This is a genomic window from Maritalea sp. YIW29 (assembly GCF_057219265.1).
This window is the reverse complement of sequence record NZ_JBXVVF010000001.1, coordinates 1,837,220-1,879,732: the sequence shown is the minus strand read 5'-3', so window position 1 is coordinate 1,879,732 and position 42,513 is coordinate 1,837,220. Positions and strand designations below refer to the sequence as shown.

Annotated in this window: 44 protein-coding genes; 23 read left to right on the top strand and 21 right to left on the bottom strand. The window is 49.2% G+C overall.

The window, feature by feature from the left end:
• The first annotated feature begins 181 nt into the window (after positions 1–181).
• Positions 182–1,174: an MDR family oxidoreductase gene (locus tag AC2D8L_RS09095; RefSeq protein ID WP_484685126.1), complete on the top strand. Its 993-nt coding sequence runs from the start codon at positions 182–184 to the stop codon at positions 1,172–1,174.
• A gap of 5 nt (positions 1,175–1,179) precedes the next feature.
• The gene (locus tag AC2D8L_RS09090) at positions 1,180–1,839 is read left to right on the top strand and encodes a DNA-3-methyladenine glycosylase I (RefSeq protein ID WP_484685125.1); all 660 of its coding nucleotides are present in this window, start codon (positions 1,180–1,182) and stop codon (positions 1,837–1,839) included.
• On the opposite strand, the gene AC2D8L_RS09085 is transcribed toward AC2D8L_RS09090, so the two are convergent.
• From AC2D8L_RS09085 to AC2D8L_RS09050, 8 genes are read right to left on the bottom strand one after another with little or no spacing between them, the layout of a single operon-like run.
• On the bottom strand, positions 1,836–2,480 hold the full coding sequence (locus AC2D8L_RS09085) for an LbetaH domain-containing protein (protein WP_484685124.1): 645 nt from the start codon (positions 2,478–2,480) through the stop codon (positions 1,836–1,838). The two genes, AC2D8L_RS09090 and AC2D8L_RS09085, sit on opposite strands and share 4 nt — an antisense overlap.
• The gene (locus tag AC2D8L_RS09080; protein WP_484685123.1) at positions 2,477–3,289 is read right to left on the bottom strand and encodes a formyltransferase family protein; all 813 of its coding nucleotides are present in this window, start codon (positions 3,287–3,289) and stop codon (positions 2,477–2,479) included. The genes AC2D8L_RS09085 and AC2D8L_RS09080 overlap by 4 nt, the downstream gene beginning before the upstream one ends.
• Before the next feature lie 3 nt (positions 3,290–3,292).
• Positions 3,293–4,426: a DegT/DnrJ/EryC1/StrS family aminotransferase gene (locus AC2D8L_RS09075; protein ID WP_484685122.1), complete on the bottom strand. Its 1,134-nt coding sequence runs from the start codon at positions 4,424–4,426 to the stop codon at positions 3,293–3,295.
• Positions 4,427–4,484: 58 nt separating this feature from the next.
• On the bottom strand, positions 4,485–5,705 hold the full coding sequence (locus tag AC2D8L_RS09070; RefSeq protein WP_484685121.1) for a methyltransferase domain-containing protein: 1,221 nt from the start codon (positions 5,703–5,705) through the stop codon (positions 4,485–4,487).
• Positions 5,702–6,259: a dTDP-4-dehydrorhamnose 3,5-epimerase gene (gene rfbC, locus AC2D8L_RS09065; protein ID WP_484685120.1), complete on the bottom strand. Its 558-nt coding sequence runs from the start codon at positions 6,257–6,259 to the stop codon at positions 5,702–5,704. The genes AC2D8L_RS09070 and rfbC overlap by 4 nt, the downstream gene beginning before the upstream one ends.
• The gene (gene rfbG / locus AC2D8L_RS09060) at positions 6,256–7,323 is read right to left on the bottom strand and encodes a CDP-glucose 4,6-dehydratase (RefSeq protein WP_484685119.1); all 1,068 of its coding nucleotides are present in this window, start codon (positions 7,321–7,323) and stop codon (positions 6,256–6,258) included. The genes rfbC and rfbG overlap by 4 nt, the downstream gene beginning before the upstream one ends.
• 2 nt (positions 7,324–7,325) lie before the next feature.
• On the bottom strand, positions 7,326–8,099 hold the full coding sequence (gene rfbF, locus AC2D8L_RS09055; protein WP_484685118.1) for a glucose-1-phosphate cytidylyltransferase: 774 nt from the start codon (positions 8,097–8,099) through the stop codon (positions 7,326–7,328).
• Complete coding sequence (locus tag AC2D8L_RS09050) at positions 8,096–10,528, bottom strand: tetratricopeptide repeat protein (RefSeq protein ID WP_484685117.1); 2,433 nt, start codon at positions 10,526–10,528, stop codon at positions 8,096–8,098. Before AC2D8L_RS09050 ends, rfbF begins: the two co-directional genes overlap by 4 nt.
• 205 nt (positions 10,529–10,733) lie before the next feature.
• Between AC2D8L_RS09050 and AC2D8L_RS09045 the strand changes: the two genes are divergently transcribed.
• The 10 genes from AC2D8L_RS09045 to AC2D8L_RS09000 all read left to right on the top strand — a co-directional run bounded on the left by AC2D8L_RS09045 (position 10,734) and on the right by AC2D8L_RS09000 (position 21,104).
• On the top strand, positions 10,734–11,645 hold the full coding sequence (locus AC2D8L_RS09045) for a carbohydrate kinase family protein (protein ID WP_484685116.1): 912 nt from the start codon (positions 10,734–10,736) through the stop codon (positions 11,643–11,645).
• 239 nt (positions 11,646–11,884) lie between these two features.
• On the top strand, positions 11,885–12,676 hold the full coding sequence (locus tag AC2D8L_RS09040; protein ID WP_484685115.1) for a GntR family transcriptional regulator: 792 nt from the start codon (positions 11,885–11,887) through the stop codon (positions 12,674–12,676).
• Positions 12,676–13,872, top strand: coding sequence for an N-acetylglucosamine-6-phosphate deacetylase (nagA, locus tag AC2D8L_RS09035; protein WP_484685114.1), 1,197 nt, complete (start codon positions 12,676–12,678; stop codon positions 13,870–13,872). The genes AC2D8L_RS09040 and nagA overlap by 1 nt, the downstream gene beginning before the upstream one ends.
• On the top strand, positions 13,872–14,792 hold the full coding sequence (locus AC2D8L_RS09030) for an ROK family protein (protein WP_484685113.1): 921 nt from the start codon (positions 13,872–13,874) through the stop codon (positions 14,790–14,792). Before nagA ends, AC2D8L_RS09030 begins: the two co-directional genes overlap by 1 nt.
• On the top strand, positions 14,792–15,541 hold the full coding sequence (locus AC2D8L_RS09025) for a copper homeostasis protein CutC (RefSeq protein ID WP_484685112.1): 750 nt from the start codon (positions 14,792–14,794) through the stop codon (positions 15,539–15,541). Before AC2D8L_RS09030 ends, AC2D8L_RS09025 begins: the two co-directional genes overlap by 1 nt.
• A 174-nt stretch (positions 15,542–15,715) precedes the next feature.
• A complete protein-coding gene (locus AC2D8L_RS09020; protein ID WP_484685111.1) occupies positions 15,716–16,915 on the top strand; it encodes a Gfo/Idh/MocA family protein in 1,200 nt (399 codons plus the stop codon).
• Positions 16,916–17,809, top strand: coding sequence for a carbohydrate ABC transporter permease (locus tag AC2D8L_RS09015; RefSeq protein ID WP_484685110.1), 894 nt, complete (start codon positions 16,916–16,918; stop codon positions 17,807–17,809). It abuts the gene before it with no gap.
• Entirely contained in the window at positions 17,802–18,644 is an 843-nt protein-coding gene (locus AC2D8L_RS09010) for a carbohydrate ABC transporter permease (RefSeq protein ID WP_484685109.1), read from the top strand. The genes AC2D8L_RS09015 and AC2D8L_RS09010 overlap by 8 nt, the downstream gene beginning before the upstream one ends.
• Positions 18,645–18,684: 40 nt before the next feature.
• Entirely contained in the window at positions 18,685–19,905 is a 1,221-nt protein-coding gene (locus tag AC2D8L_RS09005; protein WP_484685108.1) for an ABC transporter substrate-binding protein, read from the top strand.
• A 74-nt stretch (positions 19,906–19,979) separates the two neighbouring features.
• Complete coding sequence (locus tag AC2D8L_RS09000; RefSeq protein ID WP_484685168.1) at positions 19,980–21,104, top strand: ABC transporter ATP-binding protein; 1,125 nt, start codon at positions 19,980–19,982, stop codon at positions 21,102–21,104.
• 121 nt (positions 21,105–21,225) lie between these two features.
• On the opposite strand, the gene AC2D8L_RS08995 is transcribed toward AC2D8L_RS09000, so the two are convergent.
• The 5 genes from AC2D8L_RS08995 to AC2D8L_RS08975 all read right to left on the bottom strand — a co-directional run bounded on the left by AC2D8L_RS08995 (position 21,226) and on the right by AC2D8L_RS08975 (position 25,371).
• Positions 21,226–21,651: a hypothetical protein gene (locus AC2D8L_RS08995; RefSeq protein WP_484685107.1), complete on the bottom strand. Its 426-nt coding sequence runs from the start codon at positions 21,649–21,651 to the stop codon at positions 21,226–21,228.
• A gap of 108 nt (positions 21,652–21,759) precedes the next feature.
• Complete coding sequence (locus AC2D8L_RS08990) at positions 21,760–22,146, bottom strand: nuclear transport factor 2 family protein (protein WP_484685106.1); 387 nt, start codon at positions 22,144–22,146, stop codon at positions 21,760–21,762.
• A gap of 112 nt (positions 22,147–22,258) precedes the next feature.
• Positions 22,259–23,326: a D-TA family PLP-dependent enzyme gene (locus AC2D8L_RS08985; protein WP_484685105.1), complete on the bottom strand. Its 1,068-nt coding sequence runs from the start codon at positions 23,324–23,326 to the stop codon at positions 22,259–22,261.
• 60 nt (positions 23,327–23,386) lie between these two features.
• Complete coding sequence (locus AC2D8L_RS08980; protein WP_484685104.1) at positions 23,387–24,874, bottom strand: M81 family metallopeptidase; 1,488 nt, start codon at positions 24,872–24,874, stop codon at positions 23,387–23,389.
• A gap of 11 nt (positions 24,875–24,885) precedes the next feature.
• Complete coding sequence (locus tag AC2D8L_RS08975; protein ID WP_484685103.1) at positions 24,886–25,371, bottom strand: hypothetical protein; 486 nt, start codon at positions 25,369–25,371, stop codon at positions 24,886–24,888.
• Positions 25,372–25,479: 108 nt separating this feature from the next.
• Here AC2D8L_RS08975 and AC2D8L_RS08970 point away from each other — a divergent pair, with 108 nt between their 5' ends.
• The 7 genes from AC2D8L_RS08970 to AC2D8L_RS08940 all read left to right on the top strand — a co-directional run bounded on the left by AC2D8L_RS08970 (position 25,480) and on the right by AC2D8L_RS08940 (position 32,951).
• Entirely contained in the window at positions 25,480–25,872 is a 393-nt protein-coding gene (locus tag AC2D8L_RS08970) for a RidA family protein (RefSeq protein ID WP_484685102.1), read from the top strand.
• Positions 25,873–25,888: 16 nt separating this feature from the next.
• Entirely contained in the window at positions 25,889–26,755 is an 867-nt protein-coding gene (locus tag AC2D8L_RS08965; protein WP_484685101.1) for a MurR/RpiR family transcriptional regulator, read from the top strand.
• A gap of 23 nt (positions 26,756–26,778) precedes the next feature.
• Entirely contained in the window at positions 26,779–27,558 is a 780-nt protein-coding gene (locus tag AC2D8L_RS08960; protein ID WP_484685100.1) for an SDR family oxidoreductase, read from the top strand.
• A gap of 57 nt (positions 27,559–27,615) precedes the next feature.
• A complete protein-coding gene (locus AC2D8L_RS08955) occupies positions 27,616–29,532 on the top strand; it encodes a beta-N-acetylhexosaminidase (protein ID WP_484685099.1) in 1,917 nt (638 codons plus the stop codon).
• Positions 29,533–29,543: 11 nt separating this feature from the next.
• Positions 29,544–30,992: a M81 family metallopeptidase gene (locus AC2D8L_RS08950; protein WP_484685098.1), complete on the top strand. Its 1,449-nt coding sequence runs from the start codon at positions 29,544–29,546 to the stop codon at positions 30,990–30,992.
• 100 nt (positions 30,993–31,092) lie between these two features.
• Positions 31,093–32,025: an AEC family transporter gene (locus AC2D8L_RS08945; protein ID WP_484685097.1), complete on the top strand. Its 933-nt coding sequence runs from the start codon at positions 31,093–31,095 to the stop codon at positions 32,023–32,025.
• The gene (locus AC2D8L_RS08940; RefSeq protein WP_484685096.1) at positions 32,022–32,951 is read left to right on the top strand and encodes a 2-hydroxyacid dehydrogenase; all 930 of its coding nucleotides are present in this window, start codon (positions 32,022–32,024) and stop codon (positions 32,949–32,951) included. Before AC2D8L_RS08945 ends, AC2D8L_RS08940 begins: the two co-directional genes overlap by 4 nt.
• A gap of 73 nt (positions 32,952–33,024) precedes the next feature.
• Here AC2D8L_RS08940 and AC2D8L_RS08935 read toward each other — a convergent pair whose 3' ends face one another.
• Together AC2D8L_RS08935 and AC2D8L_RS08930 are read right to left on the bottom strand one after the other, a co-directional pair.
• Complete coding sequence (locus AC2D8L_RS08935) at positions 33,025–34,194, bottom strand: M20 aminoacylase family protein (RefSeq protein WP_484685095.1); 1,170 nt, start codon at positions 34,192–34,194, stop codon at positions 33,025–33,027.
• Between the two features lie 155 nt (positions 34,195–34,349).
• Positions 34,350–35,183 carry an FG-GAP repeat domain-containing protein gene (locus AC2D8L_RS08930; RefSeq protein ID WP_484685094.1) on the bottom strand — a complete coding sequence of 278 codons (834 nt, stop codon included), beginning with the start codon at positions 35,181–35,183 and terminating at the stop codon, positions 34,350–34,352.
• Between the two features lie 149 nt (positions 35,184–35,332).
• Between AC2D8L_RS08930 and AC2D8L_RS08925 the strand changes: the two genes are divergently transcribed.
• Positions 35,333–36,520 carry an amino acid aminotransferase gene (locus AC2D8L_RS08925; protein ID WP_484685093.1) on the top strand — a complete coding sequence of 396 codons (1,188 nt, stop codon included), beginning with the start codon at positions 35,333–35,335 and terminating at the stop codon, positions 36,518–36,520.
• A 45-nt stretch (positions 36,521–36,565) separates the two neighbouring features.
• Here AC2D8L_RS08925 and AC2D8L_RS08920 read toward each other — a convergent pair whose 3' ends face one another.
• Both AC2D8L_RS08920 and AC2D8L_RS08915 read right to left on the bottom strand, forming a co-directional pair.
• Positions 36,566–37,081: a P-loop NTPase family protein gene (locus tag AC2D8L_RS08920; RefSeq protein ID WP_484685092.1), complete on the bottom strand. Its 516-nt coding sequence runs from the start codon at positions 37,079–37,081 to the stop codon at positions 36,566–36,568.
• Positions 37,078–37,506, bottom strand: coding sequence for a MarR family winged helix-turn-helix transcriptional regulator (locus tag AC2D8L_RS08915; protein WP_484685091.1), 429 nt, complete (start codon positions 37,504–37,506; stop codon positions 37,078–37,080). Before AC2D8L_RS08915 ends, AC2D8L_RS08920 begins: the two co-directional genes overlap by 4 nt.
• Positions 37,507–37,594: 88 nt before the next feature.
• Between AC2D8L_RS08915 and AC2D8L_RS08910 the strand changes: the two genes are divergently transcribed.
• Positions 37,595–38,266, top strand: a complete 672-nt coding sequence (locus AC2D8L_RS08910; RefSeq protein ID WP_484685090.1) for a glutathione S-transferase family protein — start codon at positions 37,595–37,597, stop codon at positions 38,264–38,266.
• A gap of 59 nt (positions 38,267–38,325) precedes the next feature.
• On the opposite strand, the gene AC2D8L_RS08905 is transcribed toward AC2D8L_RS08910, so the two are convergent.
• Positions 38,326–39,393: an ornithine cyclodeaminase gene (locus AC2D8L_RS08905; RefSeq protein ID WP_484685089.1), complete on the bottom strand. Its 1,068-nt coding sequence runs from the start codon at positions 39,391–39,393 to the stop codon at positions 38,326–38,328.
• Between the two features lie 159 nt (positions 39,394–39,552).
• Here AC2D8L_RS08905 and AC2D8L_RS08900 point away from each other — a divergent pair, with 159 nt between their 5' ends.
• Complete coding sequence (locus AC2D8L_RS08900; protein ID WP_484685088.1) at positions 39,553–39,990, top strand: Lrp/AsnC family transcriptional regulator; 438 nt, start codon at positions 39,553–39,555, stop codon at positions 39,988–39,990.
• 115 nt (positions 39,991–40,105) lie between these two features.
• Here the strand turns inward: AC2D8L_RS08900 and AC2D8L_RS08895 are convergent, their stop codons facing one another.
• The 3 genes from AC2D8L_RS08895 to AC2D8L_RS08885 form a co-directional block, all read right to left on the bottom strand.
• A complete protein-coding gene (locus AC2D8L_RS08895; RefSeq protein WP_484685087.1) occupies positions 40,106–40,501 on the bottom strand; it encodes a toxin-antitoxin system YwqK family antitoxin in 396 nt (131 codons plus the stop codon).
• 97 nt (positions 40,502–40,598) lie between these two features.
• Positions 40,599–41,021: a GNAT family N-acetyltransferase gene (locus AC2D8L_RS08890; protein ID WP_484685086.1), complete on the bottom strand. Its 423-nt coding sequence runs from the start codon at positions 41,019–41,021 to the stop codon at positions 40,599–40,601.
• A 121-nt stretch (positions 41,022–41,142) separates the two neighbouring features.
• Positions 41,143–41,661 carry a hypothetical protein gene (locus AC2D8L_RS08885; protein WP_484685085.1) on the bottom strand — a complete coding sequence of 173 codons (519 nt, stop codon included), beginning with the start codon at positions 41,659–41,661 and terminating at the stop codon, positions 41,143–41,145.
• A 190-nt stretch (positions 41,662–41,851) separates the two neighbouring features.
• Here AC2D8L_RS08885 and fsa point away from each other — a divergent pair, with 190 nt between their 5' ends.
• Positions 41,852–42,505 carry a fructose-6-phosphate aldolase gene (gene fsa, locus AC2D8L_RS08880; protein WP_484685084.1) on the top strand — a complete coding sequence of 218 codons (654 nt, stop codon included), beginning with the start codon at positions 41,852–41,854 and terminating at the stop codon, positions 42,503–42,505.
• Positions 42,506–42,513: the final 8 nt, after the last annotated feature.

Genomic DNA, 42,513 nt, shown 5'->3' with positions numbered 1-42,513 from the left:
GTTGATATTGCTGAGTATCGACATATAGCGGGTGCATGTGATGGGAAACAAACTCTCCGGCAGCACCATTTCTCCCAACAAACCTTCAAGTACTGCAGAACCGAATTTTACCAATTCGATTTGCCAATATCTTCGTTCCGTGCAGACTGAGTTTTGATGTTCGCAACTTCGGGAGTGGGTTATGGCGTTCAATGCAATGGTGGTGCGTAAAAGTGATGAGGGTAAAACCTCAGCGCAAGTTGAACAACTCGAACTCGACCAGCTGCCCGATGGCGATGTGACCGTTGCTGTTGAATATTCTACATTGAATTACAAAGATGGTCTTTGCCTTGGGCCCGGCGGCGGTTTGGTCCGAACTTATCCCCATGTCCCCGGTATCGATTTTGCAGGCACAGTCGAAACATCTAACGATCCGCGTTACGCACCCGGCGACAAAGTCGTGTTGACGGGTTGGAATGTTGGCGAAAGCTGGTGGGGCGGATATGCACAAATTGCTCGGGTGAAAGCCGACTGGTTGGTGCCATTGCCCGAAAGGTTGAGCACACGAGATGCAATGGCCGTGGGCACCGCGGGTTTCACCGCAATGTTGGCGACCATGGCACTGGAAGATCATGGGCTTAAGCCTGGTAACGGCCCAGTGCTTGTAACGGGGGCTGCTGGCGGTGTCGGTTCGGTCGCGACGGCCATTTTGTCAAATCTCGGTTATGAGGTCGCTGGAGTTACGGGCAGGCCAGAGACCGCCGACTATTTGACGGCCTTGGGTGCCACCACCATCGTGCCCCGCACAGATCTGAATGAAACGATCAAGCGGCCACTGGAAAGTGAAACCTGGGCAGGGTGCATCGATGCTGTGGGTGGCGAGATGCTGGCGCGTTTGTTAGGGCAAATGCAATATGGTGCGTCGGTCGCAGCCGTTGGTCTCGCCGGTGGCGCGGCGTTGCACGCGACGGTTATCCCGTTTTTGCTGCGGGGCGTAAATCTGCTCGGCATTGATTCTGTACGTCGACCATATGATGACCGCGTGCGCGCATGGAAACGGGTCGCCACCGATCTGCCCATGGACAAACTCAATGCGATGATTGAACCAGCAGCGCTGGCAGATTTACCAGCCTTGGGACAGGCTATTTTGGCCGGCGAGATAAGGGGGCGCGTCGTTGTCGACGTGAATGCGTAACGGTCATGAGATCATATCGCGAAATCCACGAAATCGCCGTCGAACGTCACGGCGAAAGTGGCGTGAATGCAAGACTTTCCCAAGTCGCGGAGCCAATTGACTGGACGGATGAGGCAAAATGGTTGGAAGAGATGGCGCGTTGCACCTTTCAAGCTGGGTTCAGTTGGAAAGTGATTGAGAATAAGTGGCCAGGATTTAAACCCGCATTCGACCAGTTCGAACCTTTGCAGGTCGCCAATTATTTTGATGAAGATCTCGATCGATTGCTGGCGGACAAATCAATTGTACGCAACCTGCAAAAGATCAGGGCAGTCATAGAAAATGCGCAATTCCTCAACCGATTAACAGCAGAACACGGCTCTGCGGCCAAGTATCTTTTCGAATGGCCTTCTCATGATTTGTCATCGCTGCTGATTTTATTGTCCAAACAAGGTTCACGCCTAGGCGGAAATACAGGCCAACGCCTGCTGCGTAACATGGGAAAACAAAGTTTTGTTTTGTCCAGGGACGTGGTGAAGAGACTGGTCATCGAGGGCGTCGTCGAAAAAACACCAACATCCGCGAAAGGCTTGAACTTGGCCCAAACAGCGTTCAACCATTGGGCTGAAGAATCGGGCGAAGGTTTGAGCAACATCAGTAAAGTCCTGGCCCTCAGCGTTGACTAGACCCTGAAATACTCCGCTAACGGCTTATCAGCCTGTTTATGTGTCTTGAACACCGGGCGTCCGTCCGGTCCCCGAAAGGCGGTCGCATCGCCCGGACTATCGCAGTTTACAAGCCCGGTTCCTTGGCTCAAAACCGTATTCGCGCCGATATTGCTGCGTCCAATAATGGCTGAATTTGGATACATGATCACCCCATCCCCAATCGTGGGGGCAATTCCATGATTTTTGCCCACGGTAGAATTTTGATAAAGCACTAAATAATTGCCATAAGTAGCTTTGGCCAAAACAATGCCCACAGAATGCCCAATGAAAAACACAGGCGGCATGTCAATCTCATAAAAAAGGTCGATGCCATTCATTGCTTTGTTGAGCAAGAACAGTCGGGTTGGCCATTCGCGCTCGCCAGTTTGCTGCCAAATCTCGTTGGAAAGTATATAGAGAAAGGTGCAATATTGCGTAGAGTGCAAGTGATCAAATTGCCCCGGTGTCCACATTTTCACTTTTGAAATAATGTGATGAAGCCGCGCTAGAGCGGCAGGCAGGTGTGGCTCGATGACCATCTTCGCATCATCAACATTTGTGTCCGGCAGCAGATTGGCCAATTGGTCTGTTACATAGTTGACGAGCTGGCCATTATTCATACCGATTGGCCCAACACGGCGCTGAGATCAGACATTACATTGCGGCACAGGTCAGGTCCCAGCCGCTCACGAGCGATTTCAGGGATGACTTCATGTTGTAGACCATTGTTTTCGACATATGCCCCTTGATATGGCGGAAACCAAAATGCCCGCGCATATCGGTCCGCGGTTTCCTTATCTGCGTCGTTTGGAATGCACTTCAATGGCAAAAATTGCTCGAGCGAATGGTAACGGATCTCATGTGCAGGTTGCGGCGTTGAAGGGAGAGAAGTGCCCGCTTCAACGAGTTCGACAATCTCAGCAAAAAGTCGCAACATTTCGGCCTGCGCGAGTGCTTCTAGATCGAACCCCGTTAACGCGTTTGGCTCGATCGGGAAACGGCGTACTTTCACGAGCGGTCCATCATCAAAACCCTCGCCCAAATGGTGACATGTGCATCCAAACTCGTTTTTTTGCTCCAGAATTGCCAAGTTGTAGGTGCCCCAGCCGCCATATTCAGGCAATGGTGCCGCATGAAAATTAATGGCGGCATTGGTCGCCCGGCTGGCTATATGTGGCTTCACCAAATGTCGAAACATATAGGAAACAACCAAATCAACGTCACCTGTCTCAGGCATTTCGGCTTGTTTGTAGATTGGTAGTTTTAACTCTTGCGCCGCCTCGCGCAGATTTGGCCCTGGGTACCAAGGGTGAGAAACTGTTCCCGAAATGCAAACTGCTTTGACTTCCCAGCCTCGGCTTACAATATGTTTTAGGGCGACAACAGAAGCGGGTTTTGAGCCCATAAATATGATGCTCGGCTTATTCATTTTCTATTTCTCATTGGTGAAAAAATCAGCAATCGCATCGCAAACCCGATCGACCGTTCCCATTTCCATCATGGAATGCAATGGCAATGACAGCACTTCGTCACCAACCTGGTCAGTCACACTCAGGTCGCCCTTGCGGCAGTCTTTCCAAAGGCTGAACCAATGGCCGGGTTGCCAATGGATACCTGTGTCTATGCCGCGCTCTTTTAGATAATCGCGCAGCTGGTCACGATCATCCTTTTGCACGCGGATATAGTAGAGGAACGGGTTCACATCCTCAAAACTGGCTTTGGGCGTGCGCACATTTGGAACGACATCTAAGCGTTCCGAATAGTGTTTGGAAGCATTTTGTCGACTTTTGCGAATGTCATCAAGTTTGTCGATCTGCGCAACCCCGATCGCTGCATGCAAATTCAGCAAATGATAGCGGAAGCCAACCCGTTCGACGTCAAATGTCCAAGCGCGTTTGTTTTGATACATCACCTCTGAAGGTTGTTGCATGCCAAGCAAGCGAAGCTCGCGCACATATTTCAGTTCTTCCTCCGTGCGCACCACAATGCCGCCGCCGTCCAAACAAGTAATGGTTTTCACTGGGTCGAAGCTGAACACGCAAATGTCGGAATATGAGCCAACCATTTTCCCCTTCCACGATGAACCAAACGAATGGCAGGCATCGTGGATCACACGTAAATCGTGTTTGTTGGCAAATGATTCAACCTTGTTGTAGTCCGAGATAATGCAATCATAATCCATGATGATCATGGCTTTCGTTCGGTCAGATACAAGCGCTTCTGCCTTCGCGATGTCGAGCTCCAATGTGTCGTCATCGCAATCACAAAATACAATGTCTGCGCCAACCCAACTAATAGCCTGGTAGTCGGCGGAACAGTTGAAAGCTGAAACAATCACTTCATCGCCTGGGCCAACACCAGCGACAAGTAACGCGATATGCAACGCGGCCGTACCAGTGCTGACGGCCGCAATGTGCCGGTCCGGCGCATCAATCACTTTGGCCATCCGCGCTTCAAATTCCGCCACATAGGAGCCCATGCCGAGCCATCCCATTTCCAAAGATTGCGTTGCCGCTGCTATTTCTTCAGCGCCAATAAGCGGTTTAAAAACGGGAATATCTACCATGGGATAAAACCCTCCAAAAGGCGTTGATTCGCCTCTAAGTGTATCGCCAAGTTGGCGGTTACACCAATTGGATTTCAGGTATCACAGTGATGAATTGGGTGCCGTTTGCCCTCATTTGCTTGTTCTGTTGAACAATTTCACTGGCAATGTTCCAAGGGAATATGACGACAATGTCCGGTGATCGAGCAGTGAGTTCTTCCGGCGCACAAATCGGGATGTGGCTGCCGGGTAAAAACTTGCCCTGCTTGGAGGGTGCTCCATCTGCGACAATTCCAACTAAATCAGGTTTGATCCCTGCAAAATTTAACAGCGTATTGCCCTTTGCCGCAGCACCGTATGCGGCAACGAATTTGCCCTTCGCTTTTGCATCTATAAGAAATCCTAGGAATTCGTCCTTGATTTTTTCCACTTCCAATTGGAATTCCAAATAGGCGCTTTTATCAAACAACCCAAATTCGATTTCTTCCGCCAAAACATCCGCAACGTTTCTTGCAACCGGTTGTTGTCCAATATGACCGGCGAATACACGCAGACTGCCGCCATGCGTGACCAATTTTTCCACATCGAAAACTTCAAGGCCAGCAGAGCTCAAAATGCGCTTGACGACTCTCAAAGATAAATAGCTAAAATGTTCGTGGTAGATTGTATCAAACTGTTTCTCAGCGATGAGATTGAGCAGATGCGGGAACTCTAAACTGACCACACCATTTGGTTTAAGTGCGGTTTTGATACCCGCGCAAAAGTCATTAATGTCTGGGACGTGGGCAAGTACGTTATTGCCAATAATCAGGTCGGCCGCTTTACCTGCATCCACCAGCGTTTCTGCTAACTTTTGGCCAAAGAATGCGCGACATTGCTCAATGCCCAATTGCTCTGCTGCTTCGGCTGTGCTTACTGTGGGTTCGACACCCAGGCACGGTATTTGAGCGTCCACAAAATTTTTGAGCAAATAACCATCATTGGAGGCAATTTCGATGACATGGCTCGTCTGGTTTAGTTCAAACCGTTCGATTGCCATTTCCACAAATTTGCTGGCGTGGGCGAGCCAACTTTTTGATGTCGAAGAAAAGTAAGCATAGTTAGCGTCAAACAGTTCATCCGCCCTAGCAAAGTCCTTTGTTTGCACCAACCAGCATTGTTCGCACACCAGCACTTTGAGGGGAAATGTCAGCTCAGGCTGTTCAAGTTGTTCGGACGTCAAATAGGCATTGCTAGGTGGTGCAAATCCTAAATCAACGAATTCCAAATTCACTTCTGCCTTGCAATGGCGACACTTCATACCACAATGCCTCCGGCCATTGCTCTAAGTGCTGGTAGACCAACATCTCGATCAGACACGTCGGTCACCGGCAGCGGCCAATCAATAGCAATTTCTGGATCGTCCCATTTTATGCCACCTTCGGCATTTGGTGCATAGTTTTCCGAGTGAAAATAGATCATCGTCGCATTCGGCTGAAGAACTTGGAAACCATGTGCAAACCCCTTGGGGATAAGCAAGCTGAGCTGGTTCGCATCACTGAGCTTGACGCCAAACCATAGTCCAAATGATGATGAACCGGCCCGTAAATCGACGGCCACATCAAAGACAGCACCCGTGACGCACGTGACCAATTTGTTTTCGGCGTGGGGTGATTTTTGATAATGAAGTCCGCGCACAGCGCCGGGTGTTTTAGTGATTGAAACATTGCTTTGGGCAATCGGGCTAACCCAACCGTGCTCACTCAATTGTGTGGCACAAAAAAGCCGCGAGAGTGCGCCGCGATGGTCCCCAACTTGTGATCTCTTTAGAAGTCTCAACCCGTCCATGGGCTGTTCAATGCACTCAAACTTCATTCTGCAGCCTCGAACGCTTCGATGTCCGCATAACAAAGGGTACGTGCATCCGCGCCTTCAAAAAACGCACGATACCAATACATAGATTTGTCGACGGCGTTGGCAATTGACCAGCGTGGGTAAATGTTAAACGCGTCTTTTGCTTTGGAATTGTCCAACGACAGCAATTCAGCTTCGTGTGGCCCTTCAACTTCGTTGGCGAAATTAATCTCACCCTTGCCAAACGCAGTCTTAGCACGTTCGATAACTGTTCGAACGGTGTAGTTGTCATCAGCGTCGGGCCCCAAGTTAAATGCAGAGGAACGTTGGGGATTGTCCCAAATCGCTTCTGCCAATTTGACATAACCTAGCAAAGGTTCCAGCACATGTTGCCATGGCCGCACAGAGTCTGGTCGACGAATGTGTAATGGACTGTTGTTTTGCCAAGCTTTTATAGCATCGGGCAAAAGCCGCTCTTCAGACCAGTCTCCGCCGCCAATCGCATTGCCGGCGCGTGCAGCTGCAAGCCCTACGCCCTTTTCTGCCATGTAGGACTTTTGATAAGTCTCAACCACCATTTCGCTGGCGGCTTTGCTGGCACTATAGGGGTCATGTCCACCGAGCGGGTCACATTCCAAATAGGCACGGCCATTTTCATCGTTGCGATAAACTTTGTCTGTGGTGGCCACAACGCATGCTTGAACGCTCGTGGTACGACGTATTGCATCGAGAACATGGGCAGTCCCCATTACATTTGTCGAAAATGTTGCAAGTGGATCGTTGTAGCTTGGGCGGACTAGAGCCTGAGCGGCAAGATGAAAGATAATCTCAGGTTTGAAGTTGGCTATTGAAATGGCTGTTTTTTCAGCGTCGCGTATATCGCAAATGGTGTGTGCAACATCGCCTTTTATGTTGGCAGCTTCAAACAGATTAGGTTGCGTGGATGGCACGAGACTTAAGCCACCGACCTTTGCGCCAAGTTGATCTAGCCATAGCGAAAGCCATGCGCCTTTGAATCCCGTGTGCCCAGTGATCAAAATGCGTTTTCCAGACCAAAAAGCGCGATTTGGATTTCGAGTCTCCATGGCTAGTCCCAAATTCTCCACGGAGCTCTATCTTCTCGCCAAAGTTTTTCAAGTTGGTTCTTTTCCCTCAATGTGTCCATTGGCTGCCAAAAACCGTTGTGGTGATACGAGTAAAGTTCACCATCATCTGCAAGCTTGCTGAGGGGATATTCTTCCCAAGAAGTCATGTCGCTGCCGATGAGGTCAATGCAATTTGGTGAAAGCACGAAATACCCGCCATTGATCAATCCGCCATCACCGCGCGGTTTTTCATTGAAGCCGACAACTTTATCGCCGTCGCGCAACAATGCGCCGAAACGACCAGGAGGTGAAACCGCGGTCAAAGTCGCCAATTTGCCATGTGTACGATGAAAGTCTACCAACTCAGTAATATCCACATCCGCCAATCCATCACCATAGGTGAAGCAAAACGAATCTTCATTTTTGACGTGTTCATAGACACGTTTCAATCGCCCGCCAGTCAACGTATCCAGCCCGGTGTCAACGAGTGTAACGCGCCATGGCTCGGCGTGACGTTCATGAACATGCATCTTATTGTTTGCAATATCAAAGGTGACGTCAGATTTATGCAGGAAGTAGTTGGCGAAATACTCTTTGATCAAATAGCCTTTATACCCGCAACAAACGATAAAATCGTTGATGCCATGGGCCGAGTAGATCTTCATAATATGCCATAATAATGGCATGCCGCCGATCTCAATCATTGGCTTTGGACGTAAGTGTGTTTCCTCCGAAATACGCGTACCAAGGCCCCCGGCAAGGATGACAGCCTTCATTGTGTTTCGCACCATTTTCGCCACATAGCGCGATACGCGTCTTCAACCCGGTTCACAAATGTCTTTTCATCCATCAATGGGCCTTGTTGCATTTTTTTACGCATGTTTACTCGCGTTTCGGCAAGCGCAGGAATGTCACTGGCGAGTTTTACCGCGATATCAACATACTCATCTTCTGAGCGCGCGACCCATTCACCAAAGCCACCGCCGCGCAAGATCGCACCGCCCAACGTGCCCACACTGGCTCTGTTGTAGAGCGTGACATAGGGGTTGCCCATGTAAAGATGTTCGAACAAAGTTGTGCCCGAATTGTGCGGAAAACAATCAAGCGCAATGTCAATCTCGCGTAAAACGTCCCAAGGCGGACTATTGAAACCAAGGATAAGTCGGTCAGCCTCGATTCCGTGTTTCTCAAACTTTTCAATCAGTTTCGTGCACATGGTCTTGTTGCCAAAGTTTCTACTGTCGGCTCGCAATTTCGATCCCGGCACTGCTTTTAATATTCTCGCCCAGGTTGCGATTGTAGGCTCGTTCAGTCGCACAGAACGCGAAAGCGTACAAAAGGTGACGTAACCGTTTTCAAGTGCGGGGAGGGGTGAAACATCACCCATCTTTTCACTGTTCGGTCGATAAACAACTGAAGGGCCATCCAATCGCCAGACCTCACGTTCACCGAACAAATGATCTTGCCCTTCTGGGGTTACGTTGTGATCACCTAGATAATAATCAATTGATGGCATGCCGGTCGTATAACCAAAATCTAGCCAGTGAAGCGAAATTGGTGCTGGTTTGCGGGCGAACGATAGTAATCGGCTCCCTTTGGCATGGCCAGCGATGTCCACCAAAATGTCAATCTGATCTTCATTTATTCGTTTTGCGAGTTGGTCGTCGCTCATGCCCGTGGTCTGCAAAAAATGGTCGGAATTTCGCATATACTGTCGAGTAAATGCATCTTCCTTCGCGGCATCAGAATAGGCGAAAACTTCAAAATCGTCGTGCGTACAATTGTCGAAAAGCGGCATTAGATGGAACGATACCGCATGATTGTAGAATGTTGGGGCAACATACCCTACGCGTATTCTTCGATTTGGATCAACAACATTTGGGTGTGACAGTTGCCCCTTTGCCAACGGCTCAGCGTATTTTTTGTTGAACGCCTTGTAATGTTCAAATATTTCCTCACCAGTTTTGACCGGGTCGTAATTCATGGTGAATAGCATCGAGGAATTCGCTGTCTTATATGATGGGTCATAGTGCAGCGCTTTGAGAAACATGTCGTGTGCTTCATCAAAATGGCCCAGTTCTTGATTCAAGACACCCAAATTATTGTATGCCTCTGCGAAGTCTTCCTTCAACTCAATTGCACGCGTCATCGAGGTGTTCGCTAAATCCAGTTCGCCAGCCTGCAGATAAGCATGCCCAAGATTGTTGTGCATTGACGATGAATTTGGCGCCAATTCGGCGGCGCGCTCATAACTCTTGATTGCGAGTTGTGTTTGACCCAATGATATCATCGCATTTCCATGGTCATTGTAGGCGTGAGCATAGTCAGGATGGATCGTGAACGCGCCCTCAAAACATGCCGCCGCATCTACATTCCGACCAACTTTGGCAAATGCGAGCCCAAGATTGTAGTAATTTACGGCAGATTGAGGTGCCAACTCTGCGGCTTTTTGCAATGGTTCGATGGCGTCGTGAATGTGGCCCATCGCAGATAACACAAACCCATAATTGGCATGTGCTTCGGCAAAATCTGGCTTTTTTTGGATGATATCTTCGTAGAGTTCTCTCGCACGCTCCAAATTGTTTGAAAATTGATTGGAGCGAGCAAGATTGTATTTCACAACAATGATGCTGGGGTCGAATTTGAGAGCCCGCTCATAAGCAGAAATTGCTTTTTCTCGTTCCCCCAGCGCGTCATAAATGTTGCCCAAACTGTTGTAGGCATCTGTCGAGTTTGGTTCGAGCTGGATGGCGTTTTCTATTGCGCTTAGGGCATCTTGATATTTGCCCATTTCCTTATATGCAATTCCAAGACTATTGAACCCAGCCACGAAGTTTGGATCAACGTTGATAGCTGTCATATGCGCCGCAACCGCGGCTTCGTAATTCTCAAGCCCTTTATATGCCAGTCCCACCAAATTATGAAAATTTGGATTGGATGGCTTAAGCTCCGCAGCTTTCAAAAGTAATGGCAATGCCTGTTCGTTTTGACCTAGCTGATGCGCCAGTGTGCCCAGCAAATGGTTCGCCTCAGGATGATTGGGCTGAAGATCCAAAATCTTTCGATATAGGCGCTCGGCTCCTGGTAGATCGCCAGATTGGTGAAGCTGGATGCCGGTTTGCAGGATTTGATCAATGCTGCCGCCACTTCCACCAGAACTCTTTTGGCCCATCTTTTTCTGTTGTCGCCTGAGCGCTCTATTCATGCTCATTTCCAAATTTAAAAAAGAATCATTATTGATAGTGACACGGTAGCACTGGCCACACCAAATAGTATGCGGGGGAAGGCGACTTTCGCACATATGACTTGTTGGCCGACGTGGTTGGTCAAATCAATCTGTTGAATTAACCTTTGACAATCATTGTTGAAATACTAGCTTCTATCAATCGAGTCGGGGAACTTTAGTCATTATGGCAACACCACCTATATTGATATTGGGAAATGTGAATCCAGAATTGGTCATGGGCAAGTTGACCGAATGGCCAGAGTTTGAAAGTGAAACAATTGTGCCGATGTCCAATTTTCGAGCTGGTGGCGCTGCTGGAAATACGGCGATGGCCATGGCCGGGTTGGGCGTCGAACACCGCTTGATCGCGGCAATTGGTGATGATGTTTTAGGCGGTTGGCTTAAAAATGAATTTCAACCAAGCACGTCCAGTTGGACTGTTGTGCCAGAAAAAACCTCCATATCGGTCACTGTATCCCATGAAGAGGGCAGGGTATTCTTAACTTCGAAAGGGCATTTGTCTTCCGTCGCGGTGGACACAATGTTGGATGCCATCCCGCCAGCCACGTCTCGTTCATCTTTTGCGTTGGTCACCGGAACCAACTTAATGCCCACCGTTACCGCAGGGATGTCGCAGCTCTTGAAGATGCTTTCCACAATGGGCTGGACCACAGTATTGGACCACGGACGTCCCCCTGAAGGGTGGAACGAGGATACGATTTCTGTTTACCGTTCTTGGGTTAGCAAGGCGAGTGTGGTGATAATTTATGAGTCAGATATTTGCGCGGTTATGCAGCTCGAAAATGTCGACGATGCAGAAAAAGCGCTGGTAAGTACCTTAGAAGACCACCAAATTCTTGTTGTCCTACATGGACTTACTCGGGTGAATGCGTTCTACAGCAACAAGAAAGTATCCGCGACCTGCGCGGAAATTCAGTCTGACGACACAATTGGATTTGGCGATATTTTTAATGCGGGCTTCCTCAACTCATTCATGATGGGTGAAGGTTTGCAAACGGCAATTGAATCAGGTCTCGTTGTTGCTTCGATTGCAGTGGAAACATCCCCTCGGCTCTACGGTGTCTTCGTCGACTGACACAGCAATACTTGCCTCAGATTCTCTTTATTTGCCGACCGTCGCCGGCCAAAAGTTCGATTTGGTACCTTCAAATCGGTATAAAACTCTCAATTCTTACTCGATATTTTTCACTTTAAATTCAATGGGTTGAGGCGAGATACATTCGAAATCGAGAATAACTTTTGTTCTTCAGGTAACTTTTTGGTTGCAAAATGGTATCTTATTGGTTCTATTTATAGCTGAGGGAGGCCTGTCTTATGCAGCAGAATGCGCTAAGCGGTGAAAATAATTGGGAGCGATTTGATTTGATGTCCGCCATTTTGCCAATGGTCGACAGCAGCGCCCCCGCAATGACTCCATTCTACAAAAAACTGCATATCGCTTTGAAGAACGCCATTGATAATGGTGTACTCAGTGATGGCGATGAATTGCCTTCAGAAAAACAATTGTCCAACGCGTTTGGCATGTCGATAAATTCAGTTCGCCGTGCGTTAAAATTGTTGTCTGGCGAAGGGCTAATCGCGAAGCGATCAGATGATACAATATGCGTAAATGGGCGCGTAGCCGCTACTTTGTCCAAATCTAGCGGTTTTACAAAGGACAATGCGCAGAACGGTCGCGAAACCCATTTTGATTTGCTGGACTGCGCGGTCGGTGAGCCAACAGCCAACGAAATCGATATGTTAGAGTTGGCCCCTGGTGAGTTGGTTTCTCGCGTCCACCGTGTACGCTACAAGTCAGGCAAAGCGGTTTGTGTTGAGCTCGCCTGCCTATCCGCGGATGTGCTTGAAGGCATGCCTGAATTTTCTGGGTCGCTTTATGCCTATTTGGAAGAGCAAGGCTTGATGCCGGTTCGTGGTGTGCAGCGCGTGCGCGCACAGCTTATGCCAAAGTCGGTCGCCAAGCATTTAGCTGTTAAGCCTGGGTCCGCCTGCTTTTTTGTTGAGAAGCAGAGCTTCTTGTCGTCGGGCGAACCAATTGAATATGTGCAAACCCATTATCTGGGCGATGCCTATGACTTTATCGTTGATCTAAAGGTAGGGGCTTAATGGCTGACGTCCACAACCCAGTTGTTCTTAATGATGCGCCCACTACTGGCGCTACATTGCTGCGCAACACAACCGTTTTTGATGGGCAAGACTTTGTTGAAGGTCGCGCTGTCTTGGTTGAAGACGGTAAGGTTGTTTCTGTCAATGCAGACAATGGTCAGTCCCACGGCGCGCAGTTGGTGGAAGATCTAAAGGGACAATTGTTAGTACCTGGCTTTGTCGACGTGCAAGTGAATGGCGGCGGTGGCGTCATGTTCAATGACGAACAATCGCTTGAAGCTTTGACGGCAATTGTTGGCGGGCACCGAAAGTTTGGTACAACAACGCTTTTACCCACTTTCATCACGGATAGTTTTGAGCGCATGCAAGCTGCGGCTCGAACAATCAAGACCGCCATGGCAACCGAACTGCCAGGCGTGCGAGGCGCTCATTTTGAAGGCCCATATTTTTCCTTGGCCCGACGTGGTGTTCATGCTGAGCACTATATACGTCCCTTGGATGATGGGGCGTTCGACCTGTTCACCCAGAGCGGACTTGGCGCTGTTATTGTTACATTGGCACCTGAAGAGGTGCCGCTAGAATTTGTTTCTTCACTAAGTAAAGCTGGAATTCGAGTTTGCGCTGGCCACACGAGTGCGACTTATGATCAAGCAATCGCTGGCTTCGATGCAGGTATTTCTGGTGTTACCCACCTTTACAATGCCATGGGGCCCATGGAAAATCGCGAGCCAGGAATGGTTGGCGCGGCATATGATCGACCAGAAGTCTATTGCGGTCTAATCGTTGATGGACACCATTTGCATCACGCGACGGCCAGAACTGTCACACGTTGCAAGTCGACAAGCCACGTCATGTTGGTTACCGACGCCATGGCCACTGTCGGATCAGACAAAAAGAGTTTCAATCTTTATGGAACGGAAATTTTTGCTGAAAATGGCCGCCTTGCAACAGCCGAAGGTCGGCTTGCAGGCTCAGATCTAAATATGATGGACGCCGTGCGGCTAACCCGTGATGAGCTGGGGATCGAGTTTGGCGAAGCGTTGCGTATGGCTTCACTTTATCCCGCAACCTTTATGGGGCTTGAAAACCAGATTGGCCGCATCGCGGTTGGATTTGATGCAGATTTCGCGTTGATTGATAGCAGCAACGACAAAGTCGTTCGTACGTGGATTAAAGGCGAGGGGGCTGATAGCTAATGCCTTATTGCTTTGACATTGGTGGCACAAACATTCGTTTCGGCATGCCGATGCGCGATGGTGACGTGCCGGTCATTGCATCTGTTGCCACACCCACGAACTCTCTTGCTGAGTTTGTCGACACCATCGCAAACCTGATCGACAAGCACGGCGAAGATCGCCACAAGACCATTGCCATTTCGTTGACCGGTGTTGTTCATCCTCAAACCAACAAAGTTCGAGTTGCAAATATCGCTGCGATTGACGGTATGGATATTGCGGCCGAATTGACCAAGAAAACAGGCTTGCCCGCAATTGTTGCAAATGATGCCGATTGCCTAGCGCTGGCAGAAGCCAAAGTCGGCGTGGGAAGAGGCGCACGCAATCTTTTCGCGCTGGTTCTGGGCACAGGCGTTGGTGGTGGTATTGTCGTTGACGGTCAGATCGTATCTGGCAGCAACGGTGCCACTGGCGAGCTTGGGCATGGGCCTGCGGTTGACCCAACAGCAGCGGGTAAAGTTGCCAGCATGGGTCACTTTAAGTGCGGATGCGGACAAATTGGTTGCCTTGATACTGTAGGCGGCGCGCGTGGGCTCGAAAGAATTCACACCAAACTTTCAGGCGAAAAATGCACGAGCGAACAGATCGTTCAAGCCGCTTCTGCTGGAAACGAAGTTGCTGTTAAAACAGTAGACGTCTGGTCAGAGATCTTGGCAGGCCCCGTTGCGATGCTGATCAACTTTTTAGGCCCGGAAATCGTGCCGGTCGGCGGTGGGCTCGCCAATGCTGTTGAACTCATCAAATTGCTGGATGAAAAAGTCCGTGCTCGGGTTCTGTTCCCGCAAAAACAACCGCTCGTTGTGCCCGCAAAGTTCGCCAAAAATGCCGGCTTGGTAGGCGCGTCTCATCTGGTGGCACCACAAATTCAGGGGGTGGCGTAATGGGCGCAATAACCCTTGAAGTATGTGTTGATAGCCTTGTTTCGCTCAAAGCGGCAAAAGATGGTGGCGCGGATCGGGTTGAACTCTGTGCAGCACTTAGCGAAGGTGGTCTAACCCCAAGCGCTGGGTTTATGCGGGCTGCGAAAGACCTTGGAATTTCGACCCATGCAATGATCCGTCCACGGGGTGGGGACTTCCGCTATTCGGCTGAAGAGCTGCGGATTATGTGTAGCGACATCGAGACGGCAGCACAAATTGGCCTAGATGGGGTCGTTGTTGGTGCGTCACTCGAAAATGACGAACTGGATCTGATGGCCTTAAAAAAGCTGCGTCTTGCAGCTGGGCAAATGGAATGTACGCTTCATCGAGCAATCGATCTCACGCCAAATCCTGCCGCTTCTGTGGAGCGCGTGATTGGCCTGGATTTCACGCGAATATTGACATCTGGCGGCAAGAAATCGGCTACTGGGGGCCTTAATACCATTGCCGAAATGGTCAATGTCGCGGCCGGCCGTATCCAGATTATGCCCGGCGCTGGGATTAACGCAGAGAATGCGATCGACATTCTAGACATCACAAATGCAGGTGCCCTACACGCGTCGTGCTCCAATTGGAGTAGCCCCGCTTCAGACCTAGCAATAGCGATGGGATTTGTGCATCAAGATGGTACCCGTCAAACGGATACAAAAACGGTGAAAATGCTGCGGGAAATTGTTGATTCTTATGTGCAAGGGGCAGCTCATGAGTAAACATATCGCAATGCAAATTGTTCAGCTATTTGCCAATTCACCTGCCTATTTGCTTAAAAATGAAAATAAATTTCACAAATTCACATCTTTAGATGTCAAATTCGTTGACCCTATGAAAGTTTTGACACAATATGAGAAAATAAATTACATGTTGTGTCTTGGGAGGTCAGCTACATGACGAGAATTGGAATTGTTGGGCTTGGCTACCGCTTGGGTTATTTGGCGCAGGTCATCGGACAGACTCAAAAAGACATCGAATTTGTCGGTTACGTTGATCCATCACCTGCTGGTTTGCCGCTGGTAACGGGTGAGGGCGTTGACGGTCTGAGTATCGATAAGTCGGTGTTGCAGTCCTTTGGTCCGGGCCGTCAATTCGATAGTCTTGACCAAATGATTGACGAGGGAAATCTTGATCTATTGATGATCGGTTCTCCCAACCACATGCACCTCGAGCACATTCGCACAGCAATTGAAGCTGGCGTGAAAACATTCACCGAAAAACCTGTGGTGACAACTGAAGCGCAAACGTTTGAATTGCTCGATCTGTTGGCCAAAAATGGTGGTAATACGGATCAGTTGATGATTGGTCTTGTGCTCCGTTACGCGCCGCTTTATCGCGACTTGATCAAAGCGCGCGATCAAGGTGTTTTGGGCGATATTGCTTCAATTGAGGCCTCTGAGCATATTGCACCATATCACGGTGGATTTTTCATGCGTGATTGGCGCCGACATTCAGAGTATTCTGGCGGGTTCATGCTGGAAAAATGCTGCCACGATATTGATCTTTATAATGGCCTAGTTGGAAGTCGTCCGACCCGTGTGGCAAGTTTTGGTGGTCGCAAAAGCTTTGTGCCATCACGCGCGACGGAAAACGATGTCGACATTTATCACTTCAAGCCGTCCGGCTGGAAGGGGTCTGACAAGGTGTTTGGTGGCGACGGTGATATCATTGATTATCAAACCGCAATTATTGAATATGAAGGCGGCGAAAATCTTTGTTTCCACACCAATATGAATGTGCCGGACGAGTTCCGCCGTTTTGCGGTTATCGGATCAAAAGGTATGGCAGAGGGTGACTTTATTCGGAATTTCTTTAAGCTTACCGATGCGAAGTCGCGTGAGACACTTGAAGACAAGAGTTATGCCGTATCTGACCTTTCAGCCCACTATGGAGCTGATGAACAAATGATTGCTGATATCTTTGCGCACATAAGAGATGGCGCGGCACTGCCTGTGTCCATTTTGGATGGACTTGCAGCTGGTCTAACAGCAATCAAACTAGATGAAGCTCGCCAGTCTCGTCAGGTCATCGACCTAACGGCAATGTGGGCACGGTTCGACAATTTTAATCTGCGAAATGGGGAGGTTGCATAAATGCAATCACTTGGGGGACGCCCAAACATATTTCCTTACTTGCTTTTGGTGCCAGCGTTAATAATTACGCTGTTTATCGTAGCTTGGCCTTTGGCGGAGACAGTGCGACTGTCTTTCACCGACGCTTCTTTGAAGCCGGTCACAAACTATATTGGGTTTGACAATTACGATAAAATTTTCGCCAAGAAATTCCCCGAAGTTATTGCACGTACGTTTATTTGGATGGCCTTTTCGGTGACGTTCAAGATGGTCGTCGGTATCGCCGGAGCTATGTTGTTGAATTCTGCCATTCGTGGACGTGGATTTTTCCGTCTTCTTGTCATGCCACCTTGGATCGTGCCGATCGCGATTGGCGTGTTCATGTGGCGCTGGATGTATAACGGTCAGTTCGGCATGATTTCAGGTGTTGCCCAAAATCTGGGTATTCTGGTTGAACCCTACGAGTTCTTAGCCACCCGTAGTTCTTCATTCTACGCCACAATCGTAACCGATGTTTGGGTTGGAACGCCGCTTGTGACAATCTATCTATTGGCCGCCATGCAGTCGATTTCTTCAGACTTGCATGAAGCAGCGTGGGTTGATGGCGCGAGCAGAATGTATCGCTTCCGTCGCATCACACTTCCATTGATTATGCCCGCGGTGGCAACGATGGGACTATTGTCGGCAATTTGGACCTTTAACTCATTCGATATCATTTGGATCCTAACCGAGGGTGGGCCACGTAGTGCGACCACAACCATGATCATCGATACTTATAAAACTGCGATTTCACGCTTTAAATATGGCGAGGGGGCTGCACGTGCGGTGATGATTGTGATCTTCTTATCCTCATTCGCAGCGTTTTACTTCTATATGATTTCGCGCTTTGCAAAACGGAGTTTGGGCAATGATTAATAAGTATAGATGGTGGGAAAAAGTCGGCATTTATGCTGGGATTGCGATCTTCCTTACCTTTGTCCTAGCGCCGTTTTTGGAAGCCTTCTTGGTTTCGCTACGCCCGCTGAACAAAATCAACTCAATTCCGTACCGGATTATCACGGAAGGGATGAGCTTTGACGCCTATTTCACCATGTGGAAAAACGTGCCTAAACTGCACATCTACATTTGGAACAGCTTCTTCATTGCCACTTGCGTGACCATTATTGCGCTTGTTGCAATCATTCCAGCGGCTTGGGCATTTGCGCGGTTTGAGTTTAAAGGGCGCAACGCCTTCCTTGCTGGCTTCTTGGCCATCAACATGTTGAGCGGTGCGGTGTTGATCATTCCATTGTTCAAGATGATGAGCGCTACAGGGTTGCTCAACACTTATTGGGCGATGATTATTCCGGGTGCGGCATTCTCTATTCCCACAGGTATTTGGTTGCTTCGCTCCTACCTGATGAAAATTCCACGTGAGTTGGAGGAGGCCGCTTGGGTTGATGGTGCGTCGCGCATGTATATCTTGCGTCGGGTTATCATTCCTGTGGCAATGCCTGGCATTGTTGTGGTTGCTATTGCCACATTCATCGCCGGCTACGCCCAACAATTCTTGTTCGCGTTGACGTTCAATTCGTCAACCGACTTACACCCGCTGCCGGTGGGTATCTATCAGTTCTTTGGTCGTCAAACCGTTGTATGGAACGAGTTGATGGCTGCGAGTTTGGTCGGCATCTTGCCAGTGTTGATCATCTACATCTTCCTCCAGCGCTATATCATCGCTGGCCTAACTGCTGGCGCGGTGAAGGAGTAGGAGGGATGTTACAATTTCGGCAACTAAAAGGGAGTTCACAATGAAACTAGCTAAAATTTTGCTTGGTTCAGCAGTGGTCCTCGGCTCTATGGCCGGCGTATCATATGCTCAAGACCAGCGTATCCACATCATCCTTTGTGGTGATGACACATGGGGTGGCGAAGTAAACGCTGCGCACATGGGCGAGTGGGAAGCTGCAAATCCAGGCTTTAAAACTGACATCGAATACGTGCCTTGGGGCCAGTGTCAAGAAAAAGCAACAACACTATCGTCTGCTGGTAACCCAGCTGCGATCGCTTACATGGGCTCACGCACATTGAAGCAGTTGGCTGCTAACGACTTGATCTTGTCTCATGACCTTACAGACGCTGAAAAAGGCACATATGCTGCGCCGATTTTGGGTACTGTAACTGCAGATGGCAAAATCTGGGGTCTACCACGTGCGTTCTCAACAAAAGCACTTTACTGGAACAAAGATCTGTTCTCAGCAGCTGGCCTAGATCCAGAAGCTGGCCCAACAACTTGGGAAGAAATGCTTGCAGCTGCAACAGCCATTAAAGAAAAAACTGACGCCGATGGCTTTGGTTTGGCTGCTGCTTCTTTCGACAACACAATGCACCAGTTCATGAACTACGTTTACACAAACGGTGGTGAAGTGATCAATGCTGACGGCGATATCGTATTCGATTCACCGAACAATGTTGAAGCACTTGAGTTCTACGGTAAGACATTGGCCGCTGTTTCTCAGCCTGGTCCTGTTGCTTATGACCGTGCGAAACTTCGTCCATTGTTCGTTGAAAGCAAAATCGGCATGTTCGTTTCTGGTCCTTGGGAGCGGAACGCAGTTGGTGACGCTGTAAATTGGGGTGTAACCTCAATGCCAGCAGGCCCATCAGGTGGACCTGGTACATTGTTGATCACTGACTCATATGCAGTGTTCAAAGGTTCAGGCGTTGAAGAAGCTGCATTGAGCTTGGCGAAATTCATGACAAGCCCAGACAAGCAAATGGAATTTGAAATTGCTGCTGGCTTGACACCACTTCGTCCAGATCACGCTGAAGTTGCAAAAATGCGCGAAGCCGATCCTACTTGGAATGCGTTCCTTGACGCGATCCCAACAGGTGGCCCAGAGCCTTTCGTAACTGACTATGTTGGTCTTCAAGACGTAATCAACGAAGCAATCCAGGCGGTTGTTTTGGGTGAAGCTACTGCTGCTGACGCTGTTGCAGAAGCTGCAGAAGCACTTGAAGAATATAAATAAGCAAAACGTAGTGAGATCCGGCCATTGGTCGGGTCTCACCCTCAAAACTAAAAAAGTAAACCGGGAGAATGGCAGTGGGTCAACTCAAGCTCGATAATGTAAAGAAGCGTTTCGGTACGGCTGAAGTCATCAAAGGTGTTTCGCTAGACGTTAAGCACGGTGAATTCATTGTATTCGTTGGGCCGTCAGGTTGTGGTAAGTCAACATTGCTACGCATGATTGCTGGGCTTGAAGAAATCTCAGAGGGCGATGTGCATATTGACGACAGGGTCGTGAATTCACTCCCTCCGGTTAAACGCGGCATCGCGATGGTGTTCCAATCCTACGCGCTTTATCCGCACATGACAGTTTATGAAAATATCGCGTTCCCATTACGTGTCGACAAACTTTCGAATGAAGAAGTCGAGAAAAAAGTAATGATCGCCGCGAATATTTTGGAGCTAGGGCCGCGCTTGCAGCATAAACCAGGCGAGTTGTCTGGTGGCCAGCGCCAACGTGTGGCTATTGGCCGTGCGATTGTACGCGAGCCGAGCGTTTTCCTATTCGATGAGCCATTGTCCAACCTTGACGCTGCGCTACGTGCGACAATGCGTGTTGAGTTGACAAAGCTACATCATGATCTTGATGCAACCATGATCTACGTGACCCACGACCAAGTGGAAGCGATGACCATGGCCGACCGAATTGTTGTTCTTGACGCGGGCATTATCGCCCAAGTTGGAACGCCACTTGAATTGTATCACAAGCCTGACAACCTGTTTGTCGCTGGCTTTATCGGCAACCCAAAAATGAACTTCATCCAAGTGGAGTGCACAGGCACCAACAAAGATGGCGTGAAGGTTAAGGTTGGCGATGCTGGTGAGATAACAATTCCGGTTACTCCCCGTGGCGATGTAAAAGGGCAAACATTGACCCTTGGCATTCGACCAGAGCATACACGTTTGGACAAATCGGACGTTGAACTTCAGCTTCACGCAAATGTTGTTGAGCGCCTGGGCATCCACACAGTGACTTATGCAAACTTGCCAGGTGACGATAAAGTCTTCTGTACGGTTCAAGAAGGCACTGCGCCAATTAAGGCAAATTCAGATTTCAGTATCGGTGTAAATGCAGTTGATTGCCACCTGTTTGATGCAGATGGCAATGCGTTTGAGCGTACACTTGATCTCGCAAACTTGGGCCTGCCGGAAGTCGCCTAACAGCGGTTCCGGGAACACCCAAGCTTCCTCCCCACGACCCAAGGGCCCCGTTCTCGAACGGGGCTTTTTTGGTTCTGGGTGCTGGTTGATTGGACCCAAGGTCTAGTCGTGGCTTTTTAGCTTAACCAAGTCGCGCAAGAATATCGGGTGTCTCAAGAATGCCACTTGTGATTTGCGACTTCATCAAATCACCGTCAAAATAGCGCTCTTCGATGATTTTTCCGTTGGACCATTGCTGCCAACACAGCCCATCAATTGTGTGCCGTGTTCCGTCGACCCCAACAAATGATGAAACATTGCGAAAAACACAAATTTCCTTTTGCTCATTGAGGATGAGGTCTTCAATGGCACCATCAATTGACTTGGCGGCGAGTATATGGCCTTCTTGTTTCGAACGTGCTTCCTGACCATCCTTTGCGAACAATTGGTCATTGGCAAACATTACCCCATCGGGCGCGAAAAATTGATCAAATGCTTCTAGCGGCTTGCCTTCTTTCAGAAGATCAACTTGCGCATTCACTGCGTCAGAAAATGTCGTGTGGGCCATATCTATATCTCCGAATTTATCGAGAACAAAAATAGAACAAATTCAGCTTGTACTCAACCGTGTTCTTCACGAATAACGGCCGATAACTCAGATATGTAGGTGGGGAAACTAAATATATTCGATTTTCGCGTGCCCTTCGAGCCGCCAGACTTTTGAGACAATCTGCCATCCGTCTTTCCCCAAAACAAAGGCTAGGTGATCAGCAAAGATATTCTCATGGGCCTGCAACCGTAACTTCACGGTCGCGCTAACATCTGAGAGCCAATCGATGGTTGTGATTTGATCACGACGTCTTTGGTTTACGCTCGCCGGTGAGGGGCGGTTGGCGACATCGGCCCGAAATCGCGCAATGGGATCAACGAATATTTCGCCATTGTCAGCGTCAAACAGACTAGATGCTGGGTGGAAAACCCGATCCAGTTTTTCAACGTCGCAGAAATAGATGGCATCCAAATAAGTTGAGATCGCTTTTAGCAGGTCTTGGTGATTGTTCATGGGTTGGCTCCTTTGTTGGAGCCAACATCATTCAAATCACCAAACTCCGCCAGTGGCGCAAATGACAATGTTCGTTAAATTATCGCCAATAGTTCGGTTGCGGAAGTTTGTGTTACCAAACCCGCCCGCGGGCAGCCACTTCAATCTTGCGATCAAACGCGCCGCCTTTATGAACAAAAATATTGTCCATCAAGTTCGACACGACGCATGTATGGTTTGGGACGATGCGGATCTTTTCGCCGATTTCGGGCTTTTCGGTGCATGCAGACATGTCCACCACGGCATGTTCTTCCGATAAGCCGGTGATGACAGCTTCAGGATAGTCAACAACATAGCCAAAGTCGGTAAAGCCCAGAAGGTCAGACGTCAGTGCCTTAGAGCCAGCATCCAACACCGCGCGGTCTTCAGTCGGGCGGGAAACGACAGTTGTCAAAATGTGCATGGCACAATCGTCAAAACCGCAATGGCCAGCGCGCACGAGCGAGCGATCATTGTAGATGTAGGTGCCCGCACGATATTCATTGGCAATTGTTGAACGCTCTGCTGAAAATAAGCTTGGCGAACCGCCGGTTGAAAACACGTCGCATTCGATCCTGTCAGCCTTCAGTAAACCGGCAGTCTGTGCAAAAAATGCCTCAACATCATCTTCGGTGTTGGGCAGCGGATAGGTCATCAACCCGCCAAATTGCAGGCTGGGTTGCGTGGCAATATATTTTGCCAAGCTTGCGGCTTCTTTTGGTGTTTGAACACCGCAACGTTGCCCACCTGTATCGCATTCGACGAGCACACGTAGCGGCCGTGAAGCATCGAACGTTTTGGCCAGCCCATCAATAGTGGTCTGGCTGTCTGCCACAACACCGAGCTGAATACGGTCGTGAAGCGCCTTCAGCGCTCCAAGTTTCTCATCGCCCAAAATGTTGAACGTGAGCAAAATATCATCAATGCCTGCATCCGCGAAAATCTCGGCTTCTGAGATCTTTTGACAGGTTATGCCAATCGCACCTGCGTCGAGCTGCTTCTTTGCAAATTCAGGGATTTTATGTGTCTTGATATGGGGACGCGCCTTTAGGCCGGCTTGATCCATATATTTTTGCACCCGTGCAATGTTCTGATCAACAATGTTCTCATCAATCAAAATGGCAGGGGTGGTGAGTGAATAAATAGATGCGTCTTGTGCCATAAAGCTTATCCAGCGTTTTTGCGAAACCAATTGCCCTGCAAATAATCTAGGGTCTAGACCCTAACTTACGTCAGAAAGTCCATGCGGGTCTTCAACCATTGGCCAAATATCTTTTGGCGCTTTTTTGTAGTTGTTGGTCGCTGGGTTATTTGGATAAGGCTGTCCTGCGGAACAATATAGTATTTCCGCAGCGATTGGTGCAAATGAATCATAGAAATGATTTGTGGATTTAATCAACAAAATATCCTTGCTCGCATAGTCGATGCCAGCAACTGTGAACAAGCTCTTGTCAAAGCTTTGCGCCCGTGTCGAGTTTAACACAACTTCGATACCATCAAACTCAATCGTCGCGATGTCGCCCATCGGCACAAAACTATCGCCGAACCTTTGTTCTGCATTCGCAACAAGTTTTTTGATGGTCACAACCTTGTCGATTGGATTGCCAGTTAAAGGGGCCGACTTGGCGCCGAACCGCAAGGGAACGGTTGCACCTTCGCCCGCAGCAAAACAAATTTGAACAGCAATTGGGTCCCAAATGGTGCCAATGGCAACATTTCTCACTTGCTCATCAATTAGTTTTTGCGAAATCACCGTGGCGTCGCCTGCCGTGCCGCCGCCCGGATTATCCCATACATCTGTAATCACAACTGGTTTGGCGGCGTTTGGTACCAATTTTAGTGCCGCGGCCAGTGCCTCATGTTCATTCAACTGGGGCGGCATAACCTTTCCGCGCATCTCAAATAGTTGCAGCCCCAACTCCCGCGCAAGCCGGTCGCCCTTGACCTGTTTGTCATTGGTCACCACGACAAGCTTGCTGCCCATTTCGGGCACATCAGACGCCATGAAGCCATGAATGACAGAAATTGAGAGCACTTCAGCGTCAGCATTTTCAAGCTGCATGATGTCATCAATATAGGAGCGCATTGGCTCGAATGATGTCGGGAAAACATCTATCATTTTGCAATCAAATACTGACACTGAAGGCTTGGCTTTGCCCGCAATCGTTTCGTCTAATATGCGCAGAAGGTCCTGAGCACGTTCGACGAAATCGGTGTGTGGGAATTCCTTAAATGCGACAAAAAAGTCTAAGCAATCAATGCGTTTAGCGGTTAACTGGCTGTGTGGATCAAATGTGCAACACACAATGACGTCCGGACCAACAATGTCGCGTATGTGGCTTAACAGATCGCCTTCCGGATCATCATAGCCATCTGCAACCATCGCGCCGTGCAATCCCAAAACGACACCATCAACGGGCAGTGCGTTCTTAAGTTGCTCTAAGATCTCGTCGCGCAAGCTTTCATAGGCCTGTTTGTTGATCAAACCCGCCGGGTCTGCCCAAGCAGCAGTGCCTTCAATCCAATCCCAGCCACGTTCTTTCGCCCAACCACGTCCCTCTGTCAGCGGAGCCGAACAAAGGGTCGGTGTTTCTGGGTGCTCACCCGGCTTCGCATATAAAGAGGCCTCAAATCCTCGCCGATCAATTGCGATGGGCGAGAATGTGTTGGACTCAGTGGCGAGAACTGCGCTGAAAAATCTCTTAGACATATTGTTCAGGCCTAACCCATCGGATTGGGCAAGTAGCCGTTAAAGCCAGCGATCTTCCACGAACCATCGATCTGGTGACAATAATAAACGGTCTGCCAGTTCATTATGTCCTTGCTGCCGTCGGATTTGGTGATCGAACCGTCAAATTTCTTATGCACAATTGCACGATCTCCATTAATTTCGATATCGCGTAAAACTGTTGCCGAAAAAATGGCTGTGCGTGGATCATCGCTAAAGCTTTGTTTTTGAAAGTCTTTAGCTTGGCGCAACCACTCATCCCGATATTCTTCAAGTGATGGGAATGCCAATCTCCAATGGTCAGGATTAGCGGTATTGTGCCCGTGCACGCCCATAAAGCGGTCTTCAGCAAAGTCATTTTCAACCATTGCCCAGTCTGCGGCAAGGAAGGCTGTGATGTCGCGATCGACTAACATTTCCCAAATCGCATGGCGGGCTGTGTCTGATTTTGGGAACGGATTTGTAAATTGTGATGACATGGCAAATTATTTTCATTTTTGACAATTTTTCTATGGAAAAACTCGCCTAATTCTGTTGATATGTCAATCAACAAGAAAATAATTTACATAAATTCTTTGGAGAACCAAATGACTATCATCCGTTACGGTGCCGAAAAAAGCGGCGCAGGAGGTCAAAATCTACCATTCGCTCGCGCTGTAGAAGCTGACGGTTGGCTGCATGTTTCTGGCCAGGTCGCTATGATAGACGGTGAAGTGGTTGGCGGCAACATCGTTGAGCAAACTCATGTCGCTATTAAGAACTTGCTGGCCATCCTTGATGAGGCCAAATATGGCACAGAGCATATTGTGCGCATTGGTGTTTGGTTGGACGACCCGCGCGACTTTTGGTCTTTCAATGGTGTTTATAAGAGTTACTTTGGCGAGCACCCACCTGCTCGCGCCTGCGTACAGTCGTCCTTGATGGTGGACTGCAAAGTCGAAGTTGATTGTATCGCATTCGATCCGACCAGAAAACTATAAGGCAGGCGCAAGCCCAATGGTTGATATTTTAGGCACATTGCAGCGTGAGATGGATGGGTTGTCGCGTTCTGAACAGCGGATCGCCGGCATTGTATTTGATGACCGTCAGTTCGCGGTGAACGCGTCCATCATCGAGCTCGCTGCCCGTGCCGAAGTGTCGCCACCAACTGTAACGCGCTTTTGCCGGCGACTTGGTTGTCAGAGCTTTTCCGAGTTTAAAGTCCGTTTGGCACAAAGCGCGTTCATTGGACAGCGCTATGAAGAACCGCAAATCAATGCTTCAAATGCGAAAGAGGTCGTGGATACGATCCTGACGCGTGCGCAATCTGCCTTGCACGGTCTCAACGATAGCCTGGATATGGTTGCAATCGAGGCCGCTGCAACTGCGATGGTAGATTCGAGTATGATTTATGCATTCGGCTCTGGCGGAAATTCTTCCTTTTTTGCCGGGGAAGTGCAAAACCGTCTTTTCCGATTGGGCCTGCGCGCATCGTCAACAAATGACCATCTCGTTCAGCTTATGACAGCGTCCACAATGTCCAAAGAAGATGTTGTGGTCGGCCTGTCACTTTCCGGCCGAAATCAAGAACTGGCCCGAGCGTTGGATGTTGCCAAGGGTTATGGCGCAACCATTGTTACAATATCCAAATCCAATAGCCTGGTTGGGCAAATTGCGGATGTAAACCTGGCGATCGATTTGCAAGAAGGTGTTGATGTGCTGCGGCCATCGTCGGTGCGATTTGCTTATATGGCCACCGTCGACATTTTGGCCCATTTGGTTGCCATCAAACGAAAAGACCTTTCAATCGAGCCACTAAGACGTATCAAACGCCAATTGGTGACATTTCGCGATGGCGATGACAGTCAACCATTGGGCGATTAGCCAACATTAAATAGGAAATGATCGTGACAAATAAAGTTGCAATTATCACAGGGGCCGGTGGCGATATAGGTCGGGCCATTTCTTTCCAATTGGCCAAGGATGGATTTAGCGTACTTTGCCTTGATATCGATGAAGCGACAAATAACGAAACCGCTAAGCAAATCGCTGAAGCTGGTCATGTCGCTAGAGCTTTGTCATGCAATATTTTGGATGAAGCCGATTTGCAAAATATGCGCAACGTGGCGCTAGAAATGGGCCAACCAAAAGCGCTGATCAATAATGTTGGAGCGATCACAGCAGCTTCTACGCAAGAAAGTACCGTTGAGAACTGGCAGCGTGATTTCGACATCAATCTTAAAGGCGCCATTGGATGCTTTAAGACATTTGAAGCGGACTTTAAGGTCAATAGTGGCATTGTCACCAACATTGCTTCGGTCAATGGCTTTGGCGTTTATGGACATCCAGGTTATAGCGCCATGAAAGCTGCCCTCGTGCATTTTACCCGATTTAGTGCGGTGGAATATGGCAAGTTCGGCATGCGTATCAATGCCGTTGCCCCTGGTACTGTGCGCACAAAAGCGTGGAATGATCGCGCAGAACAAAACCCGCAAGTTTTTGAAGAAGCCAAACGATGGTACCCATTGCAGCGTGTTGCTGATCCGCAAGATATCGCAAATGCCGTCAGTTTTCTAAACAGTGATAGCGCAACAGCAATCACTGGTGTCTGTCTACCTGTCGATTGCGGTTTGACCGCCGGGCAGGCTGAGTTGGCAGGCACATTTTCCCAATCAACTGACTTTTAAGGTCAGAGATAAAAAAACGTTCACAATTAAAACCCCGTTCGAGGAGTTTACTCTAACATGACATCACAATTCCGTCTGGATGCCATCTGGCGCGAAACTGACCCAGCAAATGGCACAATGATTCTTACGCTGACTAATCTCTCTGATCAGCCGATCAGTGGCTTCCGTTTGGCCTATACGTCACTCTTGCGCGTATCCGACAAGCTCGTCACCCATGGCGCGAAATTCATTCGTCGTTTTGCAAATTTTCATGAGTTTGACCCCGAAGAAGGTTTCACCTTGGAGGCCGGCAAAAGCTGGACTTTTGAACTTGAAAACCTCACCCATATTCCAAAACACCGGAATGATGGGCCAAAAAGCGCATACATAACCCTTAAAGACGGCACGCATCAGACCGTTTTGACAGGCGATATGGCCCTTGAAGGACGCGAGAGTAAGACTGCTGGTATTTTGGTGCCAGAAGGTAAGTTGGAAATGCCGCTTGCACTTAGCCCTTGGCCAAACAGCGTTTCGATTGAACAATTTGGAGCGGCACCTGTTGCCTTGGTCTTGACCAAAGCCAGCCGGACGGAAAAGGCTGCCGCGACGACCGTCAACGCCCTTAGTGACAGACTATTCACCGATCTGCCAAATCCATTTTCCTTGATCGAGATTGCAGGCGGTCGCGCACTTCACCTTTCAAAGGACATCTCATTTGTTGAGGAAGAGTATCGGGTTGAGTTTACGTCTGACCGGGTAAACCTTCGCTACAGTTCCAACAAGGGACTGATCAACGGCTTGGTGTCTTTGGCGCAAATTATCAACGGACCAAAGGCCGATGAAGCGAAATTCGAATTCCCAGAAATCGGGAAAATTGACGATGCACCACGATTTGGTTGGCGCGGATCGCATTTGGACGTGTCACGTCAGTTCTATCCATATGAGAGTGTTAAGCGCTTTATCGACATTCTCGCTTGGAACAAGCTCAATATGCTGCATTGGCATTTGAGTGATGACGAAGGCTGGCGTGTTGAGATCAAAGCCTATCCAGAGTTGACGGACGCAGGCGCAAAACGCGGCGCAAATGAGAAAATGCCAGCTCAACTCGGTTCAGGCTTTGAGACCTATGGCGGCTTCTACACCCAAGAACAGATCAAAGAACTCATCGCGCACGGTCAGTCCATCAATGTTGAAATCATGCCAGAGCTTGATATTCCCGGCCACAGCACTTGCGTTTTGACCGCCTTGCCTGAATTGATTGACCCTGACGAACCAGCGGAAAACTACCGTTCTATCCAAGGCTACCCGAACAATGCGATCAACCCCGGCATTCCAGCTTCGTACAAGTTTGTCGAAACTGTAATTGAAGAAGTGGGGGATCTGTTCCCGTCGAAATACATCCATGTTGGTGGCGATGAAGTGGACGAAAACTCATGGATGCAATCACCGGCTGCTGAAAAGCTGATGAACGAAGAACGCCTAAATGGCACGATGCAAGTGCAAGCGCATTTCTTGGGCAAAGTTCAGAAGATGATCAAGAAAAAGGGCAAGATTGTTGGCGGCTGGGACGAAGTTTCCCACGGAGGCGGCATCGAAAAAGAGGGCGGCACGCTGCTCTTTGCTTGGCAAAAGCCTGAAGTCGGCATCACACTGGCTGAACAGGGCTATGATGTGGTGATGACACCTGGCCAAGCCTATTATCTTGATATGGCTCAGTCTGAGGAATGGCAGGAGCCCGGTGCAAGCTGGGCCGGAACTGCATCGCCGCAAACCACTTATGAGTATGAAGCAGCAGGCGAATTTCCTGATGAACTCAAAGACCGTCTAAAAGGCGTTCAAGCTTGTATTTGGTCAGAGCATTTGATCTCTAAAGAGCTGTTCAACCACATGGTGTTCCCACGTTTGAGTGCGATTGCAGAAGCAGGGTGGACATTGCCTGAAAACAAAGATTGGCTGCGATTTGCGGCGCAATCACATCATTTGCCCCGCCTTTAGCAGGTGCAAACATGCGGATTGCAGTAGGCGGCTTACACACAGAATGCAGCACATATACCAATGTGCTGCAGAGCATTGGTGACTTTAAGGTCCTGCGCGGGCGAGACCTTTTAATCTCCGATTTCTTCAACTTCTTGCCCAATTCTGCGGCAACGATTGTGCCGCTTTTGCACGCGCGATCAACCCCCGGCGGCGCAGTATCACGCGCCGCTTACGATCAGTTCAAAACTGAGTTTTTGATGAAACTCGAATTGGCGGTTGCAGAAGCGCCAATCGACGGACTGTATCTTGCTATGCACGGAGCTGTGCACGTCGACGGCATGGTGGATGCGGAAGGGGAATGGATTGAAGCGGCGCGCAAGCTGGTCGGTCCAAATTGCCCCATTTCGGTTTCTTTTGACTTGCACGGCAATCTTTCGCAAAAGATTATCGACCAGATCGACCTGTTCACGGCATTCCGGCACGCGCCGCATATTGATACGCAAGAGACAATGGAGCGGGCGCTTAATCACCTTATCAATGCGATTGAAACCGGCGAGAAATATTTTACCGCGTGGGCGCCCATTCCTGTTCTACTGCCCGGCGAGCGCACCAGCACGGTTGATGAGCCTGCAAAATCGCTTTACGGCCAGCTGTGGGACATCGACAAGATAGACGGTATTTTGGACGCTTCACTCATGGTTGGCTATGTCTGGGCAGATGTGGAGCGCGCAAACGCCGCAGCCGTGGTCACTGGCACGGACCGGGTTGCAATTGCCCAACAAGTTGAGATCATTGCACAAAGCTATTTTGATGCCCGGAACGAGTTCGCGTTTGGCCCCACAACGGGACCTTTGGATGAAATGATGGAAATTGCCAAGACGTGTGGCACCTCACCGATCGTTCTCACCGATTCTGGTGACAACCCGGGCGGTGGCGGCGTTGGCGATCGGGCGTCAGTATTGTCTTATTGCACCGACAACAATATTAGAGATGCTTTGATCATCGGTATTGCTGATGCACCTGCCGTTCGACAATGTTTCGCGCTTGGTGAGGGGCAGTTTACAGACATTTGGATTGGCGCAACGCTCGACCCAACCCGATCAAAGCCTTGGAACGGCCATGTCCGAATTGAGAAATTGGCTACGGACAATAAACGAGGCAATCAAATCGCATTGCTGAATTGCAATGGATTGCGCATTGTCATCTCGGACCAACGCCATACTTTCCACGAGCCGATAAATGTCGCGCCATTGGGCATCGACTTGGCTAAGGAGAAGTTGGTGATCATCAAATGCGGCTACATTTCTCCTGCAATGGCCAAGATAGCCAATCCAAACCTCATGGCTTTGACAGACGGGGCCGTAAATCAAGACATTCCAAGGCTTGAAAATCAAAACCGACCGAAGCCGAGCTTCCCCTTTGAAGATGACTTTGACTTTAAACCATCATGTAAGTTCTCGGCACGCGCACCAAAATAGCGTGTGTCGATTGACCCCATGAGATGTGGGGAATAAGCTTTCTACATTCCTACCTTTTGTGCCGTATTTAGCGGCGGGGCATCAGAAAGCTTATTCGCCCATGTATTTTGTGATTGACGTTGTCGCACCGGTTTTCGTGATCGTGTTGGTTGGCTACTTGGCGGTGAAGTTGAACATCTTCCCCGGCGGTGGCATCAGCGCGTTGATCGCGTTCACCAACAACTTTGCCGCACCAATGTTGCTCTTTCGCGCCATGCTAACCCTGGACTTTGCAACGGCGTTGGATCCAAAAATCATCGCCCCGTTTTACATTGCAGGACTTGCCGGATTTGTGCTTGGAATTTTTTTGGCGCGGATGGTTTTCAAATATAAACCCGGTCAATCGGTCGCCGTGGGCTTTTCGGCGCTCTTTTCCAACACGGTGCTGCTCGGTATTCCCATCATTCAACGCGCCTATGGCGTCGAAGCACTGCCCACCATCTTTCTAATTATCGGGTTCCATTCACCAAGTTTGATGACGATTGGCATGCTTACAATGGAACTGTCCCGGCGCGATGGGCGTCCAGTTCAGACAGCAATTTTGGATGCGTTGAAACGTGTCATTTCAAATCCGCTACTGATCGGCATTGCCTGCGGGGTAACGCTCAATCTAAGCGGGCTTACATTGCCCAAAGTTTTGGACGACGCCACAAACATGATGGTCGCCGCTGTTTTGCCAACTGCTCTGTTCGGTTTAGGCGCTGCATTGACCCAATATAGCATCAAAAAAGCGGTGCTGCCTGCCGCAACAATGAGCGCCATAAAAACGCTGATGCATCCGTTTCTCGCATGGGTGATGCTGGTGCCCATTTTAAATGTACCGCATGACATTTCGCGTGCTGTTATCTTGCTGGCCGCCATGCCGTCGGGTTTGAACGCCTATATTTTTGCGACTTACTATAATCGTGCCCTGGATGTCGCCACCAGCACGGTGCTGCTGTCGACTTTGGTTTCTGTCTTTTCCATTTCATTCTGGCTTTGGTTCCTCTCATGAAAAACATATTGCTCAACGGCAAAGTACCCACCGACTGTCTTGAAATGCTGGAAGATAAGTTCCAGCTTCTTAAGCTTTATGAGGCAGCGGACAGAGATGCGTTTCTTCAAGAACATGGCGCAAAAATTGACGGCATGACGGGCGGCAAAGTAGACGCTGACTTAATCGGCCAACTGCCCAACCTGAAGATTATCGCCAATTACGGCGTGGGCTACGACAATGTGGATGTGAATGCAGCGCATGCGAAGAGCATTCATGTCACCAATACGCCGAACCGACTCAGCCCGGCGGTCGCCGAATTGACTGTTGGGTTGATGGTATCCCTCGCGCGCAACATCCCAACCTACCACAAATATGTAAAAGCTGGCCGTTGGGCGAAGGAAGGCAGCGTGCCGCTAACCGCACAATTGGCAGGCGCATCGGTTGGCATTTTAGGGCTGGGGCGGATCGGCAAAGAAATCGCGAAACGCTGCACGGCCTTTGATATGGACGTCGCTTACCATGGTCGTACTCATCAGACAGATCAGCCTTATCAATATTTCGGTGATTTGACGGAGATCGCAAAACAAGTCGATTGGTTGGTCGTTATTGCGCCCGGAGGCAATGAAACGGACAAAATCGTCACACGGGAAGTACTAGAAGCATTGGGCTCCAACGGCTGTTTGGTCAATATTGCCAGAGGCAATATGGTCGACCAAGGTGCACTGGTTGAGATGCTTGCAACCAATCAACTACGCGGCGCCGCACTTGATGTGTTTGACGGCGAACCCGAAGTGCCTCAAGCTTTGCGAGATTTAGACAATGTCGTCTTGTCACCCCACAATGGCAGCGCAACGCTTCAAACCCGTGCGCAAATGAGTTCACAAGTGGTCGAAAATCTAGAGGCTTTTTTTGATCGCGGCGAACTGCTGGACCCTGTTTTGTAAATAGAACAAAAAAGCCCCGCACAAAGGCGGGGCAAGTGACCGAATTAAGGTCAGGAATTTTACGTTCTATAGACTAGCCTGCAGGCATGGCCGTTTCAACCAATTGTGCCCAATATGACGAACCATATGGAATGACATCGTCATTGAAGTCATAGGTATCTTGGTGCAATCCGGCTGTGTCGCCATTGCCGATCATGATGAAAGCACCAGGTCGCGCGTTGGCCATGAACGAGAAATCTTCGCCGCCCATTGTTGGCTCAACATTTGTCTCAACGCGATCTTCGCCAACCAGATTTTGCGCAATGCCCGCAGCAAATGCAGTTTGCTTTGGCGCATTCATAGTGACCGGATAGCCATCTTTGTAATCAACTTTTGCCGAACCACCAAAGCTGGCCGCGATGCTTTCAGCAGTCGAAATCAAACGCTTCTTCACAAGTTGGCGAACATCCGGGTCGAGCGCCCGCACGGTGCCGCAAATTTCAACATTCATCGGAATAATGTTGAACGCCGAACCGCCATTGATCTTGGTTGTTGAAAGCACAGCCGATTGGATTGGGTCGACATTTCGGGCAACGATTGTTTGGAATGCCGTAACGATATGGGCTGAAATCACAATTGGATCCACCGAGAGGTGTGGCATCGCAGCGTGTGAATCAACGCCGGTAACGGTCACAGTCCACTGGTCCGCTGCGGCCATAATGCCACCTTCGCGAATTGCGAACTGGCCGACTGGAATGCCGGGAAAGTTATGCATGCCGAACACTTCTTCAATGCCGAAGCGTTCCATCATCCCGTCGTCAACCATGGCCTTACCGCCTGCGCCGCCTTCTTCTGCAGGTTGGAAGATCACAGCGACAGTGCCGTCAAAGTTGCGCGTTTCTGCCAGATATTTTGCGGCGCCAAGCAACATTGCTGTATGGCCGTCATGCCCGCAAGCGTGCATAGCACCTTCGGTTTTTGAAGCGTGAGGAACACCGGTTTTTTCCAAAATTGGCAGCGCATCCATATCGGCGCGCAAGCCAATGACCCGGCCTGAACCCGTATTGTTGCCCTTGATAATGCCAACCACACCAGTTTGGCCAATGCCGGGCACAACTTCGTCGCAGCCAAAGCTTTTCAACAACTCTTCAACTTTGCCTGCGGTGCGATGAACTTCATAAAGAATTTCTGGGTTCTCGTGCAGATCGCGCCGCCACGCAGTAATCTCGTCATGAAACTCGGCAATACGATTGATAATTGGCACAATATTCTCCCCTGGATTATGTTATTGCTCGCTGATCAAATTGGCTGAACAACAAGAAATGGCTCGCTATATTTTAGCGAACCATAAATGGTTGGACCATTATTGTGCACCAACTTTTACACGTTGGGAAGAGTTAATGTCAGACAACGGATTGTTCAATTTAAGATGAGCTCCTGCTTAGTGCCATTGTCTAATGTCACCGATAACTTTGTTTCACCGTTCACTGTCCGTATTTCAAACTCCCCATCAAGCGAACCGTTTACACCCCAAGCGCTGATCAATTTTGGTGTTGGCGAAAGCGTAACCGCGACAACTGCCCGTCGATTGGCGTCGGGGATAAGGAGGTCATCTACCCCATCATTGTTCACGTCAAAAATGGCGCTCATCAATTGGTGGCGTGACCCACCGCGGTGGTTGGAAAATCCCTGCATCGCCGCAATCTGCTTCAATCCGTTGCCGGTTAAACGCCAAAACTCCAGCCGTTTGGTGAGGTGCGGTTTTTGCACCAAAGCAATTTCCAAATTTCCGTCGCCATCAAAATCGGCAATACCTGCAGGGTTCAACCAGCGGAAGGCGAGGCCGATATGGGGCGTTTGCGCTTTCAGTTTAATGCCATCTGCGCCGGCACTGAAAACAGCAAGGGCGGCACCCTTGGAAACGGAGCTCATCACAACCACAATTTCGTCGTCACCATCTTGGTTAATGTCAACCAAACGAACGTGCCTGTCTTCAAAAACCAGTTCTTTGGGCAAATCATATTGTTGCTTCTGTCCGTTCTTCAACTCAACAACAATGCTTGATGCTTCAAACCGATTTCCGAGCACAAAATGTTGGTAGCGTGTCGTGGGGTTGGCCAGCCAAGCCTTTGCAATTTGCTTTTCACCCGTCGCGACAAAACTGTTTTGCAGGGGTGCTGGTGACTGGGCAGTCGAAGTGCCGGCGGAAAGAAGTGCAAAGCACAAGGCGGCAAAAAGCTTTAATAGGGGCATGCGCGTGAAATTCCTGATCATTTGGTCGAACAATAACAGTCTTTATTGAACTAAAATCGCATGCAAATCACTTGCTTGTTACACATGCGCTGGTTAACACAAATATTGTGCCAATATTGGCGCAACCCCTTACAACTCGGAATTAGGTCATGTTTGAAAAACTATCACCCGCACCTGAAGACAAAATCATTGCTCTGATTGCAGAATATGCAGCAGACGAGCGCGACAATAAGATCGACCTTGGCGTTGGCGTTTATAAAGACGCGACCGGCAATACGCCGATCATGACCGCAGTGCAAAAGGCGGAAGCCAAACGGGTGAAAGATCAAACGACCAAAACCTATGTCGGCATGGCCGGCAATGTTGGGTTCAATGATGCAATGGTTGACCTTGTATTAGGCGACAGTATTTCAAGAGATCGTGTGCGTGCAGCCCAAGCGCCCGGCGGCACGGGCGCATTGCGTTTGATCGCTGACTTGCTCAACATCGCGAAGCCCGGCGCAACGGTTTACATTTCAGACCCAACCTGGCCAAACCACATTCCTTTGATGGAAGCAGCAGGTCTTAAAACGGCAAGCTATCCGTATTTTGACGCTGAAAAGCGCAACGTGCGATTTGATGACATGTGCGCCGCCGTTAAAAACATGACCAGCGACGACATCCTGTTGCTGCATGGTTGCTGCCACAACCCAACCGGCGCGAACTTGACGAATGACCAGTGGGACGTACTAACCGACATTATCAAAGAAACAGGCGTATTTGTTCTTGTCGATATCGCCTATCTCGGTTTTGGCGACGGACTTGAAGATGACGCTTATGGTGTCCGTAAACTGGCAGCAACATTGCCTGAAATGGCTGTTGCCGCATCATGCTCAAAGAATTTTGGTCTTTATCGCGAGCGTGTTGGTTGTGCGATGATTATCGGTCGCGATGAGCAATCAGCAAACATAACGTTTTCACAATTGTTGGGCGCTGCCCGTGCAAACTACTCAATGCCTCCAGATCACGGCGCTGAGATTGTTCGCATCATTCTTGCTGACGCCGACTTGCGGGCAGAATGGGAAGCTGAACTAACCGACGTGCGCAACCACATGGTGACCATTCGCGAAAACCTCGCCGAAGCCATGCGCAAACGCTCAAACAGTGCGGATTATGATTTCATCGCCCAGCATCGGGGCATGTTTTCGCTTATCGGCATTTCAGCCGAGCAAGTTGCAAAACTCAAAAAAGACCATGGTGTATATATGGTTGGCAATTCACGCATGAACATTGCTGGCCTTGGCGTCGACAAAATCGACATTTTCGCAGACGCGTTGGCAGAACTGTCCCGCGACTAACGGCGTTTATTTGCAGTCTGTTTCACGGGGCCTTCGGGCCCCGTTTTAGGTTGCAAGACTTTTCGAAAACGCATTCAGTTCTTGTGGCGAACGAATATGGATGACGCGTTTAGAAGATGCATGTTGTTGAATTTCTTTAATGAGCTTCGGCCGCATTTCTTTGTGCAATTGCCACATCATCTTAAACAGTCTGAACGTTACGGGCCACATTGGGCAACCTTCAGGGCCATCTGGCCGCCCGATGAACAGTGACTTGATTTGCCGCTTCGTCGCCCACCAATAATGCACCCAAATCGGATGGTCGATAAAAATGATTGTGTCCGCAGCATGCAAACGCTGAATAACCGCTGACCATGGTCCGTAGCCATCAAGCAACCAGCGTTCACTTTCAATAATATGTTGATGTTGGGTTCTAAACGTCTCGCTTGGCGTTGGCACCCAACCCGGTTGCCACTGCATCTTATCGATCGAATGGCACGGTAATTCATGGGCCCGGGCAATTGCATCGCAGACTTGAGATTTCCCGCCTCCTGCATTGCCGATAACGCTAACTTTGATCATTCCGCCAATTTCTGCAGCAATTGAGCCAATTGAACAGCCTCATCATTTGTGAGCTTGTCACCTATTGCCTTTTGGATCGCCGGGCCATAAATGCCCCACATCTTTTGGCGCAAATCTCGCCCCTTTTGCGTGACGCTGAGAACCAGACCGCGTCCGTCTTCGGTGCAATTGTGCCGATTTATGAGGCCTTCAGCTTCGAGCTTGTTAATCAGGCGCGACATACCATATTGTGGCAGCAACAATTTTGGCTGCAACTCGTACGCCCTTTGGCCACACTCGTCTGACTGTTCCAACTCCCAAAGGACGTCGTACCATGTTACCGGCGGCAATCCTGCGGCCTTCAAAGCGGCTTCCACAGCGTCATGGGCTTTTGTGCGAGAGCGGAAAAGTCGCGCCCACGCCATTTGTGTATTTTTGTTCGGCATCATCATATCGTGAATATAGATGCAAATGCATTGACATTCAATATCTATATGCCTAATTAGATGCAATTGCATGTAAATGGAGATTGAAATGCCAAATTATAAACTCATCAGCTTTCCGCTATGCCCTTATGTTCAACGCGCCTTGATCGTCTTGGCGGAAAAGAATGTTCCGTTTGAACGCGTAGACATCGATTTGGCAAACAAGCCAGATTGGTTCTTAAAACTATCACCGCTCGGCAAGGTTCCTGTGTTGCAAGCTGACGACAACATTTTGTTTGAAAGCCAAGTCATCGCCGAATATCTAGACGAGGTCACTGAGGGTTCACTTCACCCAGCCGATCCACTTGAAAAGGCCAATCATCGTTCTTGGATCGAGTTTGCATCGCAAACACTGGCCGCACTTTGGGGTGTTTATACCGCCAAAACGGCAGAAGAGTTTGAAGAAAAACGTCTCGGACTTGTCGAAAAATTTGCCCGCGTAGCAGAACAAGTTGATGGTCCGTTTTTCGCTGGCGAACAGTTCCACCTCATTGACGGCGTTTGGGGTACGGTTTTCCGCTACATCAAAACAATCGAAACGCTTGGTGATTTTGACTTTTACCAAGGCTCAGAAACGCTGCGCACTTGGCACAACAAAGTTTTGGCCCGCCAAAGCGTAATTGATGCCGCACCGGCAGATTACCACGATCAGTTTTTGGGCTTCATCACGAAAAGAGAAGGCTATCTTGCGTCGCTGATTGCGAACAAAAAGGCAGCCTAAATAGAATGGGCGAGGGAATGTTTCCCTCGCCCAACTTTTTTCAAATTCGCATTGCAGGTTTAGCTTGCCACTTCTTGTGGTTTTGCCGCGCGTTGCACCATACCGAATAGATCACGTGGATCATCAGGGTCTGCGATCATATCGAGATCTTCGTAGAAACCAGTCGCTTTATATTTGTCGCGTAAATAGCGTAGGGCAGAAAAGTCTTCTGTCGCAAATCCGACGCCATCAAACAGCGTGATTTCCCCTTCGCTGGTGCGACCTTTTGCTTTGCCCGTAATCACTTCCCACAGTTCAGTTACCGGATGATCATCATCCAATTGCTGAATTTCGCCTTCAATGCGGGTCTGCGGCGGATATTCAACAAAAATGCTTGAACGAAGCAGAATGTCTTTGTGCAATTCCGTTTTGCCCGGGCAATCCCCACCAATCGCATTGATGTGCAAGCCAGAACCAACCATATTGTCGGTTAGGATGGTCGCATACTGCTTGTCAGCTGTGCAGGTCGTCACAATTTGCGCGCCTTCCAGAGCTTCTTGCGAGGATGTGCAGCTGACCACTTTAAGCCCACGGCCTGCCAAGTTGCGCGCACATTTTTCGGTGGCGGCTGGATCAATATCGTAAAGCCGCACTTCCTTAATGCCCAAGATCGTCTTGAACGCCAACGCTTGGAATTCAGACTGTGCGCCATTGCCAATCATCGCCATTGTGTCGGCGCCTTTTGCCGCCAAATGCTTGGCTGCAACCGCAGAGGTCGCCGCTGTGCGCAGGGCCGTCAAAATAGTCATTTCAGACAAAAGAACAGGGTAGCCTGTCTCAACGTCTGCCAACATGCCAAACGCCGTAACCGTTTGCAGACCAGCTTTCGTGTTCGCTGGGTGCCCGTTCACATATTTAAAGCCGTAAACTTCGCCATCGCTCGTTGGCATCAGTTCAATTACACCCTTTTCAGAGTGCGAGGGCACACGTGGCGTTTTGTCGAAAAGTTCCCAGCGCTTAAAGTCGTCCTCAACATATTGAGCAATGCCTTCAAGCATTTCTTCAACGCCAATAGACAGAACAATCTTCATCATGTGATCGACACTAACGAAGGGGACGATGTTCAGCGAATTTGGTGCAAATTTCATCGGTCTGGGGCCTTAGCTTTGTTTGTGCTAGCGCAGCAAATTTAAGAAAGGCAGAGTGTAGCGTGCGAAAATTTCAATTAAAATGGCAAAAGCTTGCAAAAATCGGCAGCTTCTTGTTAAAATCTACATCCAAATATGAAATAATTGACAGTGAGCGCCATGCAGCAAGATAAATACATTCTTGATTCACTCGACCATGAATTGGTGAGCCTTTTACGTTCAGATGGGCGTGCATCATTAGCCAAGTTGGCAGAATTGCTCAAAGTGTCCCGCGGCACCGTGCAAAATCGCCTCGACCGGCTTTTGGCGTCCGGCACATTACTCGGTTTTTCAGTGCGGGTGCGGGAAGACTATGACAACGACAAAGTCCGCGCGGTGATGATGATTGAAATTGTCGGCAAATCCACCGCAGACATCATCCGTAAAATGCGCGGCTTTCCAGAAGTGCACACCATTCACTCCACCAACGGCAATTGGGATTTGATTGCCGAAATTCACGCCGGCTCACTTTCGGAGTTCGACAATGTATTGCGCAAAGTCCGCATGATTGACGGGATCTTGAATTCTGAAACGAACTTACTGTTGAGTTCTGTTTGAGGAGGGGTCTTTCCCTCAAAATTGGCCTTGTTGAACATCAAGCGGATGATCCCCAAACCATCTGCAAGATGGTCGTGGGGGCAGGGCGGCAGTGCCGTTCAGCCCACGGGGTTTGTTACTTGAAAGTTTGCGTTTTCACCAGTTCACCAGCCACATCGTAAACCTTCCAAGTGCCCTTCTTCTTTCCATGCTCGAAATGACCTACGTCCCAGAGTTGACCATTCGGGTGGTATCGCGTCCACTCACCATGTTTTTGCTCATGATCGTCGAAACCGCCCGTACCGCGTGGATCACCTGTTTTGTAAAACCATTCCCATCGACCAACAATCTTTCCACCCCTGTAGTAGCCAGAGGACTGCATCTGCCCGTTATTTAGGAAATATTGCCACTTCCCAGATTTCTTTCCATTGTCAATTTCACCTCGACAAGACACCAGACCATTTTTGAAGAACAGCTCGAAAGGGCCATTCTTGGGATTGCCGTCTTCATCGATTCCAGAAATATCTTTCATTGTGTCGCCTTCCAGGTTGATTAGTTTTTGGATTCGGACGATGTTTCGATGACCTCAAGGATGATCAATTGCGTATCAGGCAAAAATGCCGATAAAATCAGTCTTCCAAATAGATAGAGTTCCCTGGATATTTTGCCATCCCAGTTTTGTGTTTTTTGAAGCCAAGGCTTTTGTAAAACTCCACCGCCTCGAAGGAAGAGGTTAGGCCGATGAGCAGCTGGTCTTCGCCTTCGACGAGTTTTCGCATAAGATCGCTGCCAACATTTTGTCGGCGATAGTCAGGGTGGACAGCCACATCGTGGACCCACGCATAGCAGACCCCGTCCGAGATCAATCTACCGCTTCCGACAATGTTCTCGCCGTCCCAAGCTGTGACGATTTTGTAGCTTTGTTCAAATGCGGTTTTGATTTTTTGATGTTGCTTCTTTCTCGCAAGACCTATAACGCCGTCCGTCGCTTCATAAAGTGAGTAGAGGGAGGGCCAATCGATGGCTTCGGCGCCAAGTTTATATTGCAACATTTTTTTCGCTCCCAAAAAGCATCAGTTTTTAAAAAACCTATTTGAGTTTTTGGCGAATGCAAGCGGCCAAGATGCAGCGGATTCTAATCTGCGCTCAAACGTGACAATTTGGCATCAAAACCTAGAGCTTGTCCTTCAGTCCCTTAAAAAAGTCACGCATGTCGTCATATGCTCCACTTTGGCTGAAGGTGGCGAGGGTTTCACTTGTCCAGATGGGGTTAGGGGAGAGTTTTTGCTCGAACATATCCACTTGTTTTGATTGACGTTTATCCAGCCCTAGCTTGCGCACTTCCGCCAGCAACGCCAAAAACTCGTGCACCTTTTGCATCGCCCGGTAGGCATCAAACATCTCTCGCGCTTCATCGGGATGATCACGCCAAGAACGACCCGCAAAAATCTCATTGGTCACACGTTGTCCCGCGCCAAAACAATTGTAGCGTACGCAGCCGCGAAAGCCTTGATCTTTCAAATCTTCATGGATTGTGCAGGCGTGATGGCCGTCCAAATGCTTGCAAGGTTCAGCGGCCTGCTTGTCATAGGCAAACATCTCCGATTTGTCGAACGCCAGCGCCACGCAGCAATAGGCGGCGCAGTTGTTGCAGTCTGGTTCTAAGCTGATTTTTGCCAATTGATCTTGCATGGGGCAGTGCTACCCGAACTGGCGAACATGCGCAATCAATCAAAAATTTGACTAATTGATAAAATTTTTGACTTCCATTATGTTGCACATCGTCGCAAAGGCAAATAGGCATCTATTGTGCCTTGCGGTTAAGGGGCGAATTGTGAGACAACGACCCAACTTTTGACGCCACAATCAAATTAGGTGAGCCATGAAATTTTTCGTCGACACTGCAGAAGTTGCAGACATTAAAGAACTCAACGAGACCGGTCTTTTGGACGGTGTTACAACCAACCCAAGTTTGATCGCCAAATCAGGTCGCGATTTCCTCGAAGTTGTTAAAGAAATTTGCGACATTGTAGACGGACCAGTTTCTGCTGAGGTTGCCTCAACTGAATATGCAGGCATGATTGCTGAAGGCGAGCATTTGGCAAAAATCGCCAAGAACGTCGTCATCAAATTGCCATTGACCATGGACGGCTTGAAAGCTTGCAAGTACTTCACTTCCAAGGGCATCAAAACCAATGTCACATTGTGCTTTTCCGCAAATCAAGCATTGCTCGCTGCAAAAGCTGGCGCGACTTACGTGTCACCATTCATTGGCCGTTTGGACGATATCAACTTGGACGGCATGCAGCTGATCGAAGATATCCGCACCATCTATGACAATTACGGATATGAAACTGAAATTCTTGCGGCGTCTATTCGCTCTGCGAACCATGTTTCAGATAGTGCGATGGCAGGTGCTGACGTGGCCACCATCCCACCAAGCGTTATCCGCAAATTGGCTGAACACCCATTGACCGCAAAAGGCCTAGAAGCCTTTGTGAAAGACTGGGCATCAACCGGCCAAAAAATCCTTTAGTTGAATAA

Coding starts and splice junctions, on each gene's coding strand:
- AC2D8L_RS09095 (WP_484685126.1), top strand. CDS start 182: ATGGCGTTCAATGCAATGGTGGTGCGTAAAAGTGATGAGGGTAAAACC.
- AC2D8L_RS09090 (WP_484685125.1), top strand. CDS start 1,180: ATGAGATCATATCGCGAAATCCACGAAATCGCCGTCGAACGTCACGGC.
- AC2D8L_RS09085 (WP_484685124.1), bottom strand. CDS start 2,480: ATGAATAATGGCCAGCTCGTCAACTATGTAACAGACCAATTGGCCAAT.
- AC2D8L_RS09080 (WP_484685123.1), bottom strand. CDS start 3,289: ATGAATAAGCCGAGCATCATATTTATGGGCTCAAAACCCGCTTCTGTT.
- AC2D8L_RS09075 (WP_484685122.1), bottom strand. CDS start 4,426: ATGGTAGATATTCCCGTTTTTAAACCGCTTATTGGCGCTGAAGAAATA.
- AC2D8L_RS09070 (WP_484685121.1), bottom strand. CDS start 5,705: ATGAAGTGTCGCCATTGCAAGGCAGAAGTGAATTTGGAATTCGTTGAT.
- rfbC (WP_484685120.1), bottom strand. CDS start 6,259: ATGAAGTTTGAGTGCATTGAACAGCCCATGGACGGGTTGAGACTTCTA.
- rfbG (WP_484685119.1), bottom strand. CDS start 7,323: ATGGAGACTCGAAATCCAAATCGCGCTTTTTGGTCTGGAAAACGCATT.
- rfbF (WP_484685118.1), bottom strand. CDS start 8,099: ATGAAGGCTGTCATCCTTGCCGGGGGCCTTGGTACGCGTATTTCGGAG.
- AC2D8L_RS09050 (WP_484685117.1), bottom strand. CDS start 10,528: ATGAATAGAGCGCTCAGGCGACAACAGAAAAAGATGGGCCAAAAGAGT.
- AC2D8L_RS09045 (WP_484685116.1), top strand. CDS start 10,734: ATGGCAACACCACCTATATTGATATTGGGAAATGTGAATCCAGAATTG.
- AC2D8L_RS09040 (WP_484685115.1), top strand. CDS start 11,885: ATGCAGCAGAATGCGCTAAGCGGTGAAAATAATTGGGAGCGATTTGAT.
- nagA (WP_484685114.1), top strand. CDS start 12,676: ATGGCTGACGTCCACAACCCAGTTGTTCTTAATGATGCGCCCACTACT.
- AC2D8L_RS09030 (WP_484685113.1), top strand. CDS start 13,872: ATGCCTTATTGCTTTGACATTGGTGGCACAAACATTCGTTTCGGCATG.
- AC2D8L_RS09025 (WP_484685112.1), top strand. CDS start 14,792: ATGGGCGCAATAACCCTTGAAGTATGTGTTGATAGCCTTGTTTCGCTC.
- AC2D8L_RS09020 (WP_484685111.1), top strand. CDS start 15,716: ATGACGAGAATTGGAATTGTTGGGCTTGGCTACCGCTTGGGTTATTTG.
- AC2D8L_RS09015 (WP_484685110.1), top strand. CDS start 16,916: ATGCAATCACTTGGGGGACGCCCAAACATATTTCCTTACTTGCTTTTG.
- AC2D8L_RS09010 (WP_484685109.1), top strand. CDS start 17,802: ATGATTAATAAGTATAGATGGTGGGAAAAAGTCGGCATTTATGCTGGG.
- AC2D8L_RS09005 (WP_484685108.1), top strand. CDS start 18,685: ATGAAACTAGCTAAAATTTTGCTTGGTTCAGCAGTGGTCCTCGGCTCT.
- AC2D8L_RS08995 (WP_484685107.1), bottom strand. CDS start 21,651: ATGGCCCACACGACATTTTCTGACGCAGTGAATGCGCAAGTTGATCTT.
- AC2D8L_RS08990 (WP_484685106.1), bottom strand. CDS start 22,146: ATGAACAATCACCAAGACCTGCTAAAAGCGATCTCAACTTATTTGGAT.
- AC2D8L_RS08985 (WP_484685105.1), bottom strand. CDS start 23,326: ATGGCACAAGACGCATCTATTTATTCACTCACCACCCCTGCCATTTTG.
- AC2D8L_RS08980 (WP_484685104.1), bottom strand. CDS start 24,874: ATGTCTAAGAGATTTTTCAGCGCAGTTCTCGCCACTGAGTCCAACACA.
- AC2D8L_RS08975 (WP_484685103.1), bottom strand. CDS start 25,371: ATGTCATCACAATTTACAAATCCGTTCCCAAAATCAGACACAGCCCGC.
- AC2D8L_RS08970 (WP_484685102.1), top strand. CDS start 25,480: ATGACTATCATCCGTTACGGTGCCGAAAAAAGCGGCGCAGGAGGTCAA.
- AC2D8L_RS08965 (WP_484685101.1), top strand. CDS start 25,889: ATGGTTGATATTTTAGGCACATTGCAGCGTGAGATGGATGGGTTGTCG.
- AC2D8L_RS08955 (WP_484685099.1), top strand. CDS start 27,616: ATGACATCACAATTCCGTCTGGATGCCATCTGGCGCGAAACTGACCCA.
- AC2D8L_RS08950 (WP_484685098.1), top strand. CDS start 29,544: ATGCGGATTGCAGTAGGCGGCTTACACACAGAATGCAGCACATATACC.
- AC2D8L_RS08945 (WP_484685097.1), top strand. CDS start 31,093: ATGTATTTTGTGATTGACGTTGTCGCACCGGTTTTCGTGATCGTGTTG.
- AC2D8L_RS08940 (WP_484685096.1), top strand. CDS start 32,022: ATGAAAAACATATTGCTCAACGGCAAAGTACCCACCGACTGTCTTGAA.
- AC2D8L_RS08930 (WP_484685094.1), bottom strand. CDS start 35,183: ATGCCCCTATTAAAGCTTTTTGCCGCCTTGTGCTTTGCACTTCTTTCC.
- AC2D8L_RS08925 (WP_484685093.1), top strand. CDS start 35,333: ATGTTTGAAAAACTATCACCCGCACCTGAAGACAAAATCATTGCTCTG.
- AC2D8L_RS08920 (WP_484685092.1), bottom strand. CDS start 37,081: ATGATCAAAGTTAGCGTTATCGGCAATGCAGGAGGCGGGAAATCTCAA.
- AC2D8L_RS08915 (WP_484685091.1), bottom strand. CDS start 37,506: ATGCCGAACAAAAATACACAAATGGCGTGGGCGCGACTTTTCCGCTCT.
- AC2D8L_RS08910 (WP_484685090.1), top strand. CDS start 37,595: ATGCCAAATTATAAACTCATCAGCTTTCCGCTATGCCCTTATGTTCAA.
- AC2D8L_RS08905 (WP_484685089.1), bottom strand. CDS start 39,393: ATGAAATTTGCACCAAATTCGCTGAACATCGTCCCCTTCGTTAGTGTC.
- AC2D8L_RS08900 (WP_484685088.1), top strand. CDS start 39,553: ATGCAGCAAGATAAATACATTCTTGATTCACTCGACCATGAATTGGTG.
- AC2D8L_RS08895 (WP_484685087.1), bottom strand. CDS start 40,501: ATGAAAGATATTTCTGGAATCGATGAAGACGGCAATCCCAAGAATGGC.
- AC2D8L_RS08890 (WP_484685086.1), bottom strand. CDS start 41,021: ATGTTGCAATATAAACTTGGCGCCGAAGCCATCGATTGGCCCTCCCTC.
- AC2D8L_RS08885 (WP_484685085.1), bottom strand. CDS start 41,661: ATGCAAGATCAATTGGCAAAAATCAGCTTAGAACCAGACTGCAACAAC.
- fsa (WP_484685084.1), top strand. CDS start 41,852: ATGAAATTTTTCGTCGACACTGCAGAAGTTGCAGACATTAAAGAACTC.